This window comes from Ligilactobacillus sp. UO.C109, assembly GCF_026847815.1.
Taxonomy (GTDB): domain Bacteria; phylum Bacillota; class Bacilli; order Lactobacillales; family Lactobacillaceae; genus Ligilactobacillus; species Ligilactobacillus salivarius.
Map to the genome: position 1 here is coordinate 1 of NZ_JAPSFH010000049.1, position 57,671 is coordinate 57,671.

48 protein-coding genes and 1 pseudogene (1 of these 49 running past the window's edge) are annotated in these 57,671 nt (G+C 34.0%); 10 read left to right on the forward strand and 39 right to left on the reverse strand.

The window, feature by feature from the left end:
- Both OZJ21_RS09340 and OZJ21_RS09345 read left to right on the forward strand, forming a co-directional pair.
- Positions 1-1,479 (forward strand): hypothetical protein (locus tag OZJ21_RS09340; protein WP_268857731.1); only part of this gene is annotated, 1,479 nt, incomplete at its 5' end.
- 1,536 nt (positions 1,480-3,015) lie between these two features.
- Entirely contained in the window at positions 3,016-3,225 is a 210-nt protein-coding gene (locus OZJ21_RS09345; protein ID WP_268857732.1) for a hypothetical protein, read from the forward strand.
- 56 nt (positions 3,226-3,281) lie between these two features.
- On the opposite strand, the pseudogene OZJ21_RS09350 reads toward OZJ21_RS09345, so the two are convergent.
- From OZJ21_RS09350 to secY2, 7 genes and pseudogenes are all read right to left on the reverse strand, one after another.
- Positions 3,282-3,551 (reverse strand): annotated as a pseudogene (locus OZJ21_RS09350) (accessory Sec-dependent serine-rich glycoprotein adhesin); the annotation flags it as partial.
- A gap of 1,109 nt (positions 3,552-4,660) precedes the next feature.
- Positions 4,661-4,825, reverse strand: coding sequence for a hypothetical protein (locus OZJ21_RS09355; RefSeq protein ID WP_003705713.1), 165 nt, complete (start codon positions 4,823-4,825; stop codon positions 4,661-4,663).
- Positions 4,826-4,845: 20 nt separating this feature from the next.
- Positions 4,846-7,194 carry an accessory Sec system translocase SecA2 gene (gene secA2 / locus OZJ21_RS09360; RefSeq protein ID WP_268857733.1) on the reverse strand — a complete coding sequence of 783 codons (2,349 nt, stop codon included), beginning with the start codon at positions 7,192-7,194 and terminating at the stop codon, positions 4,846-4,848.
- Between the two features lie 8 nt (positions 7,195-7,202).
- Positions 7,203-8,123: an accessory Sec system protein Asp3 gene (asp3, locus tag OZJ21_RS09365; protein ID WP_268857734.1), complete on the reverse strand. Its 921-nt coding sequence runs from the start codon at positions 8,121-8,123 to the stop codon at positions 7,203-7,205.
- On the reverse strand, positions 8,123-9,670 hold the full coding sequence (asp2, locus tag OZJ21_RS09370; RefSeq protein WP_268857735.1) for an accessory Sec system protein Asp2: 1,548 nt from the start codon (positions 9,668-9,670) through the stop codon (positions 8,123-8,125). The genes asp3 and asp2 overlap by 1 nt, the downstream gene beginning before the upstream one ends.
- On the reverse strand, positions 9,663-11,264 hold the full coding sequence (gene asp1 / locus OZJ21_RS09375) for an accessory Sec system protein Asp1 (RefSeq protein WP_268857736.1): 1,602 nt from the start codon (positions 11,262-11,264) through the stop codon (positions 9,663-9,665). Before asp1 ends, asp2 begins: the two co-directional genes overlap by 8 nt.
- Before the next feature lie 23 nt (positions 11,265-11,287).
- Complete coding sequence (secY2, locus tag OZJ21_RS09380; protein WP_268857737.1) at positions 11,288-12,517, reverse strand: accessory Sec system protein translocase subunit SecY2; 1,230 nt, start codon at positions 12,515-12,517, stop codon at positions 11,288-11,290.
- A 150-nt stretch (positions 12,518-12,667) separates the two neighbouring features.
- Between secY2 and OZJ21_RS09385 the strand changes: the two genes are divergently transcribed.
- Both OZJ21_RS09385 and OZJ21_RS09390 read left to right on the forward strand, forming a co-directional pair.
- Positions 12,668-13,789: an endonuclease/exonuclease/phosphatase family protein gene (locus OZJ21_RS09385; RefSeq protein WP_268857752.1), complete on the forward strand. Its 1,122-nt coding sequence runs from the start codon at positions 12,668-12,670 to the stop codon at positions 13,787-13,789.
- A gap of 155 nt (positions 13,790-13,944) precedes the next feature.
- Positions 13,945-15,336, forward strand: a complete 1,392-nt coding sequence (locus OZJ21_RS09390; protein ID WP_003705700.1) for an MFS transporter — start codon at positions 13,945-13,947, stop codon at positions 15,334-15,336.
- A 253-nt stretch (positions 15,337-15,589) separates the two neighbouring features.
- Here OZJ21_RS09390 and rlmH read toward each other — a convergent pair whose 3' ends face one another.
- From rlmH to yidA, 9 genes are all read right to left on the reverse strand, one after another.
- A complete protein-coding gene (rlmH, locus tag OZJ21_RS09395) occupies positions 15,590-16,069 on the reverse strand; it encodes a 23S rRNA (pseudouridine(1915)-N(3))-methyltransferase RlmH (RefSeq protein WP_003705699.1) in 480 nt (159 codons plus the stop codon).
- 396 nt (positions 16,070-16,465) lie between these two features.
- On the reverse strand, positions 16,466-17,773 hold the full coding sequence (locus OZJ21_RS09400) for a S1C family serine protease (RefSeq protein WP_011475476.1): 1,308 nt from the start codon (positions 17,771-17,773) through the stop codon (positions 16,466-16,468).
- A gap of 98 nt (positions 17,774-17,871) precedes the next feature.
- Complete coding sequence (locus OZJ21_RS09405) at positions 17,872-18,675, reverse strand: MBL fold metallo-hydrolase (protein WP_094371740.1); 804 nt, start codon at positions 18,673-18,675, stop codon at positions 17,872-17,874.
- A 74-nt stretch (positions 18,676-18,749) separates the two neighbouring features.
- Positions 18,750-19,100 carry an MmcQ/YjbR family DNA-binding protein gene (locus tag OZJ21_RS09410; RefSeq protein ID WP_003702729.1) on the reverse strand — a complete coding sequence of 117 codons (351 nt, stop codon included), beginning with the start codon at positions 19,098-19,100 and terminating at the stop codon, positions 18,750-18,752.
- Positions 19,101-19,171: 71 nt separating this feature from the next.
- Positions 19,172-19,972 (reverse strand): two-component system regulatory protein YycI, encoded by an 801-nt coding sequence (locus OZJ21_RS09415; RefSeq protein WP_268857738.1) that lies wholly within the window; start codon positions 19,970-19,972, stop codon positions 19,172-19,174.
- Between the two features lie 11 nt (positions 19,973-19,983).
- The gene (locus OZJ21_RS09420) at positions 19,984-21,321 is read right to left on the reverse strand and encodes a YycH family regulatory protein (protein ID WP_268857739.1); all 1,338 of its coding nucleotides are present in this window, start codon (positions 21,319-21,321) and stop codon (positions 19,984-19,986) included.
- Entirely contained in the window at positions 21,311-23,176 is a 1,866-nt protein-coding gene (gene walK, locus OZJ21_RS09425; RefSeq protein WP_099459677.1) for a cell wall metabolism sensor histidine kinase WalK, read from the reverse strand. The genes OZJ21_RS09420 and walK overlap by 11 nt, the downstream gene beginning before the upstream one ends.
- A 28-nt stretch (positions 23,177-23,204) precedes the next feature.
- A complete protein-coding gene (gene yycF, locus OZJ21_RS09430; protein ID WP_003701473.1) occupies positions 23,205-23,915 on the reverse strand; it encodes a response regulator YycF in 711 nt (236 codons plus the stop codon).
- A gap of 172 nt (positions 23,916-24,087) precedes the next feature.
- A complete protein-coding gene (gene yidA / locus OZJ21_RS09435; protein ID WP_318636090.1) occupies positions 24,088-24,903 on the reverse strand; it encodes a sugar-phosphatase in 816 nt (271 codons plus the stop codon).
- A gap of 183 nt (positions 24,904-25,086) precedes the next feature.
- Here yidA and OZJ21_RS09440 point away from each other — a divergent pair, with 183 nt between their 5' ends.
- Positions 25,087-26,190, forward strand: a complete 1,104-nt coding sequence (locus OZJ21_RS09440; RefSeq protein WP_003705689.1) for an alpha-hydroxy-acid oxidizing protein — start codon at positions 25,087-25,089, stop codon at positions 26,188-26,190.
- A gap of 68 nt (positions 26,191-26,258) precedes the next feature.
- Complete coding sequence (locus tag OZJ21_RS09445) at positions 26,259-27,455, forward strand: MFS transporter (protein ID WP_081508917.1); 1,197 nt, start codon at positions 26,259-26,261, stop codon at positions 27,453-27,455.
- 98 nt (positions 27,456-27,553) lie between these two features.
- On the opposite strand, the gene OZJ21_RS09450 is transcribed toward OZJ21_RS09445, so the two are convergent.
- From OZJ21_RS09450 to OZJ21_RS09460, 3 genes are read right to left on the reverse strand one after another with little or no spacing between them, the layout of a single operon-like run.
- Positions 27,554-29,335 (reverse strand): ABC transporter ATP-binding protein, encoded by a 1,782-nt coding sequence (locus tag OZJ21_RS09450; protein ID WP_268857740.1) that lies wholly within the window; start codon positions 29,333-29,335, stop codon positions 27,554-27,556.
- On the reverse strand, positions 29,328-31,061 hold the full coding sequence (locus tag OZJ21_RS09455) for an ABC transporter ATP-binding protein (protein WP_268857741.1): 1,734 nt from the start codon (positions 31,059-31,061) through the stop codon (positions 29,328-29,330). The genes OZJ21_RS09450 and OZJ21_RS09455 overlap by 8 nt, the downstream gene beginning before the upstream one ends.
- Before the next feature lie 11 nt (positions 31,062-31,072).
- Positions 31,073-31,522, reverse strand: a complete 450-nt coding sequence (locus OZJ21_RS09460) for a MarR family winged helix-turn-helix transcriptional regulator (RefSeq protein ID WP_003705682.1) — start codon at positions 31,520-31,522, stop codon at positions 31,073-31,075.
- A gap of 196 nt (positions 31,523-31,718) precedes the next feature.
- On the opposite strand from OZJ21_RS09460, the gene OZJ21_RS09465 reads away from it, so the two are divergent.
- A complete protein-coding gene (locus OZJ21_RS09465; RefSeq protein WP_087251034.1) occupies positions 31,719-33,110 on the forward strand; it encodes a L,D-transpeptidase family protein in 1,392 nt (463 codons plus the stop codon).
- Positions 33,111-33,321: 211 nt separating this feature from the next.
- On the opposite strand, the gene OZJ21_RS09790 is transcribed toward OZJ21_RS09465, so the two are convergent.
- The 7 genes from OZJ21_RS09790 to OZJ21_RS09500 all read right to left on the reverse strand — a co-directional run bounded on the left by OZJ21_RS09790 (position 33,322) and on the right by OZJ21_RS09500 (position 40,719).
- Positions 33,322-33,519, reverse strand: a complete 198-nt coding sequence (locus OZJ21_RS09790) for a hypothetical protein (protein ID WP_328284339.1) — start codon at positions 33,517-33,519, stop codon at positions 33,322-33,324.
- Positions 33,509-33,805 (reverse strand): type II toxin-antitoxin system RelB/DinJ family antitoxin, encoded by a 297-nt coding sequence (locus tag OZJ21_RS09475; protein ID WP_268857742.1) that lies wholly within the window; start codon positions 33,803-33,805, stop codon positions 33,509-33,511. Before OZJ21_RS09475 ends, OZJ21_RS09790 begins: the two co-directional genes overlap by 11 nt.
- Before the next feature lie 115 nt (positions 33,806-33,920).
- A complete protein-coding gene (msrB, locus tag OZJ21_RS09480; RefSeq protein ID WP_087251038.1) occupies positions 33,921-34,355 on the reverse strand; it encodes a peptide-methionine (R)-S-oxide reductase MsrB in 435 nt (144 codons plus the stop codon).
- A 102-nt stretch (positions 34,356-34,457) separates the two neighbouring features.
- The gene (locus tag OZJ21_RS09485) at positions 34,458-35,549 is read right to left on the reverse strand and encodes an iron-containing alcohol dehydrogenase family protein (RefSeq protein WP_098034307.1); all 1,092 of its coding nucleotides are present in this window, start codon (positions 35,547-35,549) and stop codon (positions 34,458-34,460) included.
- Between the two features lie 122 nt (positions 35,550-35,671).
- Positions 35,672-38,308 carry an SEC10/PgrA surface exclusion domain-containing protein gene (locus OZJ21_RS09490; protein WP_268857743.1) on the reverse strand — a complete coding sequence of 879 codons (2,637 nt, stop codon included), beginning with the start codon at positions 38,306-38,308 and terminating at the stop codon, positions 35,672-35,674.
- A gap of 335 nt (positions 38,309-38,643) precedes the next feature.
- Positions 38,644-39,786 carry a trans-sulfuration enzyme family protein gene (locus OZJ21_RS09495; protein ID WP_268857744.1) on the reverse strand — a complete coding sequence of 381 codons (1,143 nt, stop codon included), beginning with the start codon at positions 39,784-39,786 and terminating at the stop codon, positions 38,644-38,646.
- 15 nt (positions 39,787-39,801) lie between these two features.
- On the reverse strand, positions 39,802-40,719 hold the full coding sequence (locus OZJ21_RS09500; RefSeq protein WP_268857745.1) for a PLP-dependent cysteine synthase family protein: 918 nt from the start codon (positions 40,717-40,719) through the stop codon (positions 39,802-39,804).
- Between the two features lie 352 nt (positions 40,720-41,071).
- Here OZJ21_RS09500 and pepF point away from each other — a divergent pair, with 352 nt between their 5' ends.
- Complete coding sequence (gene pepF, locus OZJ21_RS09505; protein WP_113895972.1) at positions 41,072-42,874, forward strand: oligoendopeptidase F; 1,803 nt, start codon at positions 41,072-41,074, stop codon at positions 42,872-42,874.
- Between the two features lie 168 nt (positions 42,875-43,042).
- Here pepF and OZJ21_RS09510 read toward each other — a convergent pair whose 3' ends face one another.
- The 5 genes from OZJ21_RS09510 to OZJ21_RS09530 all read right to left on the reverse strand — a co-directional run bounded on the left by OZJ21_RS09510 (position 43,043) and on the right by OZJ21_RS09530 (position 47,900).
- Positions 43,043-43,957, reverse strand: coding sequence for a DMT family transporter (locus tag OZJ21_RS09510; RefSeq protein ID WP_003708948.1), 915 nt, complete (start codon positions 43,955-43,957; stop codon positions 43,043-43,045).
- Positions 43,958-44,155: 198 nt separating this feature from the next.
- On the reverse strand, positions 44,156-44,716 hold the full coding sequence (locus OZJ21_RS09515) for a GNAT family N-acetyltransferase (protein WP_003707363.1): 561 nt from the start codon (positions 44,714-44,716) through the stop codon (positions 44,156-44,158).
- Positions 44,717-44,730: 14 nt separating this feature from the next.
- On the reverse strand, positions 44,731-46,077 hold the full coding sequence (locus OZJ21_RS09520) for a threonine/serine ThrE exporter family protein (RefSeq protein ID WP_268857746.1): 1,347 nt from the start codon (positions 46,075-46,077) through the stop codon (positions 44,731-44,733).
- 270 nt (positions 46,078-46,347) lie between these two features.
- On the reverse strand, positions 46,348-47,214 hold the full coding sequence (locus tag OZJ21_RS09525; RefSeq protein WP_101897932.1) for a GRP family sugar transporter: 867 nt from the start codon (positions 47,212-47,214) through the stop codon (positions 46,348-46,350).
- A gap of 119 nt (positions 47,215-47,333) precedes the next feature.
- Positions 47,334-47,900, reverse strand: a complete 567-nt coding sequence (locus tag OZJ21_RS09530) for a TetR/AcrR family transcriptional regulator (RefSeq protein ID WP_164479645.1) — start codon at positions 47,898-47,900, stop codon at positions 47,334-47,336.
- 133 nt (positions 47,901-48,033) lie between these two features.
- On the opposite strand from OZJ21_RS09530, the gene OZJ21_RS09535 reads away from it, so the two are divergent.
- The gene (locus tag OZJ21_RS09535; RefSeq protein ID WP_109241560.1) at positions 48,034-49,257 is read left to right on the forward strand and encodes an MFS transporter; all 1,224 of its coding nucleotides are present in this window, start codon (positions 48,034-48,036) and stop codon (positions 49,255-49,257) included.
- Positions 49,258-49,292: 35 nt separating this feature from the next.
- Here the strand turns inward: OZJ21_RS09535 and OZJ21_RS09540 are convergent, their stop codons facing one another.
- From OZJ21_RS09540 to OZJ21_RS09555, 4 genes are all read right to left on the reverse strand, one after another.
- The gene (locus OZJ21_RS09540) at positions 49,293-50,006 is read right to left on the reverse strand and encodes an aspartate/glutamate racemase family protein (protein ID WP_268857747.1); all 714 of its coding nucleotides are present in this window, start codon (positions 50,004-50,006) and stop codon (positions 49,293-49,295) included.
- A 9-nt stretch (positions 50,007-50,015) separates the two neighbouring features.
- Positions 50,016-51,266 (reverse strand): carboxylate--amine ligase, encoded by a 1,251-nt coding sequence (locus OZJ21_RS09545; protein WP_003708939.1) that lies wholly within the window; start codon positions 51,264-51,266, stop codon positions 50,016-50,018.
- Positions 51,266-52,798, reverse strand: coding sequence for a UDP-N-acetylmuramoyl-L-alanyl-D-glutamate--2,6-diaminopimelate ligase (locus OZJ21_RS09550; protein WP_268857748.1), 1,533 nt, complete (start codon positions 52,796-52,798; stop codon positions 51,266-51,268). Before OZJ21_RS09550 ends, OZJ21_RS09545 begins: the two co-directional genes overlap by 1 nt.
- A 137-nt stretch (positions 52,799-52,935) precedes the next feature.
- A complete protein-coding gene (locus OZJ21_RS09555; RefSeq protein ID WP_003705646.1) occupies positions 52,936-53,271 on the reverse strand; it encodes a hypothetical protein in 336 nt (111 codons plus the stop codon).
- A gap of 517 nt (positions 53,272-53,788) precedes the next feature.
- Here OZJ21_RS09555 and spxB point away from each other — a divergent pair.
- Entirely contained in the window at positions 53,789-55,675 is a 1,887-nt protein-coding gene (spxB, locus tag OZJ21_RS09560) for a pyruvate oxidase (protein WP_268857749.1), read from the forward strand.
- A 59-nt stretch (positions 55,676-55,734) separates the two neighbouring features.
- On the opposite strand, the gene mscL is transcribed toward spxB, so the two are convergent.
- From mscL to asnB, 4 genes are all read right to left on the reverse strand, one after another.
- A complete protein-coding gene (gene mscL / locus OZJ21_RS09565) occupies positions 55,735-56,112 on the reverse strand; it encodes a large-conductance mechanosensitive channel protein MscL (protein ID WP_003701438.1) in 378 nt (125 codons plus the stop codon).
- Positions 56,113-56,232: 120 nt separating this feature from the next.
- The gene (locus OZJ21_RS09570; RefSeq protein WP_268857750.1) at positions 56,233-56,541 is read right to left on the reverse strand and encodes a hypothetical protein; all 309 of its coding nucleotides are present in this window, start codon (positions 56,539-56,541) and stop codon (positions 56,233-56,235) included.
- A gap of 14 nt (positions 56,542-56,555) precedes the next feature.
- Positions 56,556-56,807: a TMEM175 family protein gene (locus OZJ21_RS09575; protein WP_223657280.1), complete on the reverse strand. Its 252-nt coding sequence runs from the start codon at positions 56,805-56,807 to the stop codon at positions 56,556-56,558.
- A gap of 99 nt (positions 56,808-56,906) precedes the next feature.
- On the reverse strand, positions 56,907-57,671 hold the end of the coding sequence (gene asnB / locus OZJ21_RS09580) for an asparagine synthase (glutamine-hydrolyzing) (RefSeq protein WP_044004262.1). Its footprint extends 1,158 nt past the window's final position; the window shows 765 of its 1,923 coding nt (coding positions 1,159-1,923); the start codon falls outside the window, past its right edge; it ends in the stop codon at positions 56,907-56,909.

Consider the following 57,671-nt stretch of genomic DNA (forward strand, 5'->3'; position numbering starts at 1 on the left):
AATGAACTTGATGTGCTCAAGCTTTCGCTTAAGGATGAGCTTGTACTCAAGGATTCACTCAAGCTGCTTGATGTACTTAAGCTTTCACTTAGTGAGGAGCTTGTGCTCAAGGATTCGCTCAAGCTGCTTGATGTACTTAGACTTTCACTTAAGGATGAACTTGTACTCAAGGATTCACTCAACGAACTTGATGTACTTAAGCTTTCACTTAGTGAGGAGCTTGTACTCAAGGATTCACTCAAGCTGCTTGATGTGCTTAGGCTTTCACTTAGTGAGGAGCTTGTACTCAAGGATTCACTCAAGCTGCTTGATGTACTTAGGCTTTCACTTAGTGAGGAGCTTGTGCTCAAGGATTCGCTCAACGAACTTGATGTGCTTAAGCTTTCACTTAGTGAGGAGCTTGTACTCAAGGATTCGCTCAAGCTGCTTGATGTACTTAAGCTTTCACTTAAGGATGAACTTGTACTCAAGGATTCACTCAACGAACTTGATGTACTTAAGCTTTCGCTTAAGGATGAACTTGTACTCAAGGATTCGCTCAAGCTGCTTGATGTACTTAAGCTTTCACTCAAGGATGAACTTGTACTCAAAGATTCGCTCAACGAACTTGATGTACTTAGGCTTTCACTTAGTGAGGAGCTTGTACTCAAGGATTCGCTCAATGAACTTGATGTACTTAAGCTTTCACTTAAGGATGAACTTGTGCTCAAGGATTCACTCAATGAACTTGATGTACTTAAGCTTTCACTTAAGGATGAACTTGTACTCAAGGATTCGCTCAAGCTGCTTGATGTACTTAAGCTTTCACTTAAGGAGGAACTTGTACTCAAGGATTCGCTCAATGAACTTGATGTACTTAGGCTTTCACTTAGTGAGGAGCTTGTACTCAAGGATTCACTCAAGCTGCTTGATGTACTTAGACTTTCGCTTAAGGATGAACTTGTACTCAAGGATTCACTCAAGCTGCTTGATGTACTTAAGCTTTCGCTTAAGGAGGAGCTTGTACTCAAGGATTCACTCAACGAACTTGATGTACTTAAGCTTTCACTTAGTGAGGAACTTGTACTCAAGGATTCGCTCAACGAACTTGATGTACTTAGACTTTCACTTAGTGAGGAGCTTGTACTCAAGGATTCGCTCAAGCTGCTTGATGTACTTAAACTTTCGCTTAAGGATGAACTTGTACTCAAGGATTCACTCAAGCTGCTTGATGTGCTTAGGCTTTCACTCAAGGAGGAACTTGTACTCAAGGATTCACTCAATGAACTTGATGTGCTCAAGCTTTCGCTTAAGGATGAACTTGTACTCAAGGATTCACTCAACGAACTTGATGTGCTTAGGCTTTCACTTAAGGAGGAACTTGTGCTCAAGGATTCACTCAATGAACTTGATGTGCTTAGACTTTCACTTAAGGATGAACTTGTACTCAAGGATTCGCTCATGCTACTTGATGTACTTGCACTCTTTGATTCACTCTGACTTTGTGACGTACTTGCACTCTCACTTGAACTTTTACTTGCACTCTCACTTGAACTTTTACTTGCACTTTCACTTTCACTTGTACTTTCACTCGTCAATTCCTTTGGAATTGTCGAATCAATTGTACCTGTACGGGCCTTATCATCTACCTTTAAGTTATAAACTTCTTGACCAACTAATTGACCTTGCAAGGTTGGATAAGACGTATACTTACCAAAATAATACCAATCGATGGCATTTTGATAAGTATTAGCAATCGCATAAACACCAGAAAAGGCTCCGTTATAATTTCCTGCTGCAAGATCAGCTTGGGCAGCATTACTATGTAGAGTCGTAAAGGTAACTGTATAAGAAGCAGCCATAGTTCGAGTGGTATCTCCCCATGATTGGAGGTACATAGCCGTCCCAATTGTGTTCTTATTGAAAGAAGTGATAAATGGTGCTTTATTTACCACCATATCTTTGGAATTTTGTCCGTCTCGTGCTGTTGCATTATCAAATTCGTTATTAAAAGCAAAAGCATTACCAATTTTATCATCTGTATCGCTTACCCGGCCCGAAAAGACCGAGTTATCAAAGTTGTCAGGCATATTCCAAATATCTGCATACCGACCAAATTGATAGATCTTATTCGGGGTGTCACTAATTACTCCATTTGTCTTATTAACGTCCCCTGGCTTAAATGTGATATCTGCTTCTGTATTGACATCCCCTGACGCAGGATCATTTGCCGAGTTTCGTACCTTCAGACCAGTTCCTAGTGGGAAATCCGGACCCTTATAGTAATAAGTCGTTCCTGATCGTAAGCTAACACGGACATTCACATCGCTATTGATTTTGTAATCCTTAGTTAGGTAAAAACCCATTTGGGCGTGTACTAAGCCATATTTCGTAGTCTTCTTATCAGCATCATATGATACACCCTGTTCTGGATAGAAGGTAATCGTCCACTGAGTTTTCCCACCACCTAGGTCCTCTTTTTTCACTTCAACATTATTCTTAGCAACACCAGCTGTTTGATATTTATCCCGACTAGTATAAGCATTGACATCCCACCATAATCGGTTATTTGTATCTCCGGGAATCCACTTGTATTTATCGTTGCCCTTACTTCCCCAATAGGCAGGCGTATCTCCCGATTCCGTATTGGTATCGGGCGTACCTAAACTTGAATTAGTTTGGGCATTTACCATAAAGATATTAGGCTTTATTGAAGAAGATGGTGTCTTTATTTCGTTCATTAATAAAGCAAGATTATCAATACCATATTGGTAATCTTGTTCTGTCAAACTCGTACTACTTTGCATGACAGTAGCATATTGTTTAACTGTTGCTACTAAAGCTGTTTTTAAATCTGAACTTGATGATTTAAAAGCATCGCTATTTACAAAATCTGTAGCTTGATTAATTAAACCTTGTAATTTATCTTTGGCTGTAGTTCCAGTTGTAGTTTGACTATTTTCAAGACTTGTAGAAGCTAATGATTCACTTTTACTTGTAGTCTGAGAAGAAACAGACTGACTGTTTGAATCAGACTTGCTTTCACTAATTGACTCACTTCTAGAATTACTATCAGAGCGAGTTTCACTAGTTGAACTGCTATTAGTATTTAAAGATACAGATTCACTCTTGGAAACAGATGCTTCTGGTTGTACGTTGCTTTCACTTGTACTCAAACTATCACTTACACTACTGCTACCAGATCCTGAACTTAAGTTAACAGTATCTTTATTTACTAAATTTTGATTGCTGTCTAACTGCTTTGTATCAGCTAAAGCAGTGTTAGCAGTTAATACCGTACCTCCGGCAACTGCTCCCAATGCCACAGCACCTTTCAATGCTGCGGTTAAGCCATCTGAACTTAATTTATCCTCTGATTTCTTATCCTTTTCTTTGCTAACAAGTTGAGTATTTATAGCTGATTTATCTAATCTTCCCTTAAACACTCTTATTAACCCTATAGAAGAGATTAATGAACTTACCCATTGCTTGCCAGCTTTATAGAGTTTGACGTGTGTCTTTCTATCATTTTCAAATTCAAAGAAATCTTTCTTATTTCTTCTGAATTTCAATATTCAATCCCCCATATCTAAATTGAATTATAGAATCAATCAAAATCCAAAAATTTTAATTAATCTAACAAATAATTATAAACATTTTATGCAATTCTTCAATACCTTAGAATGTTGGAAAATTTAAAATTCATAAAATTTTGCACTTCAGAATTCCTTTTACATAAACGTTTTTTACATAATAATCAACATAGTGTTGATTATTATTTTTGATGAAATTTAACATCTAAACATTAATATATAGCTATCTATACTAGGTTAATCTACATAAAGTTTAAAAAAAATACCTTTTTATTCTAAAATAACTCTATTTTAAAAAATAGTTAAAAATTTATTATTTTCTACCCCCCCCCCCATATATTTTTGCTTTTTAATATAAAATTTTAATAATATATTAATAATAATCTTATAATTCAATAATTAAAATTTATATTTAAACAAAAAAACATGGCTCTAATCATTTAAATTAGAACCATGTCTTTTATAAATGTTTTCAACATATTAAAGTCTTTTAAATTAACCCCATTTGTTATAAGACAGGCAATTAAATACCAAACTATCACTTAGACACAATGTAGGTTAATCTACATTAGTAATCAATTAAGATGCCAACTTCTACTTCATTGACATATAATCCGCCTATGTCTCATCCTCTAGAATTGGCTACTCAAACTATCAAACTTTCCATATAACCCAATTCTAAAGGGATTCACTCAAACTACCACTGATAATCTACATAAACAGATTATTCAGACTCAAAATCACTGTAAAGAATATTTTATCTTTGACTTGGGTTTTGAAAACATTATTAATTTTTAGATAAGAAATAAATTATATAAAAATATCCTACCTAACTTAATCTTATACAATAAACCATCTAAATACAAGTGTTAAAATACAACTTTTACTTTTTATCTCAACTGCTACTAAATTAAAATTTATTTTATAGCATAAATTATTTTATTTATCTTACTAACATTAAATTAATTTTTTAGTTTTATTCTATTGAATATAATTTTCTACTATAAGTTTTACTTTACATCTTCGTTATTTTTCTACACAAAAAATACTGAAAATCCATATACTACTATAGATTTTCAGTATTTTACTTAGATATATCTTAACAACATTCCCAACAACATTAGTGAGAAAATAATGAACATCATCCATTCCCTTAGATGCGACTTCTTTCGTTTCTTAACTGGCTCGTATCGTGCTTCATCAAGTCGTTTATTGATATTTTCTTCTAATAAGTCTTTTTTCTTATCACTCATCGCGTAATCCCCCCTATCTTCTAAGCAAAGTAAATATCTTTCTTACCATCTGCGCCTATTTCAATCACACTTAACATGATATTCTGTACAATTAACCTATTAACAAATTTCTGCATTCTCTTGAAAGAACGCTCAGCTTCTTTATGGTATTCAAAAACTGGATTTCTCTGAGCAGTCGCACGATTAGATACGACTGTTCTTAATTGTTGCAAGTTATCTACTTCTTCAATCCAACCAGTATCAATCGCCTTTAGTACTGATAGACGATAGAATCTTATAACTTCATCAACACTATCTAGATCTTCTCTTTTCTTCTCTAAAGACTGTTTTACAATATCATGGAGTAATTTTCTCACTTCTTCCAATTGATCAATTGGAAAGTCCATTGGTACCCCACTGTAAGTATAACTTAGATTATCAAAAATAAAGCGTGACAGTTCGTTTCTAGTCCAAGTCTTATGCTCTTTTAGATATTCATCTAAGTAATTCATAACGAATTTTTCTGCATCAAACTTAAACTCTACATCACTATCAATCAATTCATTACGCTGACTGTAAATCAAATTACGCTGCATCTTTGAACTTTCATCATAGTCCAGTGTTTGTTTACGCTCCATAACACCTTGATTATCATGACTCTTTTGCGCCCTTTGAACTGCTCTTCTAAAACGATACTGTTTCAATTCTCTGGGCTCAGCCGGATTATCATTGCGGTGCTTTTTAAAATATTTGTATAGCCATTTAGGGCCATTATTAATAACTGTATCATCTTCTAGTGAGATAAAGAATTGACTAAATCCTGGATCTCCCTGACGTCCAGAACGTCCACGTAATTGTAGCTCGGTTCGTTTGCTAGGCATTAATTCAGTACCAATAACAGCTAAGCCTCCGAGTTCTTTGACACCTTTACCGAGCTTAATATCAGTTCCACGACCAGCCATTGATGTCGCTACTGTAACTGCACCCCATTGTCCTGCCTCAGAGATAATTTCAGCTTCCTTAGCAGCGTTATGTGCGTTCAGTAAGTTATGTGGAATTTGTTCATGTAATAGGATTTCAGAGTAGATTTCTGATAATTCCACATTGGCTGTTGTTAGTAAGATTGGTTGCCCCTTTGCATGTAGCTCTTTTACTAATTTTAATGAAGCTCTTAGCTTTTCTTTTAATGTTGGATAAATCTTATCAGGATAATCTTTTCTAATAACAGGCTTATTGGTTGGAATCTGAATAACTTTCATGTAGTAAGTCTCGATAAATTCCTCGTTCGCAGTCTTTCCAGTTCCCGTCATTCCACCAATCTTCTTAAACAATCTAAAGAAGTTCTGGTAGGTAATTGAAGCCATTGCTCGCGTATCATCACTGATTTTCGCTCCCATCGCAGCTTCAATCGCTTGTTGCTGTCCTTGTTGTAACTTGGTATTTTCCAAAATTCGTCCTTCAGTTGAGTCAAGCAAGTACATTTCTCCATCTTCCACCACGAAGTCCTTACCAATTTCAAACAAATTATGTGCCTTTAAAGCTAAGGCAATATGTCTGACCAATTCAACATGTTTTCCGTCATATAGGTTAGGCACTCTAAAGTAACTTTCAGCAGCATCTATTCCTTGTTCAGTTAACCAGACGTTATTTTTCTCTTCGTCCATTCGATAATCTTCATCTTCAGTTAGAGATACCACGAACTCATCAACCATTTTATAAATATTAGACTGGACACGTGGTGCTCCAGAAATAACTAAAGGTGTAGTTGCTGTATCAAGTAGAACTGCATCAACCTCATCAACAATTACATAACTGAATTCAGGCATAAATTTTTCTTCTTTAGAGCTCGCTAAATTATCAATTAAGTAATCGAACCCTAGACTAGAATTGGTAGTATAAACAATATCGGAATTATAAATTTTCCTCTTATCTTCAGGTTTTAACTCATCAGCATTTTCTGGAACTGCAGAAGCCGCTGAAAGTCCCATCCAGTTGTAAACCTGACTCATTTCTTCACAGTCTCGATTAGCTAGGTAATCATTAGTTGTTACTAAAATTGTACTTTCTCCTGATAGAGCATTCAGGTAAAGTGGCATGGTTGCAGTTAAGGTTTTTCCTTCTCCGGTCTTCATTTCAGCAATATTACCTTGATGAAGGACGATTCCTCCCATAACTTGGACATCATAAGGGAACATTCCTAGTACACGTTTATCAGCTTCACGTATCGCCGCAAAAGCTTCCGGCAAGATACTGTCTAAGGATTCTCCATTCTTCACTCTTTTTCTAAATTGCTTAGTTTTATCCTTTAGTTGATTATCGCTGAGCTTTGCCATCTCATCAGCATGTTTATTCACTTTTTTTAGAATCTTCTTTATTACCCTCAAACTCATACTATCACCTAAATCTCAAATTCCTGCAGTCTATTAATCCCATTTACTAGTGTTTTGACAAAGCCTACCTCTTCATTAACGCTTTGATACCATACTTTTACTTGGGGCTTTTGATAAGCTCGAAGCAAGATTTTTCTTTCACTCTCAGATAAATCTTGTTTTTCAGTTTCAATCTCAGCTAAAGATAATTCTTCATCCGTTACATAACCTGAATATCCTAAAAGGGCATTATAGTACTTAACTCCTACATTCCCATAGGCTCCATAACTAACTAAACGGATTTTTTGATATTTATCTTTCATATCGCGTAGATACTGTTCAATTTCATCGCTAATAAAGAATCCTCCACCCCATAAAGAACTAGCGATTGCCATTGTATTTCCTAATTTCTCCACTTGTTTTCGCTTAATACTTGGTATAGCATGATGATTTGGCTCTACCAACAACACTGTCAATTCATCAGAAGGACGTAAAAATTCCATAAATTCATAATCGCCCCAAATTATCGGAGTTTCACTAATTTCTATTTGTTGGAATTCTACTTGTTCACATCCTGCACTCATTAATTCCATCGTATAACTATGAGCATCTTCTGGATATTCAAAACTTCCCAGTTGTTGCTTGATATAGACTTTCTTAATACTTTCACCCAAATTATCTTTAAAGTCCAACTTGATATATGCGGAATTAGCTGGAATAGTTTCAAATTTAGCTGCTAAATAATAAGTATGGCCCTTACGCAACAATGGCAACTGCGGAAAATTACGAAATGCTTGATAATTAAATGAAGTTCCCCAGAATGCAATACTTTTTCCCGGAGATATCAAACTATTCTTAAAGCTTACGGAATTATAATGGAAAGTTATCTGTGACCCATATCTATAATAATTACGCTTATTCCAATAAATGATATACTTCTTATAATCCATTAACTTTCCTCACCCCTAAACTCATTCAATACATGCTGATACTCTGTAAGGAACCATCTTACAATTGATGGAGAATCATCATTATGACGACCTGTATATCCATGACCGATAACTTTTTCAATCTTCTCTGCTTTGTGAGTTAAATTATAAAAAGCCTTAGGGTCATAGTCATCTTCTTTCATATATGCAACATAGATTGTCGTATTTTTAAGACTCGCATTAGTAAATTTATCCCAAAAAATATCATTTAACTTCTCAGCTGCTTCTCTATTATTTGCTCCCACTCTCGCCAACATTACATCTAAGGCTGTATCAAATGCATTAGGACGATGGAGTCGCCCATTTAAAGCAATATCACCTACGCCTAATAATGGTTTCCCTAGAATAATCGCATGTGGTTCTAGTGTTAATCCGTAATACATCGCTCCAAAAGTCCCCATAGAAAGTCCAGATAGTATTAATTGGTTCTCTGTAAATCCTAGCCAATCTAACTTTTCTCTAATAGCTTTAACTAGTCCATTCTCAAGTGTCTTAGACCCTAGATAAAAGCTACCACCTTCTAAACGTGTATCAGTAACTAAAATAAATGGTGATTTCATTTTCTTCAACATGAAGTACCCTTCAAAACCTTCAGCTGATTTATAACCTGAAAAATAAATATTCAATGGTGGCTTCATATCACCTGGATCAAACAAATAGAATAATTCATCTCTATTTTCATCAACAATACGTTCTCCACCATTTAGGAAAAATCCTTGGTTTATTCTTGAAAATCTTTGATGAACATTGCCTAACCTTATCTTTCCCTTTCCTTTGATGTATATGTTTAAGGACATTGCTTTATCATTATTTTCCCCTTCAAGGATCACAGGTCGATTTAAATTATTACCATCTATACTCCAAGTCTCTAATTCGTTATCTAAATACCAATTGGCTGGTCTTGAAAATTCAAGTTTAATCTCTACTCCTGGATCTTTGATATATTCTATCCAAAATTCAAGTTTAATCTCTTCCTTACCTGCTATATTATAAGTATTTGAAATAATAGGATAATAATCATCGCCAAAATCATCATCTAAAACTAGATACTTTCCGCCTTCAATCTTGTATTCACCTTTATAGCTAGGATTTATTATATAGTTTCCTACGTTAGTAGCTGCAGTATCTCCATACTGACCACTAAAGAATTTACATCCTAAATTAGACATAAATTCATCCATATCTTTATCTAGAATAACTTTGGCCATTTTTTTCTTAAAAAAGTAACTCTGACTTTCAGTTTGAGCGTCAATTCCGTCAGTATAAAATACTGTATATGCCGCTACAAAATTATCTAATGCCATTAAATCTGTTTTTTCATCCATGTCCGTTATAAAAGCCATATTAAATTGTAGACGTCGATGTTGTTTCTTTTCCTCTGCATTTAACTGAGCAATTCTCTCAGACAAATTTTCTGGATCTATCACTAACCATTGAACATTATCTGGCATAGAGTATTTTTCAGATAAATCGTTCTTTCCTACTTGTACTAAGGTTATTTTACTCACTCAAACTTTCCCCCTTTTTCGACAACTGTAAAGCATCGTTCCACAATCCTACTAAGTTGTCACTGGAATACTGTACGATCTTCTTGGCAGTATATACCAACGCTTCATTCCAATTCTTCAATCCCACTAAGTAATGCTCCAACGCATGTTTTAACTCTAATGAATCTGGCACTATCAAACCATTCTTTTGATGATCAACATAAGGGCTAGGAACTGAATTAATTTGTGGAATTCCCGCACTTATCCCTGCAATTTGAAGATATAGATCCATATCCTTGCCCATATCTATAATCAAACGAACAAAATTCAACTTGCTAACAAGCGAATTTTCAGAATCAATCTTATAAAAATCAACTCGTTTAAAGAGTTTAACATTACGCAGAATTTCCTGACTTTCTTCATCTTGAAGTTCATTTTCTGCCATTTCTGCTGCCTGTACATCAGCTTCAGTGATATTTAACTTGTCTAATATTCTTTCTTTTAAATAGTCCAATTTCTCCATTGAACTAGAATTAGCAGCATAGCCACCCAATATCAGTTCAACATATTTATTTTTCTGCATAAATTGTACGACTTCATTAGTCACTATCTTTAATTCTTCAATTGGAGTTTTATCAACTAATACGAATACTCTCAAAGCTCTAATTCGCTGACTTTGTCCCAAGCGCAACCGACTATCAAATGGCGGAATTTGCAAGACCGGCAACTGTATATTTAATTCAGCTAGCTTATCTTTTACCAATTCCGTATTTCTTGGAGTATCGGCTACAATCACGTCCACTTTTTTTAATTGCTCTAAATCAGGAAAATCATGTTCAATATCTAAACGATCACTAAAAATACTCATAATCACTTTACTTTGTCTAGGTAGATCTAAAATTCTTTGATTATGTCTTTTTTCTCCTGCAAGTACGACTACATCATCTTCAGTAAGATTATGTTCAATGAATTCAGAGTATTTTTCGGAAATCAAATCTCTCATTGAGTCATAATTTGTTTGTTTAAAATCTTGCTTGAACAAAGGATTAACTGTCACTTTACCATCATGTTCCAGCCTAAATCTCCATTCACCAGCTAAATTGAAGAATTCTTGTTTTTCAAAACCATTATCATTATGTGTGATAATACTCGACAAAAAGCCTCGATCATCAAAGATATAAACTTTAGAAAGCTTCTTTTCCTTAAAGAAATTTATTCTTTGAAGTTGTCCTAAATTTCCACTGATAATTTGTGCATATGGTTGATTATCTACCCTTACTAAAATGTAAAAGGGATTATAAATAAAGACCGCATTTTTAGGCCAAGCAAATTCTAGAGGATTAACTGGTCTAATATTATCAAGGTGGGTGTCTTGTATATCATCAAAAATACTATAATAATCAATGTCATACAAATCTTGTCTTTGTAAGAAATCTCGCAACATTGGAGCGTATTCTAGAATAATTGTCTTATTCTTCTCCTCAGCTCGATTGAACATCATTAACTGATTGACCGTATCATCGAATTCCATCTTATTGGTTGTAAAATACCATTCTGGGTAAGTCGTTGACCAGTCATTATCACTCTGATTCCATGTCGGAATAAAGTAGAACACTGCTTTCACTTCCTAACTATCACTTATTTAATCCATTTCTTGTAACTGTATAAACTCTTACCAGCACGAATCTGATCTTGAGTAGTAAAGATCATACCAACACACATTAATGCCATTCCCGGCAACATTACCACTTTTCTATAACTTGGGAAAAGCACCCCTAGATACAAAGGAGAACCAGCAATTATACAAATATATATTGATCCAAAAACTGAAAAGAACCAGACATATTTATTGATATAACGTTTGGTATCTTTCCCAGGTCTTACCCCTTTAATGTAGTCACCACTATTACGTAACCCTTCAGCAAGCTGGCCAGCATCAATATTTACAAACCCAAACACAATTGATAATGTAAATAGAACAATAATATACATAGTTGCCCCCGCAAATGTATACATAGACATGCCTTTTTCAAATATCTTTAAAAATCCTACTGGAAAATGGTGAGCAAGGATTTGTAACAAATAACTAGCAATCATAAACATTGACATCGCAAACATGATCGCCATCCCACCACTTGCATTGGGTTTAATTGGAATATAAGATTCTTTATTTAGATTATTGTTTATCATTACCTGCGTTACTGGTATTCGATATTCTGAACGTTCCATAAGAACCGATAAAACTATAATCAAAAGAATCGCCAGAATTACTATACTCGTGATTAGAACTGCATGGGGACTCTTGGAAATTTTCTTAAAACCTTCTCCTGCTTGTTGTCCAATCCCAGATATAATCCCAAACAGCATAATTAACATCATTCCGCCGACACCTTTACTGCCGTTAATTGTCGATAGATATATCGTCAGAAATCCCCCTGCTAACAAGATGCAAACTATACCGGCTTTATACATTAAATCCAACTTCAAATCAAAGTTCATCACAATTCCGATAGCTTGGATGATTGATACAACCAGTGTTATCAGATTTCTTACGTAGCCACTCTCTTTTTCGCTTAGATTTCCTAATCCTAGTGGCTTTATCATAGCTAAAACCGACCATAAAATCATAACAATCATATATGGTCCTAGCCCCATCGACATTAACGTCAGTTTCGTTAGATTTCCCCCTGTTGCACTACTTGTCAGCTGCATAATATAATTACTCTTCGCTTCCGCAACCGTATCCCCTAAAGGAATAGGTATCGAAGACCCCAGTATGTATATCGTCAAAATGACTGCAGTTGTCATAAATTTGGGCGCAAAAAAACTAAATAGCGTATCCTTTTTAGGCTTTTTTCTTAATCTCATCCACTCATCCTCATTTTTTTATATTCTTATCTAATAGTATACCTTGTACAACGGATTATTGTTAACCGTATATTAAAAAAATTATTTCCCAGGTTATTTTCATGCTATAATTTTTTTAGATTTTTTAGAGAGGATTTGATTATTTTGCGAATGAAACATCCCATTTTACATTGGGGACTAATATTTATTTTAGGTTTATTAGGATGTTTGGTTGTGTTTATTGGTGCCTATGTAATCTATATGCAGACACATTATTATAGAATTAAAGATTATCAATCACTACCTATTAAACAAAAACTTACGCATCCTAACAAATTACAAACAAATACTACCTACTCTGCTGCTACATATAATGTTGGATTTGGAGCATATAATCAGAAGTTTAGTTTTTTTATGGATACCGGCAAAATGAAAGACGGTACTAAAACTCAAGGAAAATACGGAAAAGCTGAAAATGAAGCTGCTGTTTTACAAAATACAAATGGTGAAATCAATACGATGAAAAAAATTAATGCAGACTTCATGTTATTTCAAGAAATAGATATTGATTCATCACGTAGTTATCACATTAATCAAGTAAAAAAAGTGAGTCAAAACTTTGCTAACTATGAAGAAATTTTTTCGAATAATTTCCATTCTCCTTATTTGTTATATCCTCTAAATGATCCACATGGAGCAGTTCAATCAGGACTATTATCACTCAGTAAATATCCTGTAGAACAAGCTACTCGTCGTAAATACCCTGTTTCTACCAGTTTCATTACTAAATTTACTGATTTAGATAGATGTTTCACCGTTATGAAAATTCCAGTAACTAATGGTCATAAACTGATTTTAATTAATAGTCATATGTCTGCTTATGATAAAGGTGGTAAAATGCGTGTTAAACAGTTAAAGCTTTTAAATTCTGTCATGGAATCTGAATATAAAAAGGGTAATTATGTCATTGTCGGTGGTGACTTTAACCATACATTTGGTCGAAAGATGTTAACCCATTTTAAGTCCCAACAAGAAATTCCCGACTGGGTGTCTGTCCTCTCTTCGAAAGACCTCGCACCTGATATTCGCATGGTTCATGCTAAAAATGAAAACACTGTTCCAACTTGTCGCGGTACTGATATTCCTTATCAAAAAGGAAAGACTTATACCACAGTTATTGATGGCTTCTTAGTATCCAAGAATATTCAGGCTACTTCTGAAAACATCAACACTGAATTTGCCTATGCCGATCATAATCCAGTTAAATTAAGTTTCAAGCTATTGAATCAATAACCTCTAAGAACGTTGAGCTAATCACGTTCTTTTTTTATTCATAAAATTTTATCGTAAATTCCGAACTTTAATCATTGCACGCAACTTTGTTTTGTGCTATATTGTTTATGGATTTTATGAAACCGTTTACTTTAACGGAGAAAGAAGGTTTTTGTATGTTTAAGAAGTTACTTGCGCCACCTGGCAAAAAGCCACGTCTTTCAGATGCCGAGGTTGCTCGTAAATATCCACGTTATCGTACTCAAGTTATTATCTCTATTTTTGTTGGTTATATGGGGTACTATTTTGTTCGTAATACCACTTCCATTCTTTCTGGGATTTTGAAGATGTCAGCTACCGAAATAGGAATTATAACTTGTGCCAGCTATATTGCTTATGGTGTTTCTAAATTTGTCTCTGGACTTATTTCAGATGAATCAAATTCTAAAATTTTTCTACCTCTAGGACTATTATTATCAGGTATTATTAATATTTTTATCGGTGTTATTCCATCAGTAATCACAAGTGTCTGGCTATTTACCATCTTCTATCTAATCAACGGTTGGTTACAAGGTATGGGATGGCCTCCTGGTGCTAGAACTCTAGTGTACTGGTTTGGTAATAAGGAACGTATCACTTACGGTACTATTTGGAATCTATCACATAATTTTGGTGGGGCTATTGCACCTTTACTAGCAGGTGCTGGCTTGGCACTTGCTGGAAATGATCCATTAGCACAAGCACGTGCAGCATATTGGTTCCCAGGTGTCGTTGTTTGTATCATGGCCGTTATTATTTACTTTATTCAAGAAGATACCCCAGAATCAGTTGGATTACCACCAATTGAAGAATATAAATCAGAAGAATATCGTGAAAGTGATAATGCTAAACTTGAAGAAGATGCTGCTGCTGTTGAAATGAGCATGGGTGAAATTGTTAAGAAATATATTTTGCCAAACACTAAATTAATGTGGTCCTCACTTTACGCTGCTCTCGTTTATATTTTACGTTATGGTATCGTTTCTTGGACCCCTAAGTTCTTAGCAACTAGCATTCAAGACGGTGGTAAAGGTATCACTGCTGCTGCCGGTATGGGAGGATTTTCTTTCTTCGAGCTTGGTGGAATTGCTGGTATGTTAATTGCAGGTTGGGTATCAGCTAAATTATTCAAGAATTCTAAACCTCTAACTAACGTTGCTTGTTTAATCATTACTCTCATATTATTAGTTGCTTATTGGTTTATTCCAGCTGGTCCTGAATATATGATTTGGGACTTCGCAATCCTTATTGGTCTAGGTGCTTCTATTTATGGTCCAGTTATGATGGTTGGTTTATATGCAATGGAACTTGTTCCTAAAGCTGCTGCAGGTGCTGCCGCTGGCTTGTCTGGTACTTTCAGTTATGTTGGTGGCGCTACTGTTGCTACTTTGGTTATCGGTATCATCGTTGACCATTTAGGCTGGGGTGTTGCATTTATCGTATTCGGTATCTCTGGTATTGCTGCTATCATTTGTACCCTACTTTCACGTGATAAATCTCTAGAATATTGGGAAGATGATAAAAAATAATCTAAATATATATAAGTTTTTAAAAAATGACGTTGTACCAATTCCATAAAGAATTGATATAACGTCATTTTTTCTTAATATAATTTGAAAAAGTATTCTGTTTAATTTGCTGGGCTATCGATACTTTGGCTTAATTCCAGATTTTCATTTGCCACTTGGACTATTTCTTCAATCTTACTTTGAATTGCCATTAAAGACACTGCCCCTAAATAAAGACGTGCTGGTGGATTTCCGCCAAATCGTCATTAAATTTCTACTTATGATATGGTCTACCAGCATTTATCATGAATCCACGGTAAATTTGTTCTGTTAAAACCATTCTCATCAGTTGATGAGGAAGTGTGAAACGACCAAAAGAAATTTTTGTATTCGCTCTTTTTAAAACTTCAGGACTTAGTCCCAAAGATCCACCGATAACAAAAGTAATATCACTGGTACCATATGTTCCTAAATCTGCTAACTCTTTAGCAAATTCTTCCGAAGAACGTTCTTTTCCTTCAATAGCAAGGGCGTATACATATTCTTTATCTTTGATTTTCGCTAATATCCGTTCTCCCTCTTTTTCTTTCACGCCTTCCATTTCAGCTGGACTTAATTTTTCAGGAGCTTTTTCATCAGGAACTTCGACAATTTGAAATTTACAAAAAGTACCTAGACGTTTTGCATATTCTGCAATTCCCTGTTTTAAATATTTTTCTTTTAACTTACCCACACCAATAATTTTTATATTCATAAGAAATCCACCTTCACACACAAGTTATTCACAAAGTTATCCACATATCCACAATTGGAATTCCTATATATTGTTACGAATATATTTTCGCCACAAGATTTATTGTTTCTTAATTTGTCAAGAATCAATTACTTATTCACATGAATATTAAATAAAATTAATTTTTATAACTGCTTACAAAAGTTATTATATCAACGTTTATTTTGATTATTATAGTTAGATTATAAAGTTATTAACAATTATTCCACAGTCTGTGGATAACTTTATTTTTGTCTTTTCCCTTTATTCTGTAGTATTTTATGACTTTTCAACAGCCTTAAAATTTGTTATCCAAAAATCTATCCACAAAATAAAAAACACATATCTATCTTACAAGATATGTGCCAAAATTTCTATTTAATTTTCGTTAGATGCTGAAGTGGTATTAGAATCATTTGCTTCTAAAGTCAACTTCACATTAGTAGTCTTCTTACTACCTTCATGATAATACTCAATTGAAACAGTATCACCAATCTTATGTTTGTACAATTCTTCTTTCAATGTCGCTACATCGCTAATCTTCTTACCATTAACCTTTGTAATCACATCATACTTCTTAATATCAGTGTTCTTCAATGGAGAATCAGATTCAACACTCGCAATTACCACACCTTCAGTCACACTACTTGGCAATTTCAATGTTGATGATTGATCACTAGAAGAAATGTTACTCAAATCGACCACTGCCACACCTAAGGCTGGACGAGATACTTTACCATTTTTCACAAGCTGATTAATGATCTTAACAACTTCATTACTTGGAATTGCAAATCCCATTCCTTCAACTGATGTACTGTCACTGCCATATGAACTTGTGCCAGTAGAAGATAATTTCATGGAATTAATTCCGATTACTTGACCCGCTAAGTTGATTAAAGGACCACCAGAGTTACCAGGGTTGATGGCTGCATCCGTTTGAATTACAGTTGCTTGGCCAGTTGCATTACCAGAACTATCAGTTACATCAATTGTACGTTTCTTAGCTGAGATAATCCCTTCAGTTAATGAAGTTGCATATTGAGAACCCAATGGTGAACCGATAGCCAAGGCTGTTTCACCAACTTGAATATTGTCAGAGTCACCAAATGACGCTACTTGTGTTACGTCTTTAGCATTGATCTTCAATACCGCTAAGTCACTAACTGCATCATGTCCAACTTCTGTAGCAGAGACTTTTTTACCACTAGCCAAGATAATTTCAATCTTATTGGATCCAGAAACAACGTGATTATTAGTTACAATGAAAGCTGTATTCCCAGATTTTTTGTAAATCACACCAGAACCTTCACTAGTACTTGTTGTTTCTCCTTTACTACTATTACCAAAGATTGCTTCAAGTGAATCAGATGCACTGCTAGAAGAATAAGCTTCAACTGAAACTACTGCATTTTTCACTGATTTGAAAGCTTTAGTTGTCTGACTACTTACATCTACCTTAATATTAGATGTTTTCGTTGTTCCCAAAGAATTGTTGGAAGTTACATTTCTATTTTCATACCAGTTGTATCCACCAACTGCAATACCTCCACCAAGTAGGCCTGCTACTAAGCTAACAAGTGCAACTTTCTTGATAATTTTATTATTGTTATTGTTGTTGTTATTTTGATTGTTATTTGATGAATTTAATTCTGTAAATTCTCCTTCAATAGGACCTCTTTCACCCATTTTTCCAGCCCCTTTCAAGCTATTTCATAACCTAATTCTAGGATCTAATTATGAAAATTTTGCGAACAAAATAATTAATTTTCTCTAAAAAACTTTCTTTATAATTGGATTAATGGAGTGGCTTGTTTAGGATCTGTATCACAAATTTCAAAGTCATGACCAACCGCTAAATCGTGTTCTTTCATGATATCTTCTACTGTGACATGCGCTAATGCCTTAACATTATTTTCCTGACTTAGATGTCCCAAGAATATTTTCTTAGTATTATTTCCCAAAACATCCATCAAAGCTGCAGCCCCATCATCATTCGACAAGTGCCCTGTATCACTCATAATTCTTTGTTTCAATGACCAGGAGTATGGTCCCATCCGCAACATTTCTGTATCATGATTACATTCAAATAGATAAGCTTCAGCATTATTAATCACACCAGCTACACCATCTGGGACATAGCCAGTATCTGTAACAATCGCAAATGAAGATTTTCCGTGATGTAACTCATAAAATTGAGGTTCAGCGGCATCGTGTGATACACCAAAACTTTCAATATCAACATCGCCAATACTCAAAGTCTTCCCCATATCAAAAATATGCTTTTGCTCCAAAGGAACTTTGCCAATTTTTGCACTCATTGCGTCCCAAGTTCCTTGATTAGCGTAAATATTCATGCCATATCTTCTGGCCAAAACACCTACACCCTTGATATGATCGCTATGTTCATGCGTTACTAATAAGCTATCTACATCCTTCAAAGTTCTACCAATTGAATTCATCAATTCTTCGATCTTTTTCCCAGATAAACCTGCATCTACTAGTACTTTACTCTTAGGTGTTTCAATATATGTAGCATTACCAGTACTTCCGCTTGCTAAAACGCTGATTTTCATTCCTTGATCTTCCACTTTAATATCTGCTCCCTAATTAGTTTCCAACGATAATAATAACAATTTAGTCTTCTTTTTTAAAGTTAATCACTTTATTTTGTGAATTTATAGCTCATTTCTAACAACTTTAATATCTGTTCTGGAGCTACTTTTTTCAATTGTACGCTAATCCAATGTTGCTTATTCATGTGATATGCAGGTAAATATCCTTCTGATTGCTGCAAAATCTCAATTAATTCTGGCTCTAATTTTAAATCTATAATTTCTTCTAACTGAGTACCTTTTAATCCTAATTTTTCTGCTTCAACATCCATAATAATCGCATACCATTTACGATTGTAGTGGTGCCTAAGAACTGCATAATTAGGGTTTTTCTTCCATAAATATTCTGGATTTACTTGATGATGTTCAGCGACATATGCAAATAATTCTTTACGTTCCACTAACTCTACCTCCCTCAGCCAAATCGTGCAAAAAAATAGAACTAAGAAATTTTCCTAGTTCTATTTTCTCACTAATCGTCCATGATTGCACCAGTGAACGCATTTAAGCGTCGATATTGTACTATTCCTGATGTGTCACTCTTTATCTTAACATTCCATGTTGGAATTAAAATTGTATTATTATTAGCTATCAACAACTTAGTATATCCTAGTTTTACCCATTCAACAGTAGAGTTAGCCGGAATCTTGTTATATTGATACAACAAAATAACTGCTCGTCTCTGGCTAATCGTCTTCTTCACTTCTCTTAATTGATGAATTTTAGCGAGATGACGTTGAGTATAACCTACAACATAACCACCTTTAACCGTAAATCTCAATTGACCCTCAGGTGTATAGATTGGCTTTCCATGCACCATTTGCGTATAAACAATGGTATTTTTACTTGATAATTCTTTAGAGTATGCATAGTCTTTCCCATGAATTATCAAGCTCGCATCATCAACTACTGAATTTAAAGTTTTTTGTGGATTATCGCTATCATTTATTTTAATTAACGTGGTAAAATCACCCGTCAATTTATGATCATTATATGTCCAGGTAACGTAGCGTAAATCAGTATCAGCTTTATTCTTCAAATCATCGCTATTAGGACTTGCAAGATAATAACCTTCACTAGCTCGATTCGACAATATCGGATTTATTTCAATCTGATCATTCCGAATACTCTTCATAATCGTTTCATTAGCACCCTGGTTAGAATTCTTTATTGATACTACAGACCAATTTTGTTGAAAGTAGGTAAATATCAAAAAGATATCGAGAACTATGAAAGCTAGAAAGAATATCCACTCAATTCGTCTAAAATTCATACTTCATTCACCTACTTTCCAAAATTTTGAAATAGTTGTTCATAATCAATCCATCTGCCATCAACTTTTATTAGGTAAGTTGGTACCAGATCCACGACTTGACTTGAACTATCATTACGTTGCCAAGAGTATGCGATTTTTATAGCTCTTACACGATTAGAACTATAACCTATGCTTGATAAGCGATTTAAAATATCGCTCGTTGATGGTAGTGTCTTTTGCTTATTAGTATTTGGCAATGGTACTTGTAAACCATACAAAGAGAACATAAACCTTTGGCCATTTGAAGTAACATTTTGTAAGCGATAAGTCCCATAATTATACTCTGAAACAATTGGAAATCCTGCAATATAGTTACGATAAATTACTTCGCCAGTCTTGCTCTCATAATTAGAATATCTAACATCATCTAATATAACTCCTAGAGAATTAAGCTTGGCTAGATTAATCTCTAAAGTCTTACTAAAGCTGACTTTTGACTTATTTTTATCATTACTATCATAATTGATATATTCGACTTCACCATGTTTATTATCAACTGTCATCCTCTGATTGGCGTCATCAGAATAAACCGTCTTACCATCTTGTTGCCTAGTTGTGATTGTCGCTGAAGTGTTAGCCCCCATCAACTTAGCCACCATATTACCAGCAGATTCTTTATTAATTAGATAGCTATATTCGTTTAATTTTACCCCTTGCGGATATGTCCAACGATAGCCATCACCTATATTTTCCAAAGCAGTCGCTACTGACTGTGTATGCTTGTCTTTAGTCAATGCCATTAAAGATTTAACATTCAGATTTTTCACACTTACTTTATAAATATTTTGCTTCTTACTATTTAGAAAATAAATTGTATTTCCTGAATTGCCAGTCGGAATAATAATCTGATCGACATTTTCTTTATTTTCAGCAATCTTTTTAGGTGCCTTATCAAACAAGATGCACACATACTTTATTGGCAATACATCTGGGTAATTCAAAATCAAACTATGACTTTGATTAACTGTGGCCAAATATTTAGGAACATTCTGCTTCGCTACGGTTTTTAATGATGTTATTTCAACTCTATTCATAATCTTTTTAGCTTGATTAGTAATATCTGAATGATAATTGAAATACTGATATTTCTTAGTAGTAGTTTCGTTATACATCAAGCTCGTTGGAGTATATACATCATCTAGCCTTTTATTTGAAGCATTCGTTACACCACTGCTTGTATCAACTGGTGTACGTCCAACGTTTTGAAAGAAGGTAGTAGGATTAAACCAGATTAACCAGGTAAAAGCAATACTGATAACAACAGTCAAAATTAAACCCAGATGTAACATCCATGTCCTAATTTTCATCCCACAAATCCTCCTCACTATATTCTTCATATGGTAAAGAAATATAGAATGTTGAACCTTTACCTTCTACACTATCTACCCAAATGCGACCATGATGAAGTTCAATTACTTCCTTAGAAATCGCTAATCCTAACCCAGTTCCTCCTTGAGCTCTTGAACGTGCCTTATCAACCCGGAAGAAACGATCAAAGACATGACCTAGATCTTTCTTTGGAATTCCTAAACCTTGGTCACTGATACTTAGAATTACATTATTATGTGTTTCCAATAAGCGACAAGTGATTACCCCACCATCTGGAGAGTACTTAATCGCATTATTCATGATATTGTCGACCACTTGAATGAATTTATCGGTATCTAACTCTACCCATAAATCACGTTTAGTAAAGTCACGTTTAATCGTGTAATTCTTAGTTTTAATATCTCGCGTATCAATCTTATCTTTCTTCAACATCATGTCGAAACGATCCAGAATATAATTTACTAGCCCATTGATATTAACTAATTCTAGATCTAATTTTACAGTTCCAGAATCCATTCTCGATAAGCTTAGCAAATCATTAATCATACGTATCATTCTGTCAGTTTCATCTTGTGTAACCTTTAAAAATTCTGGAGCAACTTTTTCATCTCTCCAAGCGCCATCATTCAACGCTTCAATGTAACTACGCATACTTGTCAAAGGTGTACGCAATTCGTGGGAAACATTAGAAACAAATTGCTTACGTTCTCTATCAATCTTTTGTTGTTCCGTAACATCGTGTAGCACGCAGACAATCCCTGAAATAAAGCCAGATTCCCTTTGAATAACTGAGAAATAAGCATTCAAGATTAAGTCTTTTTCACCTGATATATCAAGGACAACTTCATCTTGTTTTTCTAGCAAATCTCTTAACGTATATTGGTTACGAATATCCAAAATATCTAAGATTGACTTACCTAATACTTCGCCTTCAGAAATATCGAGATAATTCATCGCCATATCATTAACAATCGTTATCCCACCACGTCTATCAGTCGCAATCACACCGTCAGACATATGCGATAGCACACTGTCCAATCTTCTTCTTTCTGATTCAGAAAGCTCCTGAGTTTCTTCAACACGAATTGATAAATTATTTACAGCTTGTGCTAATTGACCTAATTCATCATTTCCATATTGATGTACGTGTCCTGAGTAATCTCCACGTGCAATCCTAGCTGTTTGCTGTTTCATTTCTTCGATTGGCTTAGTAATCGAACTTGAAACAATAATCGCTAAAACCATACCGATAACAATCGCAATTAACGAAGCAGAAGCAAAAATCACTACAACGTTATTTACCGAGTCATATACACTTGCCATATCTGCCCGCGTATAGATTGCCCCAACAACTGCGTTATTATTGCTTGATACATTCAGCAAAGGTGTGATTGAAATGTAATATTGCTTATTATCATTTCGATTATAAGTCGTCTCTGTATATGTACGACCTGTATAAAGCACGCCTTTAACTGCACTATTTGTTGTCTTTTGCCCGATTAAAGAACGACTATTTACATCACTATCTCCCCTGATAGTGCCTTTCGCATCTATTACTTGAACTTCTTGAATATTAGCGTTATTAATATCATCCAAGATGTTCTTAATTTTAGTGTTAGCCCCTTCTGTATCCGTCCTACTCAAAGCAACTATTAATGAATTTTCAACATAAGTAGACAATTCCACTCGTTGTTTGAAAGATTTTAAATTATCATTTTTTAGTTGTCTAACAAATATAGCCCCAACAATTTGAAAAGTTATTAGTAATAACAATGCAAATACAAGGGCTATTTTAAAATGGATTGAATGGAAGAAGCGAACTTTTTTATTCATATTTTCTGCCTCTATCATTCCTTACCACCTATTCAACTTCAGGATTGCGTAAATAATAACCTACACCACGACGTGTTACTAACCAAGTTGGACGACTAGGATTATCTTCAATCTTTTCTCTTAAACGACGAACTGTTACGTCCACAGTACGCACGTCACCAAAGTAGTCATATCCCCAAACTGTTTGTAACAAATGTTCACGCGTCATAACTTGACCTAAATGTTGAGCTAAGTAATGTAATAGCTCAAATTCGCGATGAGTTAATTCAATTCTTTGACCATTCTTAGATACAGTGTATGCTTCTGGATGAATTGTCAAATCACCAACAGTAATTTCAGAATTCTTGTCATCTTCAGCAGAAGACTTTGCGGCTACTGCTGATTGACGGCGTAAATTAGCCTTAACACGAGCTACTAATTCACGGTTAGAGAAAGGTTTAGTTACATAGTCATCTGCACCTAATTCCAAACCTAGAACCTTATCAATTTCAGAATCCTTGGCTGTTACCATAATGATTGGCATGTCATGTGTCTTACGAACTTCACGAGCTACTTCTAAGCCATCAATTTTTGGCAACATCAAGTCAAGTAAAATTAAGTCTGGTTCTACTTCCTTAACTTGTTGTAAAGCTTCTTCACCATCATAGGCTGTATAAACATCATAACCTTCTTTGGTTAAATTAAACTTCACTATATCTGAGATGGGTTTTTCATCATCTACTACAAGTATCTTTTTCATAGTTTAATACCTCCTGTCTACTAGTTTTAGCAGACATCTTATAAACAGAACAAATTCCTTATTCCGTACCATTCTTAATTATAACCTATAATTTGTCATCTAACAAAAAATTACCTGAATTCGGTTTTGTTAATTATAATAAAAAAGCGTCGAATTTAACGCTTTTTAATGCTTATTTCAACGCAAATTTTTCAATAACTTTCGCTACTCCATCATGATCATTGTCGACTGTTATTTCATTAGCAGCTTCCTTAACTGCTGGGACTGCATTTTCCATCGCTACTCCGATTCCCGCAAATTCAATCATCGAAATGTCGTTTTCTTCATCGCCAATTGCCATTACATTTTCAGCTGTTAAACCTAATTCTTCGCATAACTTGGCTACTGCATTTCCTTTACTTACACCTTTTGTATATGCTTCATAGTAAAAAGCTGCTGTTTTAGTGAATTCTAGTCTGTTTTCTAATTGTCCAAAATAAGTACGATCTGCGATGGCTGGATCCAAAATTTCAGGTTCATCAATAAACATTCCCTTGATCAAAGGTACATCTCTTAATTCATCAGGTGTACGGTAGGAAATACCCATTGATACAAGATTTGCTTCATATAAAGTGTAGTAACCAATATCTTTGTTACATGTATAAATTCTATCAGGACTGATCACTTGGAAATGAAGATTCATTTTACGTGCAATGGCTTCTAAATCAACGAAATCTTCATATGTAAGTCCTTGATGATAAATTACTTTTCCACTCGTACTTTGGACTACTGCACCACCAAAACTAACTACATATTGGTTATCATCATTATCCAAACCTAATTCTGCTAATAGTTTCAACGCTCCTGGTAGCGGTCTTCCTGTACAAATAACTACTTTAATTCCTTGTGCTTTCGCTTTTTCAATTGCTGCTTTTACGCCAGCAGTTAATTCTTTTTTTGAATTTACTAAAGTTCCATCAATATCAATCGCAATTAATTTAATATCCATATTAATTTCCATTCCTTTGTTACCGTTTTATATTTCTCACTATATCATAAGTTAACTTCAAATAGTTGATTTCTAATCCTTACAAAAATAAACTTGAAAAGCAAAAAAGTTGTGCACTGTATAAAAATATGTATAATAGTTATTGCAAGCGTTAGCATTTTTATTTTAAGGAGATGATTTTTTATGAGTAATTCATATATCACAGGATCATTCGAAGGACATATTGATTTTATCAACTACCAAGATTTAGTAGAAGGTGCTTCTAAGGTCATTCCTGGTCCATCATTTGGTTATATACATAGTGGTGCAGAAGATTTATATACCTATGATCAAAATGTAACCGCATTCAATCACAAATTAATTGTCCCACATGTTTTAATGGATGTTGAACAGCCGGATACTTCCTTTACATTTGATAATGATAAATTAACAGCTCCTATTATCATGGCTCCTGTTGCAGCACATGCTTTAGCACATGAAAAAGCAGAAGAAGCTTCTGCTAAGGGCGTTTCTGATTTCGGTACTATTTATACAGCAAGTTCGTTTGCCTCACGTTCTCTAGAAGATATTCGTGCTGCTGCCGGTACAACTTCTCCTTTATGGTTCCAATTCTACATGAGTAAGGATGACGGAATTAACTTAAATATTATCGATATTGCTGAGAGAAATGGAGCTAAAGCAATTATTCTTACAGCTGATGCTACTGTGGGTGGAAATCGTGAAACTGACCGCCGGACAGGTTTTACTTTCCCTGTTCCTTTACCAATCGTAAAAGAATATCAATCAGGTGTTGGTCAAACTATGGATACAGTCTACAATTCAGCTAAACAAAAACTAAGTCCTAAAGATGTTGAATTTATTGCATCACATTCTAAATTACCTGTATATGTAAAGGGTGTTCAAGCACGTGAAGACGTTAATCGTTCCTTAGATGCCGGTGCTAAAGGTATTTGGGTATCTAATCACGGTGGTCGTCAATTAGATGGTGGACCAGCCGCATTTGATTCATTACAATATGTTGCTGAAGCTGTTGACGGACGTGTTCCGATTGTTTTTGATAGTGGTGTACGCAGAGGTCAGCATATTTTCAAAGCTTTAGCTTCTGGTGCTGACTTAGTTGCTATAGGTCGTCCAGCTATTTACGGTTTATCTTTAGGTGGAAGTACTGGTACACGTGAAGTTTTTGAACATCTAAAACATGAACTAGAAATTGTTATGCAACTTGCAGGAACACAGACCATTGAAGATATTAGAAATACTACTTTACGTAATAATAATTTTATTTAACAATTAATCTTCTTATTTTGACACTGATATAATTTTTAGACCACTAAAGAATGGTAGGTGATTTTATCATGAAAGAAGTAAGTCATAAAACTGGGATTTTAATGTTCTTTACTCTTTTTGCAGCTTACGTTACTTTTGCAGCTAGTTGGGTTGGCGGATCAAACTTAGGGCCACAAATTATTCATACTTATTTTAGTGGTAACGTATCACCAGTTATAGGTCAAGTTGTCAACTATACTATTACAATTGCACGTGTTATTGCTAATTTTCTGGCAGCTCTTGTTTTAATGAAATTAGGTATTAAACGTGCTGCTCAATTTGCACTACTACTATTATCTTTTTCTTTAGTTGCTGCATGGATGCCTAATTATTGGATGTATGTTGGTGCACGTATGCTTATGGCTTTAGGTGGTTCAATGATTATGGTTTATATGAATCCAATTGTAGTGAAATTCGTATCACGTGAGCAAAAAATCTTTTATTCTTCTTTTATCACAGCTTCCTATAATATTGGAGCCTTTATTATGGCTATTGCATTTGTTTTATTTGCAAATGCTATGCGTTATAACTGGCGTATTACTTTAAGTTGCATCGCTATTTTAAGCATTATCTTCTTCACTATTTGGTTATTCAAATCTGAAGATTTTGCAACATCTAGTAATGAACAAATTGAAAATGATTATTCATATAGTACAGCTATTAAAGATTTATTTGTATGGAAGTTTTCAATTGGATTTAGTGCATTTTTATTCCTATATGTTATGACCCTAACCAGTCTTCCTCCTACACTTACTGGATTCTTTCCAGGTTTTAAGTCTGAAGCAATGATTTGTGCCGTTTCTGGTGGTGGTATGATAGGTACCCTATTAATGCTTAAAGTTAAACTTGAACGTAAGCGTAGACCAGTCTTACTAGCTTTGGGAACTATTGCGATTGCCTCAATCTCTATCGCAGTATTCTTTGCTGGAACTGCACCTATTATTTCATATCTTCTTTTATTTATTGGTGGAATTGCTTTATTTGCTCAGTATCCTATCTACTTAAACATTCCACATGAATTACCAAATATGACTCCTCAAAAATCCACTTTAATGTTTGGAATTATTTGGGCTTTAACCTATGGAATGTATACTATTTTAAATATCATCTGGAGTTTAGTTCTTGGTTCTAACGGTTTAGTAGCATCTAATGTCTTTTATATAGTTGCTTCTTGTATTTACTTAGTTGCAATTATCTTTTTACCAGAAACTTATCATAAAAAATAAATTGTCTACTCTTTTTTATAAAATATTTTTATCACAAAAAATGGCGTGTACCATCTACAAAAATTGGTATACGCCATTTCCATTTAGAAATATCAATTTCATTCAAATGCCATTTGATTTGTATATAAGTTGTAATAAAATCCCTTTTCTTTCAATAATTCTTCATGACTACCTTCTTCTAGGACATTGCCATCTTTCAACACCACAATCTTATCAGAATTAATAATAGTCTTTAATCTATGTGCAATCACAAAACTTGTCCTACCTGCAATCACTGCGTCCATCGCCTTTTGAATCTTTTCCTCAGTTACAGTATCAACATTTGAAGTTGCCTCATCCAAAATTAGGAATGGTGGGTTGGTCAATATTGTTCTTGCAATTGAAATTAACTGCTTCTGACCAGTTGAAAAGACGGAATTTTCATCGTTAATTTCAGTATTATATCCCTGTGGTAGAGTCATAATAAAGTCATGAATATTAGCTTGTTTAGCCGCTTCTTCTATTTCTTTTTGGCTAGCATTTGGTTTGCCATACTTAATATTATCTGCCACAGTTCCTGAAAAGAGAATTGAATCCTGTAAAACAATTCCTACATTATTACGAAGTGATTCCAAAGTTAGATCTCTGACATCTACATCATCAAAAGTTACTTTTCCACCTGTAACATCATAGAAACGGTTCAACAAGTTCATTACGGTGGTTTTCCCAGAACCAGTTGGACCAACTAATGCTACTGACTCACCTTTATTCACAGAAATATTAATTCCATGCAAAATTTCCTTGTTTTCATTGTATCCAAAGTGAACATCTTCTAACTTAACTCCTTTTTCAAGTGATTTAAGTTTTTGTCCTGTTAAAACTTGATTTTCTTCATCTTGTTCTTCAATTGTTGCTAGACGTCTACCACCTGTCAGTGCTAATTGGATCATGGAATAAATAGAAGTTAACTGAGTTAAAGGTTGGAAATAAGTCTGTGAATACTGTACGAAAGTCACAATTAACCCTAAACCAACTGCTCTACTATAAGTTCCGTCAACCACCCATAATGAACCCATCGCAATCACAATAGATAGGTTCAATACTGATAGACCTTGCATCATTGGGAAAAGAATTCCAGAATAAAATTGTCCTTTAAACATCGCATCGCGAACTTTTTTATTGTGAACTTTAAATCCTTCAACTGATTCTTCTTGCAACCCATTTGTGATAATTACTTTCTGACCATTAATTTGTTCATTAATGTAGCCATTTAGATTACTAATTTCATCTTGCTGAGCATCTAAATACTTGCGTGCCTTTCTCATAATTATCCAACTCAAAACTACAACAAATGGAGTTGAGGCCACTGTTACTAAAGCTAATCTAACATCTATTCTGAACATCATCCATATCGTTCCAATAAACAGTGCTGTTTGCGAAATAACTTCAAATACCGCATTGTTCATCGCATTAAAGATATTATCCAAATCAGAGTTAAACAATGACAATATCTTTCCATCTTGATGCGTATCAAAATACTTAATCGTCATCTTCTGTAACTTACCAAATAAATTCTCACGCATATTATTAGTTGAATGAGCATTAAATCTTGAGGTAATAACCCATGTAAATAGCATGATAATCGCATTTAAAATAAAGAAGATCAACATTAATTTCAAAGCTTGGTAGAAATCATCCATTGATGCTGTTGCCCTAGTAGCTGGATTGAAATACTGTTCTACATATTTTGTTAATGCTGTAAGTGCCAAACCTAAGTAATGTGGGGCTTCAACTTGCGCCCACGTAAAAATGATTGTAAATAGCACTACCAGCGTAATTCCTTTCCAGTAAGGTCTTAAATACTTAATAAAGTATCTTAACGATTTTCTAGTATCACTCAATGATATCACCTGCCTTTTCTCGTGCTTTTTGAGTTGCATAAATTTCTTGGTAAATTGGTGAATTTTTTAGTAATTCTTGATGAGTTCCTTGAGCCACCAATCTACCATTATCCAAAACAATAATCTTATCTACATTCATTACTGATACAATTTTTTCAGCAATAATAAATGTTGTCGTATCCTTTAATTCTTTTTCTAAAGCTTCTTGAACTAGCTTTTCAGATTTAGCGTCCAATGCTGAAGTTGAATCATCTAAAATTAAAATCTTAGGCTTTCCAACTACACCTCTAGCTATTGAAAGACGTTGTTTCTGTCCACCTGAAAAGTTAGATGAACGTTCTTCCACTTCGTGATCAAAAGTATCTTTATACCGACTAATGAATTCTTGTGCCTGTGCAATTTGCGATGCACGTTCCAATTCATAGTTAGTTGCATCTGCTTTTCCTTGACGTAAATTGCTAGCAATTGTACCTGAAAATAAAATTGCTCTTTGTAAAACATACGATACAGTATCACGTAATGATTTTTCATTCACATCACGTAAATCATGTCCACCAATCCTAACTGTTCCTTCAGTTGGATCATATAACCGTGGAAGTAATTGTGCTAAACTAGATTTCCCAGATCCTGTAGCACCAACAATTCCTACCATTTCACCAGCTTTAACCTTGAAAGATATATTTTTTAGAGTTGGTTTATCTGCATCTGGATAAGTAAAGGAAACATTATCAAATTCAACCTCTCCACTTAACTTTTCTTCCGGTGCATCATCTTTAAAGACAACATCAGGTTGGGTCTCAAGAACTTCTTTAATACGTTTTAAAGAAACGCCCCCACGAGCGAAAATAGACATTACAAAGCTACCAATCATAATGGCATACAATAGTTGCATAATATATGTTACATAAGAACTAATTACCGCAATATCACTTGGATGATTGAGAATTGAGCCACCGATCAAGTAAATCGCAGCTGCAATAATAACATATGCAATTAATTCAAAAGATGGAATAACTGTCGAAAAAAGATATCCTATTTTCAAGTTAACATTATTTAAATTGTCAGATGTTTGATTAAATTTATCAATCTCTTGTCCTTCTTGATTGAAAGATTTAACCACACGAACACCTTGTAAATTTTCCTTTGCTTGCGTATTTATCTTATCCATCAAACTTTGAACTTTATTGAATAAATTTCCCATTTTTTTGAAAATAATTCCCGTTATTCCCATGATTAAAACAACCATCAGAACTTCCAGCCACCATAAACGAGGAACGGTTATTATCCCCAAAATAAAAGCACCAACTAAAATTAAAGGTACTCGGAAAACTTGCATAAATATAGTCATAATCATATTGGTAACTTGATTCATATCATTAATTAGACGTACCACTAAACTACCAGTTGAGAATTTCTCAATATTTCCAAAAGAAAAATTTTGAATCTTCGTATACACTTCTTCACGCAAATCACTGGTTACACCCTGTGCCACTCTAGCAGCCGAGTAGACATTAACAATCCCAGCAATAATTCCCACAAGAGCTAAAATTATTAATTGAATTCCGTAGTTTCTAACTTCTACTTGATTGTCTTGCACTATTGCAGTCAGCACATATTGCAGTAATCTCGGTTGCCAAACCGCGACAAATGCGACAATAAAAATTGAAATAATTGCACTAAGAACTTCTTTTTTATAGTTCTTAAAATGTGCCATCAAAATCTGCATCTTCTTACCTCTCATTCTTCATCTTTGTATTTTTTGAAATTTAAATTCCATTCTTCTAGTAATTCATTTAACTGTTCTATTTTCTTTTTTCCCATTTTCATAATAATTTTTTCTTCAATATCTAGTAATGGTTGAATTTTTAACTTCGCATACTTCTCACCCTCCTCTGTTAAAAAACAATATTTTACTCGGTTATCCTTTTCATCTTGTTCTAAAGTAAGATAACCTTCATCTCTTAGTTGTAAGATTCCTTTATTAATTGATTGTTTAGGAAGATTAGTTCTCTCTACAATTTGTTTTTGAGTTAATCTCGTATGTAAAAGTAATTCATATAAAATCACACTACGATAATCAGTTAACCCATGTTTTTGATTCCAATCCTTGTATTCTCTAGCTCCTTTAGCGATCAATAAATCTAATCTTGATGTTAGTGTTTGGACTTCATCTTTCGTAATACTCACCTCAAACTAAAATTAGTCCTTGTGTAGACTTTTTTAAAATAAAAGAATTATAGTCCCTATAGAGATTATTGTCAAAAAATCTGCTTTTCGCAGAATTTTAATACTTTGTACTAACATATTGTTAATTTAATGTATATAATATTAACTAGAGAGATTAGATTGTGTACTTTATGTTTTACAGATAGTTTTTTATGGGGTGATTTTTATAAATAAGGGAACTAAATGGCTAGCTGCAGGTTTAGGCGCTGTAGTCCTTATCTGTGGTGGCTCATTCTTCTATCAAAAACAACATTTCAATCGTAATATCGAAATCAATGGTGTTAAAGTTGGAGGAATGTCAGTCGCTGAAGCTACACAAAAACTCAAAACAACTAAATTAAATAACAATGTATATCTAGGGGAAAAATTACTTGTTAAGGGTAGTGACTCTACCAATTCAACTAATGCTGTTTCCCAAGAAAAGGTTCAAGAAATTTTTGACAAGCAATTCAGCCTTTTCCCATCTGGTCGCAGTTACGACTATCAGGCTAAAGGCGATAGTGATTACTCTTATCGTAAAAACGAATTGCGTGCAGCTGTTAAAAGCGAACTCGAACGTTTAAACGTTAGTCGAACAGCTCCTAAAGATGCCTATGCAGAGTTAAAGAATGGTTCTGTCCATGTTATTAACGCTAAAAAAGGTAATCAATACGATGTTAATAAAATTATGCAAGAATATGATAAGCAATTTAGCGATAATCAAATAAAACTTACTACTGCCTACACTCAACCAATTAGTGCTGATAGCAAGCAAGTTCAAGCTGATAAAGCTAAATTAGAAAAATTAGCTGATCAAAAAGTTAATTACACTGTTCAAAATAAGACTTATACTTTAGCTGCTAAAGACGTCATTAATTCCGCTAAAATTGTAGATGGAAAATATGAATATGATGCTGCTAATTTAAAGAAGAAAATTGATGATATCAACGACAGTCAAAGTACACTCGATAAGAATCTCAAATTCAAAACAACTGGTGGTTCTGAAATTACCTTAGATAAGGGTACCTATGGATGGGCTCTTAGTCCTATTAAGGCTACAAGATCTATCACCACTGCTTTTGAAAAGGGTGATTCTAACCTTAATGCCAAAAGTGATATCTATGGTGAAGGTTATACCGAAAATGGTCTAGGATATAACACTACATCCAACAGTGGTATCGGTAATTCTTACGTTGAAGTTTCTATCTCCCAGCAACATGTATGGGTCTATAAAAATGGTACTCAAGTTGCTTCTCTTAACGTTGTTACTGGTACCAATGATGGAAACTATAATACTCCTACTGGATTGTATTACATCATGTACAAACAGACTAATACTACACTTCGAGGTAAAAATGCCGACAACAGTGCTTATGCAAGTCCCGTTAGTCGTTGGGCTCCATTTACTTTAGATGGATGTGGTTTCCACGATGCTAACTGGCGTAAAAATTGGAGTAGTACTGCTTATCTAAATGATGGATCACATGGTTGTGTTAATGTTCGACCTTCGCAAATCAATCAAATTTACGATAATGTTGAGCAATATGAACCTGTTGTTATTTATAGCTAAAGTAAAAAGACATTCAGAAAAATTCTGAATGTCTTTTTTGGGTTGTATTGGAGAGATTTTTTATTGAAGTGATCCTCTTCGCATAAGAGAATCACTTCAATTCACCCTGAAATAAGTCTTTATGAGTGCCAATCCTTATCATTCTTATAGTAGGATTGGTTTTATGTGGATTATAGATAACTAACACATCTACCTTTCCATTAGATAAATGTTATTCTTGATTTCCATTATAATTGCCACCTCTATTATTCAATATGTGTGGCTTACTTATCTCATTAACTATTCTATACATCGAAAGTTCTTTAAAGCTTCCGCGTAAGTCAGGTATAAGTTCTGGATGCTCTTTTTTTAACTTTCGATAATCATTAGTAAATTGCGGTTCAAAGATTAGTTCAAAATTACTCTCCATCCAAGAACTCCATCATATCATCAACATTGCTAAATCTTGGACTATCATCTGGTATTAACCCTAATTCTTTAGCTTCCGCTAAAATCATTGCTTTTCTTGTTGTCTCATTAAGAATATCATTACTAGATGTTGAAATTTCAAAAGGTATTTTTTTCTTTAATACCAATTGCTTGACTGCCATTGTAAAATAAGCATTTATGTTCAATCCCATAATATCTAAGTCATGTGTTAATTCTTTTTTAAGTTCTTCATCTAATCTAATAGTAGTTGTAACTGTTTTTGCCATATCATCACCTCATTTGTATATTACATATAGCACAAATAATATACAAACGAAAGTAAATTACAATATTAATAGAATAGATTTCTTTATTTTTTCAGACTATTTTTACACCTCGAAACTATTCAAATAATTTCTTATACTCTCCGTATCCCTTTTCATCTAATTCAGCAACTGGAATAAATTGTAAAGCGGCTGAATTTATGCAGTATCGTAAGCCACCTCGATCTTGTGGACCATCATTAAAAACATGTCCAAGATGAGATTGTGCCTGACGACTTCTAACTTCTACGCGATGCATCCCGAATGAATTATCTTCATGATTTGTTACCATGCGATTATTAATTGGTTGAGTAAAAGCAGGCCAGCCACAGCCTGAATTATACTTGTCTTTAGAGGAAAATAGCGGTTCTCCACTAACAATATCTACATAAATTCCATCTTCAAAAAATTCATCATACTTGCCTGTAAAAGCACGTTCAGTTGCTGCATTTTGCGTAACTTGATACGCTTCTTCACCAATTCTTTGTCTCAATTCTTCTTTTGTTTCTTTCATTTCAGACACCTCACATTCTAAATTTATCATAATTCAAAATGTGTTGGACACAAAATAATTTGCTTGTATTTTCATAGACTATTTTTACACTTTGAAAAAATATTAGGCGTTTTCACTACCCATTTTATCCGCCAATTTAATTGCTTCTATGTATTTTTCCTTATCAAATGGGGTCTGTTTATATTCATTAGTTTGCATCGCAAGTTCTGTTATTTTTTCTGCATCACTAACCTTTAATCCTATTTCTTCCAATGTTACTGGCAATCCCAATTTTTTATTGAAAGCAGCTACTTTCTTTAATTCCTCTAACTCATTGAAATAAGCATGCAATACCATTACCCCAAAGGAAACAACTTGCCCATGCAATGGTTCTTTTTCCTTTTTAATCGCTGTCGTTGCGTTGTAGAAAGCATGAGCATGGCATGAATTATAGTAAAAATCGTCTTGATTTACTAAGTTCGAAGCATACCCTGTTGAAACTACAATATCCAGAGCTACTTCTTCAATAGCCTTACTTACAGTTCCATTCTCTACATCTTTAATTCCTTGTTCCCCATACTTATAGAAAGCATCTTTAGAAGAAGCCGCAATTGCTGCACCCAGCACCGCTGTATGAGGTAACTCCACACCACGTTCAACAGCTGCAGCTACTGCATGTTCTACTTCAGGTGCTTTACTAATTCCATCTCCTATCCCAGCCCAAAAATATTCTTTTGGTGCTTTAGCAATCACACTTGTATTAATGAAAACATGTGCTGGTACATCTGGATATCCATATCTATCAAACGATCCGTCTTCCTTATATAAAACAGAAATACCCGTCCCAGCTGAACAATTTGAACAGATTGTTGGGAATGTAAAAATAGTCTTATCTAAATCCTTTGCTACCATCTTTACAGTATCTAATGCTCTACCACCACCAAAACCAAAAATTATATCTGCATCTTGAACTTCGGGAGTCGCTACTAGTCTATCTATATTGGCTTGAGTTGCATCTTTCCCGTAAACAAAACTACCAGTTACAGCAAATCCATTATTTTCCAAAACACTTTTCACATCTGCTTGCGAACTTTTTAATGCTTTTTCTCCACCAATGAAAACAACTTTATGTACTTTATACTTGTCTAAAACTTCTGGAATTTCTTTAAAACAATCTGGGCCATAGCTATAGTTACTCATATAATTTGTTGTCATAGTAAAACCTCTTTCCATTGTAAGCGTTATCTATGACTAAGTTACCATCTTTCAATATCTTAGGTCAATTAAAAAGAACATCTAAATGTTCTTCTTAACACTTAAATGTTCTTTTAGTCTATTTAATTATTCTTCTTTTGCTTATTGTAACCTACTAAACCTAGCATACCTGCAATAGCAAGTGATACTAGTCCCCAAACAGATTGATTTTCTGTTTTATTACCAGTTTGAGGTAATTGGGTAGCTGGTAAGACAGAAGCCTTACTTACAGAAACATGTTGTTTCTTAAATGTATTAGTTTCTTTAATATTTGTCTTTGCTTCTTTTATTACTTTATTTGAAGTAAATTCTGATTTCTTGCCACTATCAGCCTTATTTTCTTTCTTCTCTTCAGTTTGTTTTTGAATGTTTCTATCAACTTCTTGAGAGATCTTTTGACTATTTAGAGCTTTATTATAGTTATCCAACGCTGCTTGTTGTTTAGCTACTGCCTGGTCTAACTCTGTTTTAGCTTTATCTAAAGCTTGTGCAGTTTGACTAGCCTCTACTTTAGCTAAGTTAAGTTCTTCATTGGCTTTATCTAAGACTTTTTGTGCTTCAGAAACATTTTCTCTAGCTGCAGCTACTTTACCTTGTAAGGAATTTAATTCTGCTTTAGCTGCATTTCCCTTGTTTACTAAATCATTTAACTCTGTCAATTCTTTTTGAACTGCCGCAACTTTATTGTTTAACTCAGTTGCTGCCTTTTGAGCAGCCTCAACATTAGCTTGAGCAACTACTAATTCTTTATTAGCCTTGTCAGCATCTACTTGTTTTGCTTGTAAGTTCTTCAATGCTTCATCTTTCGCTTTATTTGCTGCTTGTAATTCTTGTTTAAGAGTTGTTCCATTTTGTTCTGCATTAGCAAGCTTGTTATTAATGTCTTTTAGTTCTTGTTTAGCTTGGGCTAAATTAAATTGTAATTTTTTCACATCAGAAGTTGCTCCGTTACTTACTTTAGCTAATTCTGCTTTAGCTGTATTTAAAGTTGCCACTGCCTTATCATTTTCAGTCTTTGCGGCATTGTATGCTTTTTGTTTCTTAGCTAATTCTGCTTTAGCTGCAGTCGTATCGACAGTAGCTTTACTTAAATCAATATCTTGAGCAGGATTTAATTTATCATTTTCATTTCCCGAGTAGTATGTATACTTGCCATCATTCCATGTAGTATAGCCTGGGAAAATAAAATGCCAATCTAAGAAATTAATATAAGCATTTCCATAACCTGGATAATTATCAACTCTACCATCAATAACTGATGGAGCTACCGCTACATACTTATAATGTTCATTTAGGAAACTTAAAGCATGTCCGTAATTACTTCTAGAGTCATCAAAGAATAGTGCCAAAATTGCAGTATATATATTTGCCTTTAAATCAGCCATTGTTGATATAGATATATAATTTGAATTATATTCTCTATAACTAACATCTTTTGCTGCTTTAACTTGCATAGCTGGAATATTAGTTCTAACTGTATCGTATACTGAAGAAGAGCCAATATTTTCAGCACGTTTATCTAGCAATTCTTTATCATGGCCATCCCCATTCATAATAGACTCACGTTTTGCTTGATAACCATCAGCTATTGTTTTAGTTATTTTCAATCCTTCTTCATTCAAGATTAAATCTTTTAATCCAAAATGTTCACGAATTTGATTAATTAAACTAATTGCATACTTATTAATTTCAACTAATTGTTCATGTGTTAGATGTTGATAATCAACTTTTTCATTAACATCTGCTTGAGAGTAGTTAAATTTTCTATTCAAATCAATTCCACTTTCAGAAATTGCTTTGAAAGTTGCATTATTATCTTCACTTGCCGCCTTTAATCCTTCTAGTGTGTATTCTTTTGGCACTTGAATGATATTTAAAACTTCAGTCTTACTATTTTCTAATGCTGCCAATGCTGCTTGAGCTTTAGCTAACTCTGATTGAGATTTATTCAAACTTGCTTTAGTTTGATTAACTAAAGTTGTCGCATCATTTACTTTTTTAGTTGCTGCTTCAATAGCTTTAGCCCTATCATCATTTCCCTTATTAGCCTTGTCTAATTCTGACTGAATTTCATTAACTTTAGTTTCTGCCTTAGTCTTTTCGCTAGTTAAATTATCAATATTATTAGCATCTAACTTAGCTTGAAGATCATTTGCCTTTTTCTCAGCTTGATTATATATACTTTGAGCTTGGCTAAGTTCTGATTGAGCCTTATTATTTTGATTTTCTTTTTGAACCTGAATTGCTTGTACATTCGATAAATTATTTGTTATTTGAGTTTGTTTTTGTTTTAATTCATTTAACTGATTTGTCTTATCAGCTATTTCTGTTTTAGTAGTTTCAGAGTTAGCTGATTCTATCACTTTTTGTGCATCTTTAACTTTATTTTCAGCTATTGTTTGTTCAGTTTTAGCTTGATCTAATGCTACTTGAGCATCTGATGCTACTTGATTTTTTTCAGCAACATCTTTATTTGCACTTTGATTTGCTTGTGTGGCAGAATCTACTTTGCTTTGTGCTTCTTTAACGTTAGTGCTTGCCAAATCCAAATCTTGTTTTGCAGTATCAGCATTTGCTTGAACTTGATCAGTTTTAGTCTGTGTTTTTGCTTGAGTTGGTGTTACACTATCTGCTTTTGCAGTATTATCAACCACTGCACTTACCCCTACTGCAGAAGCAATTGTTGTCGCAATTGCGACTTTTTTCATCATTTTTTCCATATAAAATACCTCCCATTTAAAAGAAAATACTCAAATACACACTGATTTTATCACTATTTAATATATCTAGCAATTGTATTTCAAACGACTTTTATTCAAAATTTTTGTATAAAACAAAATCTGAGAAAAAGATCGAAATTAAAAAGAGGCTGGGAAAAAAGTCCCAAGACTCAAAGACCGCTAGAAATCACGTTACTAAAAACGTTGATTCCTAGCGGTTTTTAATATAACTATTTTCTAAAATTCATCTGAAAATATAGTTTTTTCCCAGCCTCTTTAATTAATATAAGTTATTTAATTTTATAAAAAATTAGTTTTTCTCGACCATTCTATCATTATCCAATTTTATCTAATGCTTGCTTCAAATCATTAATTAAATCTTCTTCATCTTCAATCCCTACTGATAGGCGAATTAATTCATCTTTAATTCCATTTTCTAAACGAATTTCTCTAGGAATTGATCCATGTGTCATTACAGACGGAACCTCGATTAAACTTTCAATCCCACCTAAACTTTCAGCTAACGAAATTACTTTTAAACTTTCAACAAACTTCTTTGTATCTAATCCATCTTTTAATTCAAAAGAGATTATCGCTCCAAAATGATCCATTTGTTTTTTAGCTACTTCATAGCCAGGAAAATCAGGTAAACCAGGGTAAAGAATTCTTGCAACTCGAGTATCATTTTCTAAGAATTCAATTATAGCCTTAGTATTAGCATGGTGAACTCTCATTCTAGCCCCTAATGTCTTAATCCCTCTTTGAATTAACCAACTATCATCAGGTCCCAAAGTACTACCAATTGAATTTTGTAAAAATGCTAGTTTTTCTGCAATTCCTGCATCGCTAGTAACTGCTAGACCTGCTACTACATCGCTATGTCCTCCTAGATATTTGGTAGCTGAATGTACCACAATATCTGCACCTAATTCAAGTGGTCTTTGATTATATGGAGTTGCAAAAGTATTATCAACGATTGTCTTTAACTTATGTTTCTTAGCAATCTTTGTAATAGCTGCAATATCTGCAATTTGTAACAAAGGATTTGTTGGTGTTTCAAAGTAGATTGCCACTGTATTATCTTGAATTGCATTTTCAACTGCTGCCAAATCTTGCATATCAACAACTGTAAATTCTAAACCAAATCGTTTCAATACTTTATTTATCAAACGGAAAGTTCCACCATAAACGTCACTTCCTACAATAAAATGATCATGAGCTGAATACATAGAGAATGTTGCATGAATTGCAGCTGAACCTGAAGCAAAGGCAAATCCAGCTATCCCACCTTCCAAATCAGCAATCAAAGCTTCTAAGGCTGCACGTGTGGGATTCCCTGTACGACTATATTCCCATTTAGGATTACCACCTAGTTCATATTGATGAAATGTTGATGAACGGTATACAGGGATTGATACTGCTCCTGTTGCTTGATCTTCACTTTGTCCGCCATGAATTAATTTTGTTTCAAATTTCATTATAATTACCTCCGATTAATCGTATATATTTTCACTCAAGTATCTTTCACTAGAATCTGGAAAAATTGTCACAATGGTTGAATTTTCTGGTAATTTTTCTGCCATATGCATGCTTGCTGCTAATGCTGCACCAGATGAAGAGCCAATAAACAAGCCTTGATCTTGTGCCATTTGTTTAACATAATTAAAAGCTTCATCATCACTGATAGTTTGAACTTCATCAACCTTTACTTTTTTGAAAAAAGGTGGAATTTTCTCAACGCCAATTCCTTCTGTCCGATGAGGATGTTCAGGTTGATTATCCAAAATTGATCCCTCTGGTTGAACTACTACTGAAGTCAGCTCTGGATATTCTGCTTGTAATATTTCTGCCGTTCCAGCAAAGGTTCCCCCTGTTCCTGCACCTGCCACAAAAGCATCTAATTTCAAATTATTTGCTTGTAAGTCATCTATAATTTCTTGTCCCAATCCTCTAGTATAAGCATCAGGATTATCACTATTTTCAAATTGATTAGGTATATAACTATTAGCGATCTGATTAGCTAATTCGCGACTTTTTCTCAAAGCTCCCTGCATGCCTTCAGCTCTAGGAGTATTAATAATTTCAGCACCCAATGCTCTCATTAAAGTTTGTTTTTCAGCCGAGAAATGCTCCGGTACTACCAAAATCGTCTTTAAATGATACTTTTGAGTGGCCAAAGCCAAACCAATTCCAGTATTACCAGCTGTGGGCTCTATAATGGTCGTATCTTTATCGATATCGCCTCTCTTCAATGCTACTTCAATCAAAGATACTCCCAATCTATCTTTAACACTGCCACCAGGATTAAAAGACTCTAACTTAGCTAAAATCCTACTTCCTTTAGCTACTGGTATATCTAACTCTATTAAAGGAGTCTGTCCTATCAACTTATAGATACTTTTTACAATCATTGTCATCACTTCCAAATTAATTTTAGTTAATAAAAAAGACACCAACCCAAATTTACTGGATTAGTGTCAATTACGATTCTACGTATAAGTTATGGTTATAATCTAATTACTTGTTAAAACAGATTATCGGCACACCAAAACGTGAAGCGCAATTGACACGCTTCACAACAACATGTATTTAATTCAACTGAATTAAATTTACGCATTTTGGTGTTCCTCCTATCATTATGTAAGTCTATTAACTAATTGTAAGCAATTCTAGCACTTAATTTTTATTTCGTCAATGGTTTTAAATTGCTTACTTAAAAAATCTCGGCTATACTGTCATTAATTAATTATTAGAGGTGATGTTATGGCTTTACCAAAAAGAAGTGAAGTTCCAGTTAATGAAACATGGGATTTAACCGCTATTTATCCAGATAAAAAAGCTTGGAAAGCAGATATGGTAGCAGTTAGAGAATTAGTTACACAATTTCAAAATAACTATCGTTCTAAATTAACTGAGGCTAAAATTATTATTGCTGCTTTACATGATTTAGAAATTATCTATCAAAAGCTTAGTTGGATTGAACACTATGCTTTTCTACCTCAAACTACAGATATGACAAATCCTGAATACAATCAGATGCTAGTTGAAAACGATAATCTACAAGCTGCAATTACAGCTGATTTGTCATTTTTCAAAACTGAAGTTCTAACCAATCCAGTGTCTTTACTTGAACAAGTTGCAGAAATTGAACCTCAATTTGCTCCTGTTGTTCGTCATTGGAAAGTTGAAAAACCACATCAATTATCACCAGAAGTAGAGAAAACTTTAGCGACATTAAGTCCTACACTTAACTCGTCTGAGCGTATCTATACTACAGCTCGTGCTGCTGATTGGGATATGGAAGATTTTGAAGTTGATGGCAAGACTTATCCTATGTCATTTGTACTTTATGAAAATACTTATCAGTATCATCCAAATCCTGAAGTACGTCATAAGGCACACCAAATTTTCTCTGATACTTTGCGCAAACACAAAAATACGGTTGCCGCTAACTATTACACTCAAGTAAGCAAAGAAAAGAAACTTGCTGATTTACGTGGCTATGATTCTGTTTTTGATTACTTATTATCAGATCAAGAAGTTTCACGTGAAACATTCGACCGTCAAATTGATGTTATTATCGATGAACTTGGTCCTGTTATGCAAAAATACGTTAAACTTCTACAAAAAGAACGTGGCTTAGACAAGATGCTTTACTCAGATTTACAAATCGACTTAGATCCTGAATTCGCACCTAAAGCTGATTTAGAATCTGCTACTGGCTATATTAGCGAAGCTGTTTCCGTACTTGGTGAAGATTATAAAAACGCGATTTTGAAAGCTTTCCCTGAACGCTGGGTAGATTTCCCTGCCAATGCCGGTAAAGAATCTGGTGGCTTTGAAACAACTCCATACGGTCTTCATCCTTACATCTTGATGTCCTGGACTGGCGTTTTACCTGATGTCTATACTTTAATTCATGAATTAGGACACGCTGGTAACTTTATTAAGATTAACGAAAATAATTCAATCTTAACAAGTGAACCATCATTATACTTAATCGAGTCTCCTTCTACTTTTAATGAATTATTATTAACTCATTCATTGGAACAAAAGAGTGATGATCCTCGCATGAAACGTTTCGCATATACTACGATGCTAACAAATACTTACTTCCATAACTTTATCACCCACTTATTGGAAGCAGCTTTTCAACGTGAAGTTTATACTTTAGTTGAAAATGGTCAAACTTTTGATGGTGATAAACTTACTCAAATTAAAATGGATGTTCAAAAACGTTTCTGGGGCGATGCTGTAGATATTGACGAAAATGCTGGTCTAACTTGGATGCGTCAATCCCACTACTACATGGGATTATATTCTTACACTTATTCTGCTGGCTTAACAATTGCTACTCAAGCTTATCTAAAAGTTTTAGAAGAAGGTCAGCCTGCCGTTGATCGTTGGTTAGAATATATCTCTCTAGGTGATCAAAAGGCCCCAATGGATGCAGCTAAAGTTGCAGGAGTTGATGTTACTACTGCAGAACCTTTGCATAATACTATCAAGTTCTTAAACGACACAGTCGATAAAGTTATTGCACTAACCGAAGAATTAAATCAATAAAAATAAGTCTTGAATTTATCAACGAGGATAATTTCAAGACTTTATTTTTGTTTTTGGCGATTTTAAGATAGGACCAATTTTCTAATTTCTGCAAATTTTAGCTTATTTTTGCAGAAATTCAAAAATTGGTCCTATGTTCAAATTCAACATTTTTACTTTTCAGTTATTTTATTTAACCCTTCTAAATCTTCGCCATATTACATTAAATGGCACAGCTTGAATAACTGTTGTTAAAACAATCAATAATGATCCAATAATTGCGGCTGTTGATAATTTAGTTCCTAATAAAGTAACAGCTAAAATTGTCGCAATCAATGGTTCAAAAGCACTTAAAATTCCAGTAACGGATGGTGCTATATAACGAATACTTTGTAAAAATAAGGTATAGGCAAACATCGTTCCAAATACCACAATATAGATCACTAACACTATATTGAATAATGATAAATGTGGTTGTTCCATTGTTAAGAACCATGGCAACATAATAATCCCACTAACAAACATCGCTAGCCCACATACTACCATCGCATCGTATTTTTTCAACAATCCACTTGGAAGTAATGTATATAATGTAGCAGCAACTGCACTCCATAATCCCCAAGCTAACGCAATTGGGGTTAGAGTTAGTGTATCTAAACGACCACCAGTTACTAGCAAAAATGTTCCCATTAATGCTACGACAATTGAAATTCCATCTACCCTTCTTGGTCTAATTTTCTGACCAAAAGCCATCCATAAAACGATCAATACTGGCTGTAAATATTGTAAGACTGTCGCTGTCGGTGCATTGCTATATTTAATAGCAAAAAAATAAGATAATTGCGAATTCATAACTCCGAAAATTGCGAATGCCAAAACCATTGCCATATTTTTTCGATCATGAATAATTTCATCGATTTGTTTTGAAGACTTAATTAATCCCCAAATTAATAATAGTAGTCCTGCACCTAATAATCTAACAGCTACTAACCACTCTGTTGTCACTGCATGTGTCATGAATAATTGCTGGGCTGCTGCTCCTGAACCTCCCCATAATGATGCTCCACCAGCAGCTAATAATATGCCCTTCGTTTTCATTGACATAACTTAAATCACCTCTTTTATTTTTACAATTTAGAGACCAGAATAACACTCTCACGTTGTCTTGTAAACAACTAATTGTCATTTATTTTATAAGTTTTTAACGGATAATTAAATGTTGTCATAAAGTGACATTTGATGTTATCTTTTATGTATTTTGGGGAATAAAAAACTGGCAGAAATTTTCTACCAGCTTTTTAATTATTCATCATCTTTTTCAACTCTTAATGGCAAATAATAAGCCTGTCTTTGCTTGAAAAATTCAGCCATTAAATCAACATATAAGTTAGGCTTAACCTTGCCTTGTGGACTAAGAAAGTCGTATCTTACTCCACCTTTTTCTACACTATAAAATCCAGCTTTTGTAAAACCATTACGTTCGTAAAAGTTTTGTCGGCGAATTCTTTGCTCATTGTTTGGAGCTTCTGGACTAGGTCTCTCAGAACTTAATCCCATTGTATAATCTTGATAACGTTCTTTGATTACTTCAAGAGCTTGACTACCATAACCATCGCCTTGTCTATCAGGATCTACTGCTAGAAAGAAGATATATGCTAATTTCTTTGTCAAAATTGTATAGAAGAAACCAACCCATTCATTTTCATCATAAAGACTACAAAATTCTGCTTTTCCTTCATTCGCTCTCATTTTCAATAACCACAAAGGAATTCGTTCAACTTTTGGAAAAACTTCCTCATAAACTCTCTTTATCTGCTTAAAATCTTGTGACTTAGTTGAAATCTTTTCTACTTTTAATACCAAATTATCTTTCCTTTCTAATCTTTATAACGCCATTTTTTATCAGTTAAAATACGTGCAGTAATTAATCCCAATGGTAAAAACATCACTATTAACGCTGCTTCAGTAAGCCAAGTTGCTCCCACATTAATTGAAGCAACTCCAATATTATATACAGCACGATACATATATAATCCAGGAACCATGATCACTATCGAAGGTACCGTTAAAGAAATACGTGGATACCCCTTAATTAGCGATGCTAATAAACCTGCAACTAGTGCAGCAATAAATGCGGCCGCTCCTGCTGGAATGCTGGTTAAATCCACTAATTCTAACCTAAGTGTATTAGCAATAGCTCCTATTATTCCAGCCCAAGTTGCCATCTTAATTGTACTATTAAACATAATTGAGAATCCAAATACTCCGACAAAACTAGCAGGAATCCGTAAAAGCATCATTGGTATTACTCCTAGATCTAATGGAATGAAGTTTACGGGTTTTAAATGAACTGCCATCGCTACCACCCAGCCTACTAAAGTAGCAACTGTGATAATCATAATCGCATACATCATTCTTTCTAAACCTGATCTCATATCAAGTTTAGCAATATCAAGTCCACTAGTAATAAATGGAAAACCAGGAATTACGAATAACATCGCTCCAATATATCCAGCTTCATGTTGTAATGAAACATGCATTATTGCTACTAAAGATTTAAAGGCTATCAAATAGAATATACAAGCAACTGCCACACTAACAGACACACACGCTAATAAAGTTATGCGTCGCTCAATCATTTTTCTACGAATATAATTTCCAAAACCAGCTCCTACAAAAGAACACAACATTTCTACTAGACCTCCACCTAGTAAAAATACGAAGGCGCAACATGCAGAAGCTGCCGCTAAACCAGCTATAATAGCAGTATAGTGTCCTGGCTTACGCTCAATTTCATCTAGTATTTCATGGATCTGTTCAGAACTCAGATCAGACCCACCTTTATTGAAGTCCATGACAAATTGTTCCATTTCTGATAATTTATCGGTATTTACACCTGTACTTGCTAAAGACAAGGCTTGTGTGTAGCCATGCCCTTCTTCATCAACACAAGTATATTCAATTGATACCAAACCTACATCAGCTGAACATGAAATATTTAACTCTCTGGCAATAGTATTCATAGAATCCCGCACTCGCCAAGCACCAGTTCCATACGACAGAAGCATAATCCCTACTCTTCCTACCAAGGTAGCTTTTTCTTTTAAAGTTGCCCTCTTAGCAGGAGTATTACTATTATCTGGCATAAAATTGTGCCATGGCATTTGCATATGATGATGCTTCATCACAGATTGCAACATACTATTGGCTTCTTCACCACTCATTTTAATCAACTCCAAACACCAATTGTTGTAACAAACTCAATTATATATCTTACAGAAAATTATGTCAGTCAAAGAATTTAATTTCAATCTTCAATTAGTATTTTTCTTGTTTGAAAGTTTAAAAGAGTTTAAAAGAATTTAAAATATAATACGAAGTTTAAAAGAGTTTAAAACATAATACGGAATTTAACAAAAAAACATCCCATAGTCATCAACTAATTAGCCAATAACTATGGAACATCTCTTGTTTTTAATTATTAATTTTATATTTTAGATAAAGCCTGTGATTATACTACCAACAACTAGTAGCACTAAACCAGCTAATGTGAAACCTAGTTCACGAGAAGTTTTACGTTCATGTAAGAACAACATTCCACCTAAAGTAGAAATAACTACACTCAATTGTGTGTAAATAAATGCACTTGAAGTTCCGTTTTCTTGAGCAGAGAAGATATATGCAAATGCTGCAATACCCCAAATTGCTCCACCGATCATACCAGCCCAACTTTCACGTGCTGTTAATGCAGATGTTTCTCTAGTAGCGAAAACAAAGATTAAAGCACCACACAAAATACCTAACATTTCAGGTAAGTATAATGCAGTTGGAGAAACATGTCTTACAGCTGGTAAGTTAGGGAATGAACTATAGATCCAGTAACCAACTGTTGTAACTAATAAGAATAATACATCCTTTACAGAAGCTGCTTCACTCTTGTTATCATCAGTTACCGCTGTTAAAACAACACCAACAACAACGATTGCCAAAGCAACAAGACCAATAATCTTAGCTGTTGTTCCACTCCAGTTACCTAGGAATAACATTCCAATTAAAGAGTTACCAACTAATTGGAAACCAGCTGAGATAGGCATAGTTGTTGTTACACCCATACGTTCAGGTTTCATAGAAATAAATTGTCCAATTTGACCGATTGTCCAGCAAGCACCTGCCATGAAAGCCCAAATGAAAGCGGAAGCTGTAATTGTTGGGTGCATGATAGCAAATACGATTAAACCAACCAAAGTAGCACCTAAACCGGTTCCAAGAATTTGATTAGCAGGACCACCGCCAGTTTTGCTAGCGATTAATGGAAAAATACCCCAACAAACAGCAGGTATCAATGCAATAATGATATTCAATTTTGTTCACCTCAAAAAACTTTTTCTCTCTCTATCTGAAAAAACAGACTATTTTAATATTATCCTATAAAGTTAATTGAAAATCAATGGTAAGGCTTACTTTTAATTGAATTTTAATTCTACGCAGTAATTGTCGCTATTGCTTCTTCTAAAGTAAATTCAAAGCTCGTTTGTGCTGGAACTAGTGCTAATTTGAATAAGCCCCACAGTTCATTTTGAGCATACCCAAATATCATAGCTCGATATAATCGTGCTCTGTTTATAACATCAACATCATTTTTAGCAAATGGTTCAATCAAACTTTCTAACAACTCTACTAAATCTTTAAAATGATTTCTTGCTTCTTCTTTTTGACTATAATCAATTCCACCAAAAGCCAAACGTGTTAATCGTGGCTGGATCAATAATAATTCATGTAGTTTACGACCATATATACGTAGAGCTTCTTTTCCAGAAATTCCTTGCAATTCTTCTTTAATCTGTTCAGCTAAACTATCTAAAAAATCATTAATTACTGCAATTTTTAGTTCTTCTTTATCGGCAAAATATGGATACATCGCCTGAGAATGTACCCCTAATACACCAGCAACCTTACTGAAACTTAATTTCTCAGCCCCTTCTTTATTTATAATCTCTTTAGCTGCTTCTATTATTTTTTCGGCTGATAAATTTCTTTTTTGTGTCATTTTTTATTCTCTCACTTGCATTTATTTATTATTAGGTCTATCATTACACTTTGTAAATTAATATAGTAATTATTTTACTTTCTTTACTACTATAAGCTATATTTCGATATTATACAAAGGAAAGGACTATTTTATGGACGAAGCACAACGAGAAAAAAGCCCATGGAAACGTAATTTATACATTCTATGGGTTTGTACTTTTATCGCTGGTATTGCTTTTAGTGAGCTTATGCCATTTATGTCTTTATATGTCAGTCAACTAGGACATTTTTCTAAGGCACAAGTTTCCTTTTATAGCGGTTTGGTCTATGCTGCTACTTTTCTAGTCACTGCCATCGTTTCTCCATTATGGGGAATGCTAGCTGATATTAAAGGACGCAAAATTATGTTAATTCGCGCTTCCTTTGGTATGGCCTTTGCTATGTTTTTAATGGGACTTGTCACTAACGTCTGGGAATTAATTGCCTTACGTGCCCTTCAAGGTTTATTTTCAGGTTTCATTTCAAATGCTCAAGCTTTAATAGCATCGCAAACACCTAGAAAGCATAGTGGGAAAGCTCTAGGAACTCTAGTCACTGGCTCAACTTCTGGAATGTTAATGGGACCTATCATCGGTGGTGTATTAGCCCAATTCTTTTCTATTAGAGACACTTTTTTTATCACCGCTTCCTTACTAGCCCTAGCAGGAATTTTATCTGCCACTTTAGTTAAAGAATACTTCGTACCTGTTAAACGAGAAAAAAATTCTAAAGAACATCGTGGTTTATTATCACAATTTCAAAACCCTCGGCTAATCATTGTTCTGCTTATTTCTACTATGATGGTTCAATTGGGGAATATTTCAATTGCCCCTATTATCAGTTTATACATCAAAGAACTTATGCACAATCAAGGCCCAATTGCCTTAGTGGCTGGTATTATTGCTGCTTTACCAGGTATTTCCAATATTATTTCAGCTCCACGTTTAGGAGCTTATGGTGATGCTCATGGATCAAATAAAGTTCTAATGGCAGGTTATCTTTTTGCTGTTATCATGTACTTCCCACAAGGATTTGTTTCAAGCATTTGGTTACTAGGAATTCTACGTTTCTTTATTGGTATTTCTGATGGGGCACTATTTCCTACCATCCAAACTTTACTAACAAAGAATTCTCCTGCATCAGCTACATCTGCCGTCTTTTCTTGGAATCAATCTTTCCAAGCTTTAGGCAATATGTTCGGCTCACTTTTAGGTGGTTCTTTAGCTGGTCTTTTTGATTACAATGTTGTTTTCATTTCTACCGCTACTCTACTACTACTTAATTTTTTAATTTTATGGTTTACTGAGCCAAGCTTACGTTTGAAATTTAATAGATAACAAAAAACCAGTGGTCGTTGCCCACTGGTTTTCTACTATTTATTCTTTTGTGTTTTTAGTGCTAATTCCAACGTCTTATCGACCAATACTGATTGACTATCGATAATTGGTAAATCAGTAATAGGTTCTCTCTCTTGAGCTAATGATAACTCTGTACAACCTAAAATAACCGCATCACACTTTTCATCTTTTACCATATCTTCAACTAATTCATAGAATAATTTACCATCAACATAATCTTTTTCTTTAATGTCATTATAAATTAATTCCATTGTCTTAGCTTGAATTTCAGCTGTTGGTTTTACTAATTCATAACCAGCATCTAAGATTTCTTTATCGTATACACCGTCATGTAAAGTACCGTTAGTTGCGACAATCCCTACTCTTTTAGTATTAGGATAATCTTGCTTAATTTGTTCAACCGCTAAACGTGGCATATGCAACACAGGTACATCAACTGCAGCTTGTAACTCATTATAAAAATAATGTGCTGTGTTACATGGCAATGTAAAGAAGTCTGGTTTTAAACCTGCTTGTTGTTTAAAATCTTCCAATAATGGAATCTTAGGATTTGGTTTACTATTATCTAAGATATAGGCTGTTCTATCTGGAACTGTTGCATGATTAACCAAAATATAATTCAAATATTCTTGATCATTATTAGCTGGTGTACGTAAATTCAACTGATGAATATAGCTTTCAGTTGCCATCGTGCCCATACCACCAATAATTGTAAAGAAATTTTTCATAAGTTTAGATCACCCTTTATTTTCTTTGAAATAACGATTGAAGTTCTTCACATAGTTATGATTCATCCACTTAATTAATAGCCAACGTCTAATATTCATATCTTTAGAATATTCGAAAGTTGTTCCGTAACGACCAGCTTTAATTAATTCCAAAGCTTTTTGCTTATCTTCATTATCCTTGGCATATTTCTTAAATACTTTCGCAGGCACACCTAACCATAAAGCGTGTTGTTCTTCATCTTTATTTCCATAGACCGTTTCTTGACCCTTTAAGCTATCTTTAACGTAGTCTTTAACAACCCAATCAGCTAAATTGTAACCATCTAAAGTTACAAAGAAACTACTTCTTCCTTGACGAAGATTAATTTCAAATAACTTATATGTGTTATCTCTTGTGTCGTACTTCATATCAAAGTTAGCATAACCAGTATAGTTAATAGCCTCTAAGAAATTCTTGATACGATTATAGATATCTTGATTAAAGTCTGGCAATATTGCAACATAGTTTCCGATTGCCGATGGTGCTGGATCTTCTAGTAAAGGATGTCCCATACACATCATCTTAACTTTATGATCTTTATCTACATAGGCATTTAATACGCGCATATGACTATCATCGCCAGGAATAAAGTCTTGTAAAATGAAGTCAGACTTATAGCCATTTGCATATGCTTGTTTCAAAACATAATCAAATTCTTCTCGATCCTTAATTCTAAAGGCTTTTTTACGACCTTCAAAATGAACGTCAAGCCATTCAACACTATTAGCTGGTTTCAATGCTACCGGATATTGGAATGGTTGTTCAATCTTGTCTCCACTGTCATGATCAGCTTTGGTGATGATTTTTGTTTTTGGATATGGTAAGTCATACTTGTCACACATTTCATAGAAACGTTCCTTATTATTTAAATGCTTCAATAAATCATAGTCAACGTAAGGACAAATAAATACATCTGACAATTCATCCTTATGCTTAGCAATCAATTCTGCATAGCCATCACCACAACCAATTAAGATTACTGGTTCTTCATGATCAGCGTAACGTTTCTTTATCTTACGCATTTCATTAATCCAAACTGGATCTTCAGAAAAACCATCTATTAATTCTAAGTCAACAATTTTTGTAAATCTTGTTGGTGCCAATTCTATTTCTGCAAATGCCTTAACTGGTTTATGGTATAGTTCATAAAAAGAACGTGCCATTCCGTAAACATTAAAATCGCTACCTAATAAAATTGGTGTAAATGCTGGTGCACTCATTATAATTCCTCCACAATTTTCTTTGCTACATTAACATCTGATGGATAAGGTACATCGACACCCTTTATCTTTTGATAAGGATCTTCTCCTTTACCCGCTAATACTACTATATCGTTATTAGTACTCATTTTAATGGCTTTCTCAATTGCCATTTCTCTGTCTAGTTCAAACTCTACTTTTACATTATCATGGTTGATATAACTATCAATTTCTTGAGCAATCTTCATTGGATCTTCAAAGCCTGGATCATCCGTTGTCAAAATCACATGATCCACTTCTTCACTAATTGCTTTTCCGAAACCTGGACGACGAGAAATACCCTTATCTCCAGGAGAACCCAAAACAGCAATTACTCGACCGGCATGAGTTTGTTGTTTTAAAAAGGCAAATAAAGCTTTTAAACTAGCATAATTATGAGCATAATCAACATAGATTGTACCATTATTTTTTGTTTTAATAATTTCCATTCTACCAGGAATATGTACTCTATCAAGTGTCTTGCGTGCATCTTCACCTTTAACACCTGCAAGTAAAGTAGCGATAATCGCACTAGTAGCATTTCCTTCGTTATAATCGCCTGGCACACTTAATTCATACTTTCCATCAACATGTAAGGTTTGAACTTTATCACTAAGTCCCTTAACCTCAATTACACTTTTATGCAAATCTTCAAAATCATTTTGATATTCAATATCTACTGGAATGTTGTCAGAAATTTGAGCACCCTTGCGTGCAAAAACATATATATCTTCTGGTTCTGTTGTTGCTTTTGCAGTATAGTAAACATCTCTCAAATAAGCTGTTTCTCCATTAATCACACAACGCTTAGAATTTACTAAGAGTTGTTCCTTACAATGAAGATAATCATCAAATGTTGGATGTTCATTTCTACCAATATGATCTGGTGAGATATTTAAGAATACCCCCACATCAAATGTAAGTCCATACACACGATTCTTCTTGTATGCCTGTGATGAAACTTCCATTACCAAATGAGTCATGCCATTATTAACTGCAGCTCTCATATCATGGAATAAATCAAGTGATTCTGGAGTTGTTAAATCTGATTTAAATCTTTGATCAGGTTCATTTCCCAACACTCTATCAATAGTTGAAAAAAGAGCTACTTTTTTATCTGTTGCTTTTGCTAGAATATGCTCCGCAAAATAAGCTGAAGTAGTCTTTCCTTTTGTTCCTGTATAAGCAATAATAAATAACTCATTTTGAGGAAAACCATAGAATGCTGCACCTAATAGTGCCATCGCTTTTTGTACGTTAGTTACAATAATACCTGTCGCATCCATTCCTTCAGCATACTTTTGTTCAGAAACATAGGCTGTTGCACCTTTTTCTAAAGCTGAAGTTAAGTAACTAGGTTTAAAATTACCTTTACAGAAAAACAAAGTATTATCTGACACTTTTCTTGAATCATAAGTTACATTTTCAAAAGTCAATTTTTGTTCGTTAACCACTTCTTTTAAGAGGTGGTGTTCATCCAATAAAGATAAAGCTGGGGTTATTTCTAATGCCATCAGCTCCTACACCTTCTAACTTTTTAAACTTGTCTCAAATATCTATTATTTCACGTTTTTGCTAAAAAGGAAATATTTGTTTGATACTTTTATACATTAATTAACTAACTTAAAAAAGATTAGCTTGGTTTTCCAAACTAATCTTCTTTCTTTTTAGATGCTCCACTAACTGCATCAGTTTCACCTGGTTGTGTGAATCTATATTCCACTTCATCATCGACTAGAACCACATGTAAATCATAGTCATCAATTAACCATGTATCTGATGGCATCAAATAAAAAGAGACACCATCTATAGTAACCTCAACACCTGCTGTCTCATCATTATCCAACATAATTCCCAAATAATAACTTGGAAAAACTGTTGGGATGCCACCATATATTTTAGTAAATATTTTTATTCTATCACCTTTTTCAAGGCGCATTTCTTCAATTAATTTACGTCCAGCTTCTTCACTAACTTTAAATTCCATATTGTACACCTCAAATCAAACTTAATTTAACCCTATCAATTTAATTATATCAAATAAGTAACCGATTTCAATTTAGTGAAAAAAGTAACTAAATTCTATACTAAAAACTCCAGAAATTGAGCTAATTTCTGGAGCATAAGATGAATGTTCTTGCTTTTTTGTCTAAGTGATAGTTTGAAAATAAGTAAAAGCGTTCATTCATGGAAGACATAGGGGGGATTAACATCGATTGATAGTAGTTTGAGTGTTTGAGTGAAAGTTTTACCAAAGATTGCTAACAACTATGACTTCCAGAGTACATTTTACCAGAGAAAAAGTAAAAAATAAAGGCTTCTTATATAAAAATTACACTTATAGTGAAATTTTGTCTATTTTCCCGTAAAAAGGACCTTAATTTAGATATTTTTATCCGTTTTTTATATTATTCTGTTACTAAAATTAATATGCTTTTTATTAGACTTTACCTTATTTTTTCCCTAAACTTTAAGTAAAATCACTTTTAGAGAGGTAAATTTTTATGCCTAATAAAATCAGTGGCGCTGATGCCATGTTAAAAGTTTTGCATGAATGGGGAGTTAATCATATCTATGGACATCCCGGTGGATCACTTGACTCTACTATGAATGCTTTACACAATCAACAAGATAAAATTAAATTTATTCAAGTTCGCCACGAAGAAGCTGGAGCCTTGGCTGCTTCTGCCAGTGCTAAGCTCTCAGGTAAAGTTGGAGTAGTATTAGGCTCTGCTGGTCCAGGTGCCATTCATCTTCTTAACGGACTACACGATGCCAAAGCCGATCATGTTCCAGTATTCGCAATCATCGCTCAAGTACCTACTACTAAGATGAATATTGATTTCTTCCAAGCTTACAATGAAGGTCCTTGGTTTGATAATGTTGCTTGTTGGAATAGAACAGCTATGACTGCTGAAAGTATTCCTAAACTTGTTGATGAAGGTATCCGTCAAGCTTATAAGCATCGTGGAGTCGCCACCCTAATTTTACCTAAAGACCTAGGATGGAAAATGATTCCTGATACTTTTGTTTCCAATGCTGCTAACCACGTTGAACCAATTTACCCTGAACCCAATCCTCAATCCATTACCGACGCTTTAGAACTGATAAAAGCAGCTAAAGCACCTATGGTTTACTTCGGTATTGGGGCTAAACATGCTGCTAAGGAATTGAAAGAAATTTCTGCTAAATTTAAACTTCCTCTAGTATCTTCTGTTCTTGCTAAGGGAATTATTGAAGATACCTATCCTACTTATATGGGATCAACTGGCCGTGTTGCTCCAAAAACCGGAGTAGAATTAGGATTTAATACTGATTTAATTCTCTGGATTGGTAACGATGTGCCTTTCAGTATCTTCCTTTTTAATCCTAAGGCTAAAGTCATTCAAATTGATATTGATAGTGAAAAATTAGGTAAACGACATCAAGTTACTGTTCCAATTCTTGCTGATTCTAAAAAAACATTGCAAGCCTTACTTAAACAAGGTGAAGAATTACCTGAAACACCATTCTACAAAGCTGCTTTAGCTAACAAAGAAAATTGGCTAGCATGGTTAAATAGATTTAAACACAGTGAAGATATCCCACTTAGACCTGAACCAGTTTTCGAAGTTTTGAATCAAGAAGCTAGTGATCAAGCAATCTTCACTCTTGATGTTGGTAATGTAAATATTAACTTTGCTAGACTTATGAACTTACATGATCAACAAAAATGGACTACCTCAGGCCAATTCGCAACTATGGGGTATGGTGTTCCTGCGGCCATCGCAGCTAAAATACTTTATCCAGATCGTGACGTATATAGTCTTAATGGCGATGGTGGTTTTGCTATGCTAATGGAGGAAATCATTACACAGGTAAAGTACAATTTGAATATTATCAACATTATTTTTAACAATAAGACCCTTGGCTATATCGAGGCTGAACAAATTGATGACACTCAACAACCTGTTTTTGGAGTCGATCTTCCTGATACTGATTGGGCAACAATCGCCAAAGGAATGGGTGCAATTGGGTATACAGTCTACACTTTAGACGACTTTAAAGAAGCAATTGCTGCTGGTAAAGAAAGTTCCAAGCCAATTGTAATTGACGTTAAATTTACTCGAGAGATGTCATTTACTACTGAGCATATGTATTTGGATCCTAGTTACCAAGATCCACAGAAAGTAGCTAGTTTTATCGAAAAATATCAAGCAACTACTTTACGTCCATTTAGTTATTTCCTAAAGCGTGAACTAGGGGAATCTCGCGATGATTTTAACTCCGCGATGCAAAATGTTTTTGATGTAATTACAACACCATCAACCTTACCGGAAAATTATGACCAAAAGAAAAAAGAACAAGATCAAATCATCCCAGATGCAGTTTCTGGAGCTTCCGAGTACTAAAAAAATCCTATGAAATTGGGTTAATTCCAATTTCATAGGATTTCTTTTATTTAAACTTATTATTTATCAAGTTTCTTTAAAGAATCTCTAATTTCTTCTAATACTTCCAATTGAGGATCTTTAGGTGCTGGAGCTTCTTCCTTCTTGTCTTGACGTAACACTTTGTTGATACCTTTTACCATTAAGAATACAACAAAAGCAATAATCAAGAAGTTAATTACCGCATTTAAGAAACTACCAACTCTAAATGTCGCATTGCCAATTTTAAATACTAAATCAGAAAAATCAATTGCTCCGACAAATAAACCTAAGAAAGGATTAATAATATACTTAACTAAAGAATTAACAATAGCTGTAAAAGCACCACCGATGATTACCCCAACTGCTAAGTCCATTACATTACCACGAGATATGAATTCTTTAAATTCTTTTAACATAAATAATCACCTCTCTAATGATCGTTATTACAGGTTGATATTATATCATGTTGTTCACAATAATTAAATCTTTAATTATTATTTTATATAATAGTTTTTCTATTTTATTAGACCATCAATTTATGGATTATAGAATTTTTCGATCCTTCTATCTGGAATAACCCATAGTAAAGTAGGAACAAATAGTAAAACGTAACTTAAAATTGGTAAGAATAGAGCACAAATTGTAATAGTTAAATATAGTATGATTGATATTTTTCCTTTTAAGTCTCTACCAAATATTTGTTTAAGTTTAGAATGTTTTTTATGCTGTTTCAAAACCTCAATTTGTAATAAATAGTAAGAAATAGCACACATGAATAAAATAAATCCATAAACAAAGGTTGGAGCAGTCCTAAATGGATATGCTCCTAACCATTTTGTTGCCATAGGCAATAACGACATCAAAATAACCAGTGCAAATTAAACCATAGTATTTTTCCTGATACTTTTGATAGGGTTGATACTAAATGATGATGGTTATTCCAATAGATACCTACATAAAGATAACTAAGTATATATGCAATAAAAGTTGGAATAATTGATTTAATTGCATCGAATGTTGCACCATCAGGCATATGCAACTCTAATACCATAATTGTAATTATAATTGCTAAAACTCCATCACTAAATGCCTCCATACGATTTTTAGGCAAAATACTCACTTCCTTTCTCTGCTATCTTAATAAGGCCTTTTTTAATCAGTCAACAAAAATAGCCGTGAGAACTCTCTCACGACTACAATATCTTATATTTTAAGCTTCTGCAAAATTTTGTTCATTTGCATGTGCTTTAACATTGTTAAAACGAATTTGATCCCTAATGTCATGTTCACAGTCTTCAGGGAAGTATACTTGATACCACAAAATAAATGTATAGATTGTAAAAATCTTTTGCATACTTGATTTACCATTCAAATGTTCTTTGAAGATTTCAAGTAATGCATCAGTATCAAAGAATTTCTTGGCAACATCAGATGTGAAAGCATCTTCGATCATTTTCTTATATTTAGGTTCTTTCATCCATTGAGCAACTGGAGATGGGAAACCTAATTTTTCCTTATTAGCAACCTTTTCAGGTAATTCTGCTTGTGCTGCTTTACGTAAGGAAATCTTAGTTGTATCTCCTTGAATACGAGTCTTAATTGGCATTGTAGCTGCAAATTTTGCAACTTCACGGTCAACCAATGGTGTACGAACTTCAAGTGAGTTTGCCATACTCATGCGATCAGCTTTTTGTAAGATATCAAATGGTAACCAAGTGTTGATATCAAAGTATTGCATTTGTGTCATTTCATCTTTATCTTTTACTTCATCAAAGATGTGCTTTGTATATGCACCTGTATCAACATTTAAACTCTTATCTTTTAAGATTTTTTCACGTTCATGGTAGTTATAAACATAGTTTACACGGTAGTAACGTTCACTCAATGGTTGTGCACCACGAACTAAGAAACGTTGACCATGGAAACGAGGTAGGTTTTCAACTGCTTTAGCTAAACCTTTACGTACAAAGCCTGG

What these genes read in the sequence shown, in the direction of transcription:
- walK (WP_099459677.1), bottom strand. Translation starts at nt 23,176, where the DNA reads ATGAATAAAAAAGTTCGCTTCTTCCATTCAATCCATTTTAAAATAGCC.
- OZJ21_RS09390 (WP_003705700.1), top strand. Translation starts at nt 13,945, where the DNA reads ATGTTTAAGAAGTTACTTGCGCCACCTGGCAAAAAGCCACGTCTTTCA.
- OZJ21_RS09475 (WP_268857742.1), bottom strand. Translation starts at nt 33,805, where the DNA reads ATGGCAAAAACAGTTACAACTACTATTAGATTAGATGAAGAACTTAAA.
- OZJ21_RS09420 (WP_268857739.1), bottom strand. Translation starts at nt 21,321, where the DNA reads ATGAAAATTAGGACATGGATGTTACATCTGGGTTTAATTTTGACTGTT.
- spxB (WP_268857749.1), top strand. Translation starts at nt 53,789, where the DNA reads ATGCCTAATAAAATCAGTGGCGCTGATGCCATGTTAAAAGTTTTGCAT.
- OZJ21_RS09530 (WP_164479645.1), bottom strand. Translation starts at nt 47,900, where the DNA reads ATGACACAAAAAAGAAATTTATCAGCCGAAAAAATAATAGAAGCAGCT.
- OZJ21_RS09510 (WP_003708948.1), bottom strand. Translation starts at nt 43,957, where the DNA reads ATGTCAATGAAAACGAAGGGCATATTATTAGCTGCTGGTGGAGCATCA.
- asp3 (WP_268857734.1), bottom strand. Translation starts at nt 8,123, where the DNA reads ATGGATTATAAGAAGTATATCATTTATTGGAATAAGCGTAATTATTAT.
- OZJ21_RS09790 (WP_328284339.1), bottom strand. Translation starts at nt 33,519, where the DNA reads ATGGAGAGTAATTTTGAACTAATCTTTGAACCGCAATTTACTAATGAT.
- OZJ21_RS09485 (WP_098034307.1), bottom strand. Translation starts at nt 35,549, where the DNA reads ATGACAACAAATTATATGAGTAACTATAGCTATGGCCCAGATTGTTTT.
- OZJ21_RS09535 (WP_109241560.1), top strand. Translation starts at nt 48,034, where the DNA reads ATGGACGAAGCACAACGAGAAAAAAGCCCATGGAAACGTAATTTATAC.
- pepF (WP_113895972.1), top strand. Translation starts at nt 41,072, where the DNA reads ATGGCTTTACCAAAAAGAAGTGAAGTTCCAGTTAATGAAACATGGGAT.
- OZJ21_RS09490 (WP_268857743.1), bottom strand. Translation starts at nt 38,308, where the DNA reads ATGGAAAAAATGATGAAAAAAGTCGCAATTGCGACAACAATTGCTTCT.
- OZJ21_RS09555 (WP_003705646.1), bottom strand. Translation starts at nt 53,271, where the DNA reads ATGGAATTTAAAGTTAGTGAAGAAGCTGGACGTAAATTAATTGAAGAA.
- OZJ21_RS09445 (WP_081508917.1), top strand. Translation starts at nt 26,259, where the DNA reads ATGAAAGAAGTAAGTCATAAAACTGGGATTTTAATGTTCTTTACTCTT.
- yycF (WP_003701473.1), bottom strand. Translation starts at nt 23,915, where the DNA reads ATGAAAAAGATACTTGTAGTAGATGATGAAAAACCCATCTCAGATATA.
- OZJ21_RS09355 (WP_003705713.1), bottom strand. Translation starts at nt 4,825, where the DNA reads ATGAGTGATAAGAAAAAAGACTTATTAGAAGAAAATATCAATAAACGA.
- OZJ21_RS09550 (WP_268857748.1), bottom strand. Translation starts at nt 52,798, where the DNA reads ATGGCATTAGAAATAACCCCAGCTTTATCTTTATTGGATGAACACCAC.
- secY2 (WP_268857737.1), bottom strand. Translation starts at nt 12,517, where the DNA reads ATGAGATTAAGAAAAAAGCCTAAAAAGGATACGCTATTTAGTTTTTTT.
- OZJ21_RS09440 (WP_003705689.1), top strand. Translation starts at nt 25,087, where the DNA reads ATGAGTAATTCATATATCACAGGATCATTCGAAGGACATATTGATTTT.
- OZJ21_RS09520 (WP_268857746.1), bottom strand. Translation starts at nt 46,077, where the DNA reads ATGAGTGGTGAAGAAGCCAATAGTATGTTGCAATCTGTGATGAAGCAT.
- rlmH (WP_003705699.1), bottom strand. Translation starts at nt 16,069, where the DNA reads ATGAATATAAAAATTATTGGTGTGGGTAAGTTAAAAGAAAAATATTTA.
- mscL (WP_003701438.1), bottom strand. Translation starts at nt 56,112, where the DNA reads ATGTTAAAAGAATTTAAAGAATTCATATCTCGTGGTAATGTAATGGAC.
- OZJ21_RS09415 (WP_268857738.1), bottom strand. Translation starts at nt 19,972, where the DNA reads ATGAATTTTAGACGAATTGAGTGGATATTCTTTCTAGCTTTCATAGTT.
- yidA (WP_318636090.1), bottom strand. Translation starts at nt 24,903, where the DNA reads ATGGATATTAAATTAATTGCGATTGATATTGATGGAACTTTAGTAAAT.
- secA2 (WP_268857733.1), bottom strand. Translation starts at nt 7,194, where the DNA reads ATGAGTTTGAGGGTAATAAAGAAGATTCTAAAAAAAGTGAATAAACAT.
- OZJ21_RS09545 (WP_003708939.1), bottom strand. Translation starts at nt 51,266, where the DNA reads ATGAGTGCACCAGCATTTACACCAATTTTATTAGGTAGCGATTTTAAT.
- OZJ21_RS09455 (WP_268857741.1), bottom strand. Translation starts at nt 31,061, where the DNA reads ATGCAGATTTTGATGGCACATTTTAAGAACTATAAAAAAGAAGTTCTT.
- OZJ21_RS09400 (WP_011475476.1), bottom strand. Translation starts at nt 17,773, where the DNA reads ATGGGTGAAAGAGGTCCTATTGAAGGAGAATTTACAGAATTAAATTCA.
- OZJ21_RS09495 (WP_268857744.1), bottom strand. Translation starts at nt 39,786, where the DNA reads ATGAAATTTGAAACAAAATTAATTCATGGCGGACAAAGTGAAGATCAA.
- OZJ21_RS09540 (WP_268857747.1), bottom strand. Translation starts at nt 50,006, where the DNA reads ATGAAAAATTTCTTTACAATTATTGGTGGTATGGGCACGATGGCAACT.
- OZJ21_RS09500 (WP_268857745.1), bottom strand. Translation starts at nt 40,719, where the DNA reads ATGATTGTAAAAAGTATCTATAAGTTGATAGGACAGACTCCTTTAATA.
- msrB (WP_087251038.1), bottom strand. Translation starts at nt 34,355, where the DNA reads ATGAAAGAAACAAAAGAAGAATTGAGACAAAGAATTGGTGAAGAAGCG.
- OZJ21_RS09570 (WP_268857750.1), bottom strand. Translation starts at nt 56,541, where the DNA reads ATGGCAACAAAATGGTTAGGAGCATATCCATTTAGGACTGCTCCAACC.
- OZJ21_RS09385 (WP_268857752.1), top strand. Translation starts at nt 12,668, where the DNA reads ATGAAACATCCCATTTTACATTGGGGACTAATATTTATTTTAGGTTTA.